The sequence below is a fragment of the Parasphingorhabdus sp. W113 genome (assembly GCF_055693205.1).
In genome coordinates this window covers 2,456,840-2,513,172 of record NZ_CM146328.1, presented here as the reverse complement: position 1 = coordinate 2,513,172, position 56,333 = coordinate 2,456,840, and the positions used below count along the sequence as shown (strand labels likewise).

Below are 56,333 nucleotides of genomic sequence, written 5' to 3'. Positions count from 1 at the left end.
GATGCCAGTGCGGTCAGCGTCTGGGCGCGGTTTGCCCAGCCATCGCGGCTGGTCTGGTCCGCTGACGAAGCGGCAGCCAAACGGGCCGTCGCTGCCATCGAAGGCGCATCGATCACCTTGTTCGAACTGACCATCCCTGTTCTCGGCACGCAACCCCAGACGCCGCTGCGTATCTATCATCACGGCTTTGGCCTGACCTATGGGGCCGAGTTGCGGGCCGAGCGCGGCAACCGCCCGGGTTCGGTGGTGGATGCGGATCCGGAACGCTATGAGCGTTTTGGTCTGGCGACGATGGTGGCCTTGCAGCAACAGGATCCGGCGGAATCCGTCGAAATGTCGACCGCAGAGGCAGAGAAGCGCTGGAAAACACTCCGGCGCAACGGCAAGATGCTGACGCTGGCTCGGCTGGCCAAGGCTTCCGGGACCTATGCTGGGGGCATTGACTATCTCGCGTGGAAGATAAACCGCCATGCCGGTACCGATTATGTTATCAAACCCTGGCAGCGCAAATGGCCCATTTTGGGCGCGCTGGTGATGCTGCCGCGGCTGATTGCCGGAGGCGCGATCAAATAGGCTGTCTTTGAGGGAGAAGAATATGGCCCATAATCTCAAGAAGAATCCGATCCATTTGGGACTGGGCGGAACCGCGATATCCTTGCCGGACTTTACCGGAGAGATGGACTGGTATGCCGATTATGCCGAGCAGACCGCATCGGATGGCAAGGACGGACGACTGGTTGCGATCCACAGCTTCAAGGAACCTTGGGATGTCTGGGAAGTGCATCCGGTGGGCAGCGAAGTCGTTTTATGCCTGGACGGGAAAATTACACTCACGCAGAAAGACGGGCCCGACGGCGCAGAATCGACCGTTGAACTGGCCGCGGGGGATTATGCGATAAACCAGCCCGGCGTCTGGCACACCGCCGATGTCGACGCGCCCGCCACGGCCCTGTTTATCACCGCCGGAGAGGGCACCGAAAACCATCCGCGCTGACGCGGACAGGCCTAGCGGTCCTTATAATCCGGCTTGCGCTTGCTGAAGAACGCCTTGGCGGCTTCACGGCTGTCCTCGGTCATGCTCAGCATTGCCTGCTGCCGGTCTTCGATCGCCATCGCCGCTTCGAAGCTCTGGGCATCGATATTGCGGTTGAGCGCGTCCTTGGTCAGACGCAGCCCCATTGGCGCGGTATCGAGCATCTCGTCCGCCAGCTCCAGCCCGGTTTCCAGCAGTTTATCCGGGGCCACCATCGCACTGAGCAACCCGAGATTTTCGGCGCGATCGGCATGGATGAACCGGCCGGTCAACAGCAGCTCGGAGGCGAGTGAAGAGCCGACCAGTCGGGGCAGAAAATAGCTGGAGCCCATATCGCATCCGCCCAGACCGATCTTGATATAGGCGGCGTTCATCTTGAGATCGGGCGCGCCAAAGCGGACGTCGCTGGCGAGCAGCAGGGAGAATCCGCCGCCACAGGCAGCCCCTTGCGCCAGAGAGATGATCGGCTGCGGACATTGCCGCATCAACTGCATGACCGTGGCAATCGATCTTTGGGTCCGCCAGATATGCTGGACCTGGCCTCGCGAACCGTCATTCTTCCACGCGCCGATATCAAGCCCGGCACAAAAAGCCCGGCCCTCGGCGCGGAACAGCACGACCCGGATATCATGGCGATCCTGCAACGCCCGGAAATAATCCCGCAGCGCAAAGATCATGTCCTCGTTCATCGTGTTGAGTTTGTCCGGCCGATTGAGCGACAAAATCTCGATCGGTCCGCGCTGTTCTATGGTGATGGAATTAGTCACAATGGATATCCGTTGGTAAATTGAGGGTGGAGACGAATTTTTCTATCTTGGCCATATCATACGCGACCCAATGATCCGTGTTGTTTTGACCGATCTCGGGCTGTGCCCGTGCTTCTGTACAACAGAAGCATACAGCAATTTCGCCGAGTTGATTGGCTTTGTCATCATAATAGCGAAAAAAGTGGTGAGGAATGAAGCAGGCTGCTTCATATCCGAAAGACTGGTCATCTGGCGGTCTGTAAGTGACTGTTTTCTGGCTTATTGCCAATTCAAAACGCTTGCGTTCGTTCGCGGACAACAGGCGCCCGTTCGGATTGCTCGACCGTTCGCTGCCATCCTTGGCCGCAGGCATATCGTTGATAAACAGCCTGACACTTGCTGCATCGGGATACGGAACCAAGATGCTCGTTGAAATTTGAACCGGCTGCGCAGCCTTTTGTGCATTCTCGTTACTGCAACCGGCCATTAGACAAGACATTCCGGTGACTATCAAAGAAGCCAGAATGGTCTTGCAAACCTGCACCTTCAGATGGCTCCGACCGCCTTGCCGGCTGCTGCGAACATCCCGAGGATCTGATCGACCTGTTCGCTGGTATGCTCCGCACAGAGCGAACAGCGCAGCAGGGTCATGTTGGCCGGCGTCGCCGGTGGTCGTGCCAGATTGACATAGAGGCCTTCCTGCAACAGCGCCTGCCACATCATCGCGCCGCGCTCGAGGTCCGGCATGATCACCGCGATGATCGCGCTCTGGGCTTCGGGCGTCCCGAGCTCAAATCCCAGATCGCGCAGGCCCTGGTGCAGCTTCTTGCTATTCTCCCACAAATGCGCCCGTTTGTTACCGCTGTGCATCAGCTTGCGGATCGATGTCGCGGCCGTGGCCATGACGCTGGGAGGCAGTGATGCGGTGAAGACATAGGGGCGACAGACCAGCCGCATGATTTCAAACTTGGGATGGTTGGAGACGCAGAAGCCGCCAACCGTGCCGACGCTTTTGGAGAAAGTGCCGATGACAAAATCCACGTCGTCGATCACGCCCTGATCTTCGCAGACACCGCGGCCATTTTCGCCGATAAAGCCCATGCTATGGGCCTCGTCGACCAGGGTCATGGCGCCATTTTCCTTGCAGACACGGATCATTTCCTTGAGCGGAGCGACATCGCCGAGCATCGAATAGACGCCTTCGAGAACCACCAGCTTGCCGGCTTCTGCAGGCAGGCGTTTGAGCCGTTTTTCGAGCGCTTCGACATCATTGTGCCGAAAGGCCACGATTTCGGCATTGCCCATCGCACAGCCGTCATAAATCGACGCATGGCTGTCAATGTCGAGGATCACATAATCCCCCTTGCCGGCCAATGTCGAAATGATGCCCAAATTGGCCTGATAGCCGGTGGAAAAGACCATCGCATGGTCCATGCCGTAAAATTCCTTGAGCGCGTCTTCGCAATCCTTGTGCGGACTATAGGTGCCGTTGAGGACCCGGCTACCGGTGGTGCCGGATCCGAAGTCTTTAAGCGCCTGCAGGCCGGCCTCGCGGACGTCGTCATCAAAGGTCATGCCCATATAATTATACGTGCCGAGGAGGATGGTTTCCTTGCCGTTGCAAACCGCGACGGTCGGTGATTTAACTTCTTCCATCACCAGCGAAAACGGGTCTTTCACACCGGTCGCCAGCAGCGTTTCCCGCTCCTGGATCAGCGGATCAAATTTTGATAAAAGGTCGGTCATCTGTCTTGTCCCTTAGCCCACCCGCTGCTGTTCGAGCATCGCAATGCCAGGCGCCCAAGCCTGGATCATGCGGAGATTGGAACAGCGGGGCTGGCTTGATTGAAAGTCTAGTTATCCATCAGCTTGGCAACCGCATCGGCGAGTTGGCCGACCGTCTCGATTTCGGCCTGCATGTTCATCGTGATGATGATATCAAATTCATCTTCAACCGCGGCGACAAAATCCATGACGGTCAGGCTGTCCCACTCCAGATTGCCGGCAAAGGTCGTATCGTCTTTCAGCTCCACGCCCTTGCTGTTGAAAGGACCGATCAGGCCTTCGACCTTGCTCATGATTTCTTCGCGACTTGCCATATTATCTTCCTAACTTGTTCTGATTAGCCTTTGCCAACTCATGCGCCCCATTGGCAAGGGAATAAGGCGTAAACAGGGCATTAGCTTGCCCAATTGGGCGCTTTATGGCATTCCTAGCCGGGCAATTGGGGGTGGGACGATGGAAGAAAGCAGAAAGTGGCCGGACGATGCGGTCATCGCGCTCAGGGCTACGCAGCAACATCATGTCCAGCTCAGTCTGATGGCCGACAACAAGGCGAATATGCTGCTCGGCGCGACGTTTATCGTGTTCACTCTGGCGGTCGGTCAAAGCCAGTCCGGCATCCTGTCCTTGCCCCTGGCAATCCTGGCGATATTTTCCTTCGCATCGGCGGTATTTGCCGTGCTCGCGGTGATGCCAGTCACCACACCACCCAAAGACCGGGCGCCGAACATGCTGTTTTTCGGCGGCTTTTCCAATATGGATGAAGGGGAATATGTCCACCGTGTGCTGACCACCGAGTTTGAAAATCAGGAAACAGTCTATCGCGCCATGCTGCGCGATATCCACCAGATCGGTCTGGTCCTCGGAAAGAAAAAATTCCGCTATCTCGAATGGGCCTATCGCGTTTTTCTGTGCGGACTAACGCTGACGCTGCTGAGCTATCTGGTTGAACAGGTTACCGGTCCGCTGCGCTAGGCAGATCACCGCCAGTCGAGCCATAATTCCTCGATCGCCCAGACCACGCTGCCGCGCGTTGCGCCCGGTTTCCGGTCGGGATGCAACTGGAAGCGGCCGATTTTGCGAAACCAGGTTTCATAGAAAATATGCAGTTCCATCCGCGCAAGGTGCAGGCCGATACAGGTATGGATGCCCGACCCAAAGGCGCCATGGCGGTAGGCTTTGCGGTCGACCGATACAGTCATCGGATCGTCGTTGAGCTTTTCATCCCAGCCGATCATCGCCAGCGGACAAATGATCATCTCGCCCTTTGCCAGTTTCTGTCCCGCCAATTCGGTATCCTCGGCAATGTACCGAGGCAGGTTGATGAACGAGTAGCGCCGCAGCATCTCCTCGGTCACGTCGGTGATGCATTGCGGATCATCGATGATGCGCTGCTGCAACGCCGGATCGGTTGCGAGATGCCGCATGCCAAAGCTCAGCGCATTGACGACGGTATCGAGGCCGGCAAGAAACAGCAGGTGGGCGATTGACAGGAGCTCCTCGAAACTCATCGCCCGGCCGTCGACTTCAGACTGGATGATATGGCTCATCATGTCATCGCGCGGGTCGGCCTGTCTCGCTTTCACAAACTCGGCGAGAATGGCGATGATCTGCATTTGCACATCCATCGCTTCGGGCGTGCCCGCCTTTTCGAAATTCTGGTTCACCAGGGTACGAAATTCGTCAAAACGATCAATCGGCAAACCGAGCATTTCCATGAATACCGAGACCGGAAAGCGCGAACCGACCGCGTCAACAAATTCACATTCGCCATCGGCTGCGACCGCCCCGATCAACCGGTCGGCCCATTCCTGGATGCGCAATTGCAGCGGGGCAATTGCCTTTTTCTCGAAAAATGGCCGGAGCATCTGGCGATAGGGCCGGTGTTCTGGCGGGTCGAGCGACAGGGGAATGGTCTTGGGGGTGTTTTCCTGTACCGGAATGGAAAAATTCTGGTTCGAAAATATATTCGGCTTGCGCAACAAGTCGATCATCAGATCGCTGTCCGTTACAATCCAGTGCCCGCCATTATCGTGGGTCCAGAATAGCGGCGGCGCCTCCTGTTTCAGTTTCAGAAAGGCTTCGTGGACGTCAACCTTGATCGCCGGCTCGGCATAAATATCAAAATCATGTGTCGGCACGTCGCTGCGTATTCTGGCTGCTGTCGGCATATGTCCTTCTCCCGCAGCATATATGCACGATATCGGGCGGGTTAGCAGCTATTGAAAATAGCGAGAGTCAGAGCCAGTCGTTCTGGCGATACCATTTGGCAGTTTTTTCGAGTCCCTGGGAGGTCTCGATCGCAGGTTCCCACAAGGCCGCTGGCAGGCGGCGTCCGGGATTGATCGTCCAGTCGTCATGACAGAAATAGCTCACCCGGTCTTCGGTCAGCTTGGCTTTTGGACCCCGGACCAGACCGTCGGATTTGGCCGCTAGCCGCAGCAGCGTGCGGGAAACAGCGAGTGGTCTGATATCGCGGCCCATCGCCTGTCCAATGGCTTTGGCAAAGCCGGTTTGGGTCCAGCCTCCGTCCGCGCCGTCATCCACTTCGAATATTTCCGCCGTCAGATCCTCATGGGCAGGAATAACTGAAAGCAAGGCGTGCGCGAGGTCCGTCACGTGAATGACCGATACCCGTCCATCGGCATCGGGGGGCAGCGGAATGAAGCCGAAACGCGCGGATTTGAACATATCCAATGTATCCGTATCACCCGGCCCATAGACCCAGGGCGGGCGGACGATCGTCCAGTCGAGGCCGCTTGCCGCGACGATTTTCTCGGCTTTGGCTTTGGTTTCGCCATAGACCGACAGCCCCGGTTGAGTGGCCGCGAGCGACGAGACATGCACAAAGCGCCGGCACCCGGCCTTTTTCGAAGCTTCGACCACATTCAGGGTTCCCGACACATTGCCGGCTTCAAATCCGGCGCGATCCGGTGCGTTGACCACACCGGCGACATGAACCACGGTGTCGGCTCCGGCACAAAGCGCCTCGAGGCTGGCCGGATCATCAAGGGATCCCTTGATCCAGTCGACATTGGGCCGGTCATCCTGCCTTTGACGGGTCAAGGCCCGGATGCGGTGACCGGCCCGCACCGCATGATTGAGCAGATGACCGCCGACAAAACCGGTTGCTCCGGTCAGCGCCACCGTCTGTGCTTTGCTGGCAATCTTGCGCCCCCGCTTGGTCGTCATATCAACACCAGTTGATCCCGGTGGACCACCGCACTTCGGGGAGCATAGCCCAGCAAGGCTTCCAGTTCGGAGCTCCGCCGGCCGATAATCTTGGCGCAGTCCAGCGCATCATATTCCGCAAGACCGCGGGCAAATACCTGTCCGTCCGGGTCGACCAGATCGATGACGTCGCTGCGTTCAAACTGCCCTTCGATGGTAATGATTCCCGCCGCCAAAAGGCTGTTGCCCTTTTGGATTGCTTCCACGGCGCCCGCATCAACCGAAATCGTCCCGGCAGAAGTCAGCCGCCCGCCGAGCCAGCTTTTGCGGGCATTGGCCTGACCACTGGCCTTGAACAGGGTCCCGACCTTGGTCAGCTGATAGTGCTCCAGCGGATGATCTTCCCGCCCGGACAGGATCGACAGGTCAATACCGGCCAGATTGGCAATCGCCGCCGCTTCGAGTTTCGAAACCATGCCGCCGGAACCGAGGCCAGAGGAGGAACTGCTGTCAGCCATGGCCATGATCCGTTCGTCAACCGCTTCGACAAGACCAATAAATTGTCCTTCGGTCTCGCTGTCCGGGTTGCGGTCATAAAGGCCATCAATATCGGACAATAGCAGGACACGGTCGGCATGGGCCGCTTGGGCCACCCGCGCCGCCAGCCGGTCATTATCGCCAAAGCGAATTTCGTCGGTGGCAACGCTGTCATTTTCGTTGATCACAGGGACGGCGCGGTTCTCAATCAGTTTGCCAAGCGTGGCGGTGGCGTTGAGATAGCGTTTGCGGTCCTCCATATCGTCCAGTGTCAAGAGCATCTGCGCTGCGGTCAGGTCCTGTTCCGCCAGCAATTCGGACCACAGGCTGCTCAGCGTGATCTGGCCGACGGACGCCGATGCCTGCGCGTCCGCGAGGCTGGCCCGCCCGCCTTTGGCCAGGCCCAGCTTGCGAGCGCCGAGGGCGATTGAACCGGAGGAGACAATGATCACCGAAGCGCCAGCCTTGTGCAACGCGGCGATATCCGAAACAAGCGTCTTCAACCAGGCGCGGCGCGGCGCTCCGGTCTCGTCTATCAGCAGGGACGATCCCACTTTGATGACAATTTTCTCGGGATTCTTCGTCGTCACAATGGGGACCAGTCCTTGGTTCCCTCGCTCTCGTCGTCGAAGGATTCAGGGCGCTCTTTGCGCTCAATCGAACTATTCTGCCCGACCGCTTCCAGCACCTTGTTGAGCACCGCTTCCATGCCGTCTCCCGTCGCGCCGGACAGGCAAAGGATATCGCTCGCACCAGCCGTCCTGAGATCAGCCGCGATGGATTCCATCAGTTCATCATCAAGCAGATCGGATTTGTTCAGCGCCAAAATCTGCGGTTTGTCAGCCAAACCACCGCCATAGGTTTCGAGTTCCTTGGTCACCGTTTGCCAGGCCTCGACCGGATCATCGCCGGTCGCGTCGATCAGGTGGAGCAGCACTTTGCATCGCTCGATATGACCGAGAAACCGGTCCCCGATCCCCGCGCCTTCTGCGGCACCGTCGATCAAGCCGGGAATATCGGCGAGGACAAATTCGCGGTTCTTGTGCTGCACAACGCCAAGCTGCGGATGAATGGTGGTGAACGGATAGGCGCCGACCTTGGCATTGGTATTGGTGATGGTGTTGATCAGGGTCGACTTGCCGGCATTGGGCAGACCGACCAGTCCGGCGTCGGCGATCAGCTTCAGCCGCAGCCAGATCGCCGCTTCCTCACCCGGTTCGCCGGGCTGGTGCTGGCGTGGTGCCCGGTTTGTCGAACTTTTGTAGCTGGCATTGCCGCGACCGCCGATGCCGCCTTCCAGAAAGACCTCGCGCTGGCCTTCCTGGGTGAAGTCGAGCAGGACATGCTCCTTGTCTTCCGACAGGATCTGCGTTCCGACGGGGACTTTGATGACCAGATCGCCGCCGCCCGCACCGGTGCGATTGCGTCCGGCGCCCCCTTTGCCGCGCGGTGCGCGCAAATGTTGCGCATAGCGAAAGTCGATCAGCGTATTGAGACCTTCCACAGCAACAAACACGACATCGCCGCCTTTTCCTCCATTGCCGCCGTCGGGACCGCCATATTGGATATATTTTTCTCGCCGGAAACTGACGGCACCGGGCCCACCGGCGCCGGAGCTGACATATATTTTGGCTTGATCAAGAAAATGCATGGAACAGCATTTAGGGATGCGCCGCGCGAAAGGCTAGCGTTTCATTCCGCTGCGTGCAGTTGATCCATTTCCTCCACCCGCGGATCATTGGGATAGACCCATTCATCGCCGATCACCTGATCCACCGCCAGATCCGGAGGAACGACGTTCAGACCGATCATTTTGTCGCATGTCTGGTGAAAGCTGTAGATGCGGGCTTCCTGATAGCTGAGTGGGACGCTTTTGAACCCGTCGCTTTCCATCGACTTCTGAATTTGCTCGCCAAATTGCGTGTCTTCCAGAATAATCGGGCTCATATCCCGGCCATTGGGCTTGCTCGCATCGGGTACGGTCCACAAGTCCGGCGCCGGGCCATCGCCCCAATCGAGCGCCATGGTGATCAACTCCAGTCGCGTCGTGTTGAGACCGGTCGGCCAGAAGATCAGCGGCGGCACAAAATAATTGGATAGCGGCGACACCCAGTTTGGAAACATTGTATAGCTTTGGGTGCAGGTGCGGCCCAGTTCTCCAACCGTGTAGATTTCCTGCCATTCGGGCGGGGATTCAACGGCGCGGACATGTTCGCGATCGGTGTTGACCGGCGCAGGCGCCAGCATTCGGGCATGGCCGTTCGGATAGATGGTGTTCACATTGCGTTTGCTGTCCACCAGCGGCGCGACGGTTTCGGGGTGGATGAACGGGACATGGTAGACTTCCATATTGGCCTCCATTGCAACCTTCCAATTGCAATGGAGATCAAAGCTGTGCCGCGATGCGAGTTTTATCTTGTCGAACTGAAATTCTTCCCAGTCATCCCACATCGGTCCCAGCCATTGCTTCAATGGCATCGCGTCCTCATCGAAATTGATGAATACGAGATTTCCAAGCCGTTCGCATTTGACCGCTATCAGGCTGCGGCACGAGAGATCGAGATCCGTGAAGTCCTGCTTCTCCGGTACGCCGACCAGGCTGCCGTCGGTCTTATAGGTCCAGTTGTGATAGCTGCACATTAGTCGTGGCGCCCGCCCCTTGTCTTCGGTCACGACGGGTGCGCCGCGGTGGCGGCACGTGTTGTAAAAGGCCCTGATTTCACCATCCATGCCATGGACGATAATCATCGGCGTTCCCGTATTTTCCCATTTCATGAAGGATCCCGGTTCGGGTATCTCGTCGACATGGGCTGCAAACAGCCAGCTTTTTTTCCAGATATTCTGCTGTTCCAGATCATAATAAGCCTGCGACGTATAGCGTCCCGCAGGAATGTCCGGCAAATGCGGAAAGCGTTCGGGAGGCGCACTTCTCTGGCCTTCCCATTCCATCAGCCGCTTGATATGATTAATATAGTCCGGATCCATCGCCATTGCTGCTTTTCCTCCTTGCAAGGCCCCTGATGGCACCGGGTGAACCCGACTGTCGATTGCCAATTGTGATATGGTCGACCACCATGGCTGGCGGTGAACAAAATTTTACAGATATATCAAGCGGTAGCAGGCCATGCCCGGGCGTCGGAAATCCGCCATGTTCATATTCAGTTCAACTGTTTCGTGGCTAAAATACTGATATCAATGTAAGTATCATTTGAAATCTGTTGCAGCTACGTATATTCCACCGTTCCAACATGGCGATCGAGATGCAAAAAACAAACGACCAAGTCGCTCCAGTTGGAGGAGACATGGCAGATCGGAACGCAATTGCGGATCAATTGTCGGAAATCCTTGCGCGTTTGGATTCGCATCCCGGTGCCGATATCGCTGCCATCCACGTCCATCATGCGCTCAATGCGATCGAAGAAATGGAAAAGCTGGCGGCAAAATCCGAAAGCTGTTCCGGCGCTGATATCGCAATCGCGAAAGACTGACGTCTCTTGCCACGGCGGCTTGTCATAGGCCGCCTTCTTTTTCTCAGCCGCGTTTAACCCAGATCGCTGGTCATTTTTGTCAATATGGATGTCATCAGGCTTTCGCCCTCGTCGCTTAGCGTGAGATAGGTGATCCGGCGATCGGTATGGCTGGGATGGCGGCTTACCAGGCCCAGGTCGGACAGTAATTTTATATAGCGCAGCGAAGTGGTCCCAGGAATGCTGGCACCCAGCGAGACATCCGACACCGAGACTTTTTTCCCGGTGATCCCGCAAACATAGAGTTCGAGCAAAATGTTCCAGGCGGGCTCGCCCAGATTGTTGAGTTCGTCCGAAAGATGCTTTTCCCGCGCCCGAAAAATATTCGATAGCAGGAGCGCGAAGTGATAATTGTCGCTTAGGTCCGGATGCATTGACCCGCCGTCATCGATCCGATTGAGTACAGATTTTACACCGCTGGATATTTCTTCCAACAGGCCCAAAACCCTCTCACTTGTGTCTTCGCCATTGGTCATGTCAGGCGACAACAGCAGAAAATTTGATGGCTTGTCTGACATTCTACTCCCCCAACTCGTGCATTATACTTCTCGTTCCGTCCGTCCATCCGCTCACCTGTCACAGCTGCCCTCGGTCACGCATGCTGGTCCATCCGGCGCGTCCGACGATGATATGATCATGGACCGAGACGCCGAGTTCGTGGCCGGCGGTCGCCAGCCGCTGCGTGGCCAGAATATCGGATGTGCTCGCTTCCGGGTCACCGGACGGGTGGTTATGCGCCAATATCAGCGCCGTTGCGCCAAGCTCGAGCGATCGTTTCAAAATTTCTCGAGGATATATCGGAGCTTCGGAGATTGATCCCCGCACGACTGCTTCGTCACGGATCAACCGGTTTTTCGCATCCAGAAACAGAACCCGCACTTCTTCCACCGGCAAATGCGCCATGGCGACCACCAGATATTCGATGACATCACTGGCATTGGTCAGGCACACACGTTCGACCATTTTCGATTTCAAGGACTGGACAAGTACAGTCTGAACCAGGGCCAGTAGTCGCGAAGCTTGATTGGGGAGGGTGGTCTCAGCGCTGGCGGTCAACGCCGCTCCGAGCGAGCCAAATTCATTGAGGATATCTTTTGCGAGGTCTGCTGCATTTCCAATATTGGCAACGGTCAGGAGCCGTTCCAGGATTTGTCGGTCCCGAATTGTCTGATCCGCTGTTGGTGACGCAAAGTACCGGCGATGATTATGATCAATATCGGATAGTTCCATAAAGCAACTATCGCGAAGTAGGCTTGCGGGAGCACCTCCGGCAAGAATATCATTGGAATGTGCGATAACACCTGAACGGTCTGGAGAGCGCATACCCATAGCGGCCAATATCTTTCTGCGTGCATTGCAATATAAAAAAACAGGATCAGTGCGGTTGTGTCGACGATCAGGATTCCGATTTCCACACCTGCGAAATCTCTGCCGAAAACCGAGTAGACGAGAGGTGAAAGTAAAACACCGGTCGTGTTAACTGCCATTGCCAGTCGTTCCGGACGTCCGCCCCAATAGCCTGCAACTATGCAGGTCATTCCAAGGAGGATGAGGTATAATTCAGCCGGAAGCACACCTGACCGAACCAAATATCATTGGCTCGGTCAAGTGCATCCGTGGCATCAAGCGGTTTCTACTGCCCGCAATTCGAACTTTTCTTCGGTCTCTCTGCTCGCCTGCGCTGGAGGGCATGGAATCAGATCACCCATGCCGACGGTTTCGAGGCCGGCTTCATCGCGATCCGCAGCCAGATGGCTGTGGGCTTCGACGATTTCGCGATAGCATTGGGTGGCCTGGGTGGCGGCTTCGAGGACCTTCTCGGACGCGTCAACGCCGGCGGTGAGGGAGAAGCGGGTGCCAGGCGCCATCCGGGCGGCAGCAATGCTGCTCATCAATTCGCCCATTTGCACCATGGTCAGGTTGAGGGATTTCTCGACTTCATTGATTTTCTTGGCGATAGGGCGAGCGGCTTCGAGGCGTTGATTCAACATAAGAGTCTCCTGTCACCGGCGGGGGCCGATGATGTTCTAGGGGTCAAATATAGAAAGACTAGGTGCGGCTGATTAAGGTGCTGACCAATATTGCTGCGAGGCACAGAAATGCCAGGGCTGATGCAAGTTTGACGGTTAGGTCTACTATTGCCTTTACACGGTCGGCTTTGCCTAGATCATTACCCAATTCTCCCTGTTTGCGAAACGGCACTGACCAGGTTGACGAGGAGGCGGGGACAAAAGGCTGGTAAGCCGTCTGCATTTCCCTGACCACGTTCTGATCAGATGTCGTTGCCTGCGGATCAGGCAAGGGATTTATTGCGGTATGTTTGGGCTCTGGAACAATCCCAATTTCTTTGGGCACAAAAAATTTGGGTGCGATTTCTTCGGCATCCCCGAGCAGCCGTGCGGCTTCTTTGCTGTTCGTAACGCCCAGTTTTTGGCGGGCATTGCGCAAATGTTCATTGATCACATTGGGGGTGACATTAATTTCGCGTGCGGCCGTTTTGGCATCAAATCCGCGCAGGATTAAGCGAAGAGCAACCTTCTCTTTCTCGCGTAATTTATGAATTCCTGGATGCCCCATAGCCGAATCATAGGACAAATTTCGATCTGGCGCAAAGCAGAAATACTCAATTTATTCACTATGTTATCGATAGTATAAATTGAAATTATCCAACTAAAATTGTAACGTGATGTATTGGCAGTGCACTGGTTCGTACAAAGAAGCGTCGGCTTGCCAACTATACCTTCATCTTGTTGAGTGTCGTGGTGCACGACATCGCCAAACAGCTGGTCCGGTGGCTCCGGTTTGGCACTGACGATTGTGATCTGCGATCCATTGCCCCGTCATTCAACTTCTGCTGATGTTGGATGGGCTGTAAGCGGAGCGCGTCAATTGTGGATCCGATGGCGGATCAAGCAAATCAATCGCTTCGCTGATCCGAATGGCAACAATGGGAAGCGCCAATGCATCCGCTGCCGCCAAACACGCTTGTAGCGCTGCCTGCAAGCTTTCGGGATCGGTCATCTGGTTTTGCATTATCGGGTATCTGGTTCCATTGTTTCTAGAACAAACACGTCATGGTTTATGATAAGTTTAGAATAATCTGGCCATGGCGGCGACAATGGCGGCTGCATCAAGGCCGTGATGACGATACAGATCCTCCAGATTTCCGGTTTGCCCAAAACTGTCTGTGCCAAGCGGGGCCACACGCTGTCCCCGGACGCTGCCGAGCCACGACAAGCTGGTTGGCGCTCCATCCAGCAAGGTTACCAGCCTGGCGTCGCGCGGCAGGGCGCCTAACAAATGTTCAACATGCGATTTGGGCGCGTTCCTTTGGCTCTTCTGGCTGGCACTCCATCCCCGTTGCAGAAGATCCGGCGAAGTAATGTTAAGCAATCCAAGGCCCGGTAAATCTTCGATCATCATGTCCCATGCCGCCATGGCTTCTGGTGCGATCGCGCCGGAGAAAATGATCGCGGCATCGGTTTCGGGGCCGGGCTTTTTCATCCAGTAACCCCCGGCAATCGCGCCTTCCTGCCAATTCTCGTCATCGCGGTCGACCTGTGTGATGCTGCGTGTCGTCAGCCGGAAATAGACGCTCTCGCCGCCATCGCTGGCGGGCGCCTGCATGATCCGGAAGCCTTCCTCCATCAGTACCGCGAGTTCGTCGACAAAAGCCGGTTCATAATGGCGCAGCCCGGGCTGTCCCATGGCGATGAGCGGGGGATTGATCGATTGATGCGCTCCGCCCTCTGGCCCCAGCGTGATCCCTGATGGCGTAGCGACGAGCATGAAACGCGCATCCTGGTAACAGGCATAATTCAAGGCATCGAGGCCGCGGGCGATAAACGGGTCGTAGACGGTGCCGATCGGGATGAGCCGCTCGCCGAACAGATCACCGGCCAGGCCCATGGCCGTCAGCATCAGAAAAAGATTATTCTCGGCGATCCCCAGCTCGATATGTTGTCCGGCGGTGTCGCCGCCCCATTTCTGGGCCGAAGGCACGCGCGCGGTGCGGAAGACATCTTCGACCATTTGTCGGCGAAACAGCCCGCGTTGGTTCACCCAGGCACCCAGATTAGTCGAAACCGTGACGTCGGGCGAGGTGGTGACGATCCGATTGGCGAGTTCAGCATCGGATTTTGCCAAGGCGAGCAAGATTTTGCCAAAGGCGGCCTGGGTCGACTGGTCATCGCCTTCCGGTGGCGCAATGGCCGGAACGCCCACGCTGGATGGCTGTGCGTTTTTAGTCGTCGCAATCGGGCAATTCTCGACCGTTGCCTGCGCGGCTTTTTCCAGATTATCGCCCATGCCGGACCAGAGGTTCCATTCCTCACCGGCAGCGATACCCAGATCATCTCGCCACGCTTCAATCTGGTTGCTGTTCATCAATCCGGCGTGATTATCCTTATGGCCTGCCAGCGGCAAGCCATAGCCTTTGACCGTATAGGCGATGAACATGGTCGGCACATCATCCTGTGCCTGATCAAATGCCTGGGTCAAGGTTTCCATGCAATGGCCGCCAAGATTGGTCATCAATCTGGCCAATTCCCGGTCGTCCCGCTTCTTGAGCAGCGCTTTGATGCCCGGGACGGATCCGATATCCTTCAGCAACCGCTCCCGCCAGGCGGCACCGCCTTGATAGGTAAGGACAGCAAAATCGGCATTGGGACTGTTGTCGATCCACTGTTGCAGGGCATCGCCCCCGGCTTCCTGGAAAGCGGCGCGTTGCAGGGCGCCGTGCTTCAATGTGATGACGCGCCATCCGCAGGTTTCAAAAATATCATCAAAGCGGCGGAACATGCGGTCTGCGGTGGTCGAGTCGAGCGATTGCCGGTTATAGTCCACGATCCACCAGCAGTTTCGGATCTGATGTTTATAGGCTTCAATCAGACACTCATAGATATTGCCCTCGTCCAGCTCGGCATCGCCCATCAAAGCGATCATCCGCCCGGCATCTTCCTCCGGCATGGCCTCATGCGCGATCAGATAATCCTGCACCAGGCTGGCAAAGGCGGTGACCGCGACGCCCAACCCGACGGATCCAGTCGAGAAATCAACCGGAATACGATCCTTAGTGCGGCTCGGGTAACTCTGGGCCCCACCAAAACCCCGGAAATTCTCCAGTTGCGCTTGCTCCTGATTGCCAAGCAAATAGTGGATCGCGTGCAGTACCGGGCCGGCATGGGGCTTGACCGCTACCTTGTCCTTTGGGCCCAGCGCATGAAAATAGAGCGCTGCCATGATCGCGGTAATCGACGCGCAACTGGCTTGATGGCCGCCAACTTTGAGCCCGTCTTCGCTTGCCCTGATATTATTGGCATTATGGATGGTCCAGGACGAGAGCCAGCGCAGGCGTTGCTCGAGGCTGTCGAGGATTTCCAGATGGCCCGGTTCGGGTTGGTCATGCTTCGCTTTTGATGCCATTTTTTCTTTCAAGCTCGCGGACTTCGCTGCCCATTTCTTTAGTCGCAATCGGATCGCCGACCCAAGCTATTTCCGACCTCATCCGATCTGGATACAGAATATTTCTGCTTCACTCACTATTGGTAAGACCGTTGGCCGGAGCAAGGCACCAAAACTGTCAAACCGATCACCAGATGATCAAAAACCGGGCTTGGGAGTCGAGAATTAACTATCTTCTAAACTTGCGGTTCGGCTGACCGTTCTTCTTGTCAACTTCCATTCCCACCTCATGACAGGATCAATTTCATGACATCTTTTTCCGACCAGGCCCCTGCAGGCTTTGCCGACCGCGCTGCGGCAGCCGTTGCCATATTGGCCGGCAAAAAGACAGGGAAGGATGTGCATCCCAGAGAATCCGTCCGCGTTGTCAAGCAACCGAAAGCCATTCAAATCCTGGATTTTCTCGATAGCGTAGGTCTCGATGAAACGCCTGAAAACTACAATTTCGGATGGGAATATTATTTCGGTTCGCAACTCACGTTCCGGCAGACGGTGGACAAGGCGCTCTCCCGTGAAGGCAAATTGACCAACATCCGGGCGAAAGAGGTGATGGCTGAATATTTCAGCCTGATGAGCGCCGAAACGCTTTCCGAGCTCATTTCCAACGGTGACAAAATTCTCCACGAAGGTGGTCAGGCGATCCGTCAAAGCCATCACGATACCAAGGCCTACAGTTCTGCCTTGCAGGAAAAAGTCGACGAGATTGAAGTGAAACCGGGCGGCGAATCGGTGCATTTTACCGCTCTGATCGAGTTGACCAAAACAATGGCAAAGCAGGCCTATAACACCCAGGAATTGTTGCAGAAGAAAAGCGAAAGCCTCGTTGAAATGCGCAACCAGTTGAACGAGGCGACCAATCGCGCCGAGACCGACCAGTTGACCGGCTTGCCGAACCGCTGGGCGTTTGAAAAGCATCTTGCCGATGCCGTGAAATATTCGCGGGAAAATATCGAGCCGCTGTCTGTGGCGATTGTCGATGTGGATGATTTCAAGGTCGTGAATGACACGCATGGCCACGATACCGGCGATCGTGTCTTGCGCCGCATCGCGGAATCGCTGAACAATCTGGCTGATACGCATTGCCATGTTGCGCGCCATGGGGGTGAGGAATTTGTCATCTTGTTCAAGGGACAGACGACCGAAGAAGCGTTCGAGAAACTTGATCGCGCCCGCTTGTCTTTGTGCGAACATGATTTCGTCAATCGAGAGAATAGCCAGAAAATCGGACAGGTCAGCTATTCGGGCGGCATTTCCGAGCTAAATGGCGATGGTGATGCACGGACGATGCTGCGCCGCGCGGATCGCGCGCTGTATGACGCCAAAGAGGCTGGCAAAAACCGGATCCACATCAACAATGTTGGGCAGGAGGAAGAACCGCTTTGAGCGGACTTCCGCGCTGAAAGCACCGGAGTTCCGGTGCGTGCAACCGATCAAATTCTCGAGAGGAAAAACCAATGAGTGCCTATGATTTTGTCGTAATCGGTAGCGGACCTGCGGGACGACGGGCGGCCATTCAAGCTGCCAAACTTGGCAAATCAGTGCTCGTGATTGATGATCGTCGTAGTGTTGGTGGCGTGTCCGTGCATACCGGCACGATCCCGTCCAAGACCTTGCGCGAATCCGTGCTGAACTTGACCGGTTGGCGAGAGCAGCAGTTTAACAGCCGTTCGGCCAATACCGCAGCGGGAATTACCGCCCAGGCCTTGTCGCATCGGTTGAACAAGACGCTGGACCATGAGATTGATATTCTCGAACAACAATTTGCCCGCAACAAGGTGAGAACATTGCACGGCCGGGCCAGCTTTGAAGGCCCAAATTTGCTGCGGATTGATCGCCGCGAATCCGATCGCGAAGCCTTTGAAATGGTCGAAGCTGGCCACATCCTGATCTCGGTGGGAACCCGCCCGTACCGGCCCGATTATGTGCCGTTTAACGGAACGACGGTCCTCGACAGCGATGCCATTATCAAAAACCCCTATATCCCCCGCAGCCTGACCGTCATTGGTGCGGGCGTGATCGGCATTGAATATGCAACGATCTTCAGCGCCATGGATGTGCCGGTGACCTTGATCGAACCGCTGGATAATTTCCTCGGCTTTGTCGACCGGGAAGTGATCAACAATTTTACGCAGCAATTGCTGGACCGGGGCATGTCCATCAGACTGGGCTGCAAGGCGGACAAAATCGCGCTGGACAGCAATGACAATCCGGTCGTGACCCTTGAAGACGGGCGCATTGTCCGGTCTGAAATGCTGCTCTTTGCCGCAGGACGGATGGGGGCCACGGCATCCATGGGTCTCGAAAAAATCGGCCTGGAGACCGACAGTCGGGGACGCTTGGCCGTTGATCCACGGACTTTGCAGACGAGTCAGCCCCATATTTATGCCGCCGGCGACGTGATCGGTTTCCCGAGTCTGGCATCAACTTCGATGGAACAGGGACGGATTGCGGCGTGCCATGCTTTCGGGGCACCGGTGGCCAAAGCGCCAGCCCATTTCCCCTATGGCATTTACGCGGTACCGGAAATCTCGACCATCGGCTTGTCCGAGCAACAGGCAAAGGACGAGGGCATTTCCTATGAGGTCGGTATCGCGCGACTGCGGGAGACATCGCGTGGCCATATCATGGGGCTCGACAGCGGTATTCTCAAATGTATCTTCAATCTGAAAACCGGCGCGCTGCTCGGTGTTCATATCGTCGGAGAGGGCGCGACCGAACTGATCCACATCGGTCAGGCGGTGATGAACCTCGGCGGTGGCATTGACTATTTCATGGAGAATACCTTCAATTATCCCACGCTCGCCGAAGCCTATAAGGTCGCGGCCCTGGATGCCTGGAACCGGATGCCCGAGTGCAAGCCGGCAACCGTGACCAAGATCGGAGACGGCAGCAAAAGCAAGGCTGTTGCCAAACGGGCAGCCAAGCAAAAATCCAAAAAAGCCGCCTGATTGATCGGCCGTTAGCCGTGCGAAAACCCGAACGGGGTATTCGCCTGGCGAAAATCATCCGACAGAATCTGGCGACCGATGGGCGGGGCCGAACGGGCCCGGCAATCGGTGCGATGGCACAGCCGGCAGGTCACCCCGATCGGCGTTGCATTGTCCGGACTGATGTCGCTGCGATTGCGCGTGTAGATCAGTTTTTCGGCATGCTCCGCAGCGCAGCCCAAGGCGATGGCGCGTTCCACCCGATCGGTGCCAAAGGCGCCGCCGCCGGCAGTGACCGTGCGGGCAATCGAGAAAAACCGCTCGCCGTCCGGCAATTCCAGCCATTGGGTGACGACTTGTCGCGGCGTGCGAAAAGCCTGATGAAGCGACCATAAGGGACAGGCGCCGCCATGCCGGGCGAAGGGGAAGCCTGCGCCATCGAGGCGCTTTGACACGTTACCGGCCGGATCGACGCGGATGAAGAAAAACGGCACGCGCTCCTCACCAGGCTTTTGCAGCGTCGTCATGCGATGAGCGGTCTGTTCGAAGCTCGTGCCAAATTGCCGCGCCAGCGCTTCGACATCATAGTGGCGGGCCTCGACGGCTTTAGCAAAGGCCGAATAGGGCATTAGGATCGCCGCCGCGGCATAGCTGGTCAGCGCCCGCCGGGTCAGCCGTTCGCCGCTTTCCGTGGTGAAGGTCCCGTCCTTCAGAACATCATCAATTTCGCTATGCAGTTCGAGATAGGACAGTTGGAGGGCCAGCTGAAACTTCTGACTGGCGGTGTCGAGCTGATCATCGAGCAGGATCTGGCGGCGATGCCGATCGAGGCGCCGGGTTGCCCCCATCATGACCTCGGACGGTATGCGCCGCAATTGCAGGCCATGTTTGGTCTGCAGATGGGCGACCATGTCCTGCTGACCGTCCAGTCCGGCCGCTAGCCGTTCGGCGGCATCGTCAATATTGGAAAAGCTGTTGCGCCGCGCTGCAAGAAACCGCCGGGCCTCGGCCACTGGATCGGCCGTATCCGCCGCCATCTGGTCCGCGCTGTGCACCGTCGACCCTCTGTCCGCCAGCGCGAGCTGTTCTTCGCGATAGGCCGTATAAAGCCGCAAAATAGCTTCGGTAAAGCCGGGGTAGCTGGTGGCCACGTCGGCGGTTTCCAGTTGCGGAAAATCGATGTCGGCGAACATCGGGTCCTGCAACACGGCTTCGAGGCGGGCGGTATATTCTTCCCCGCCGTCGCCGGCCAGCTCCGCCATATCAATCTTGTAGGTCCGGGCGAGGCGGAGCAACATATCCGCTGTGAACGGGCGCTGGTTGCGCTCGAGCAAGGCGACATAAGAGGCCGAAATCTCGAGATCGGACGCCATATCGGCTTGCGTCAGGCCAAGATCACGGCGCAGTCGTTTCAGGCGCGGTCCCATGTAGACGGGGCGTTCGCTGGACATTTTTCATTCGACTCCGGTTACTTGTAAGAACCTTACAACATTACAAGAAGAATTTGTAAAGCGTTACAGTTCAACCACGCGCCGCTTTATTTGTGCACCTGCGAAGGTCTAGGTCAGGGTCATTCAATCAATTCATGATTCGCATTGTACCGAAGGAGTTTCAGAATGTCCTATCAAGAGCATATTACCCGTACCCAGGATTTGATCCAGAAGCAGAATGGCACCTGGGACGGCATCGACGCCGAAGCCGTCGCGCGGATGCGTCTGCAAAACCAGTTCCACACCGGCTTGGATATCGCGAAATATACCGCTGCGATCATGCGCAAAGACATGGCTGCTTATGATGCTGATCCATCCAACTACACCCAGTCGCTGGGCTGCTGGCACGGGTTTATCGGTCAGCAAAAGATGATCTCCATCAAAAAGCATTTCGGTGACACCAAAGGCCGCTATCTCTACCTGTCGGGCTGGATGGTTGCGGCGCTGCGCTCCGAATTCGGTCCGCTGCCGGATCAGTCCATGCATGAAAAAACCTCGGTGCCCGCGCTGATCGAAGAGCTTTACACCTTCCTGCGTCAGGCTGATGCCCGCGAACTCGGTGGTCTGTTCCGCGACATTGACGCAGCGCGCGACGCCGGTGATGTGGTCACCGAAAAGCGCCTGATGAACGAAGTAGAAAACCATCAGACCCATGTTGTTCCGATCATTGCCGATATTGATGCCGGTTTTGGCAATGCCGAAGCCACCTATTTGCTGGCCAAGAAGATGATCGAAGCCGGTGCCTGTGCCTTGCAGATCGAAAACCAGGTTTCCGACGAAAAACAATGTGGCCACCAGGACGGCAAGGTTACCGTGCCGCATGAGGACTTTCTCGCGAAGGTCCGCGCCTGTCGTTATGCCTTTCTCGAGCTGGGTGTCGAAGATGGTATCATCGTGACCCGGACCGACTCTCTGGGTGCCGGTCTGACCAAACAGATTGCCGTCAGCAACGAGCCAGGTGATCTTGGTGACCAGTATAACAGTTTCCTCGATTGCGAAGAAATTGATCCGGCGACCGCACAAAATGGCGATGTCATTCTCAATCGCGATGGCAAGTTGATGCGGCCCAAGCGTCTGCCGAGCAACCTCTTCCAGTTCCGCGCTGGCACCGGCGAAGACCGTTGCGTTCTCGACTGTATCACTTCGCTGCAGCATGGCGCCGATCTGCTGTGGATCGAAACCGAGAAACCGCACGTTGAGCAGATTGCCGGCATGGTTGACCGGATCCGGGAAGTGATGCCGAACGCGAAGCTGGTCTATAATAACTCGCCGTCATTCAACTGGACGCTGAACTTCCGCCAGCAGGTCTATGATGCCTGGGCTGCAGAGGGCAAAGACGTGACCGCCTATGATCGCGCCAATTTGATGAGCGTTGAATATGATGCGACCGAACTGGCTGCCGATGCAGACGAACGGATCCGGACATTCCAGGCTGATGCCGCCAAGCGCGCGGGCATCTTCCACCACCTGATCACCCTGCCGACCTATCATACCGCGGCACTGTCGACCGACAATCTTGCGAAGGAATATTTCGGCGAACAGGGCATGCTCGGTTATGTCTTGAACGTGCAGCGTCAGGAAATTCGCCAGGGCATTGCCTGCGTGAAGCACCAGAACATGGCGGGTTCCGACATTGGTGACGATCACAAGGAATATTTCGCTGGCGACGCGGCTCTGAAAGCCGGCGGTGGCGAGAACACGATGAACCAGTTCAGCTAAGCCTGAACCTCCTGTTTGAACGCAAGAGCGGCCCGTGAACCTGTTTCGCGGGCCGCTTTTTTGTCGCGCCTTGTTCTGCGCAAGGCACCGGACTATAGCGGTCGCGGGACGCCGCAGAATTTTGGACGAGGATGGGGGCCGGTATGGCGGACATTTTTATCAGCTATTCGCGCAATGACCGCGATCGGTGCACAGCCATCCGGGATCATCTCGAAGCGCTGAAGGTCAGTGTATGGTTCGATGCGGGTATCGCTGCAGGCTCCTCTTTTGACCGCGAGATTGAACGCGAAATTGAAGCCGCCAAGGCTTTGCTGGTGCTGTGGAGCGAAGATTCCGTCCAGTCCGACTGGGTGCGCAACGAAGCGCGCACCGGCAAGGAACGGAGCGGTCTGATTGCAGTGCAATTGTCCGAATGCCAGTTGCCACTGGAATTCCGGTCGGTTCAGGCGGAAATTCTGGCCGAAGGCGCTGAAGGCACGCAGGACCCGGTGTGGCTCGGCATTTTGGCCCGGATCGGCGAATTGCTCGAGCGGCCCGGACTGGTCGACTATGCCCGCTTGCAGGATGGCGCGGATACCGCCGAGTGGAAGACCTGGCTCAATCGCTTTCCGGGTGATCCGCTGGCTTCCACGGCGATCGATCATATCATTGCACAGGCAACACCCGACACCAGCCAGCAGCTCGCCAGCGAGCGGGCCAAGCGCAGCGCGATGGAAGCGGAGCTCGCCGAGTTGACGGCAGCGTCCAAGGCGCAATCGGGTGAAGTGGCGAGCAATGCACGGGAACTGGTACGCTTGCGCCGGGAGCTTGACGAAGCGCAATCCGGCCTGACAGAAGCGGAGTCCGAACTCGCACGCTATCGCAGCGCTTCCGGGGCGAAATCCGGCAAGGAAAGCAGCGGACTGGCGGGACTGGGAATCGTCCTTGAGGACAAGGTGGCGCTCTATGTGACCGGCTTGCTGTGGGTGGTTGCGATCCGGTTCATCTGGGAGCCGCTCAATCAGTTGATCAAGGGCTATGGCGGGCTTGGCGACGTGTTCTGGATCGTCTTCGGCATAATTGCGCTGGCGGCACCGGCGGCTCTGATGACGATCAAGATCCTGCGCAAACGCAAGGCCAATGCCGAAACGACCGATGCCATGGGTGCGGATTAAGCCGACCGATCATCCCCGACTAGAATGGATTGAGCGTATAGCCCTGCTGCTGCAACAGGGCATGAACGGTCATTGCCGACAGTGACATTTTCACGCCCGGCAACAGCTGATCCTTGGCGATGCCATGATAGGCCGCGCTCTGGCCGCACAGATAAATGGTGACGCCGTGCTTTTGCAATGCAGCAATCGCGGCGCTGCTGCCATTGGCCGCTCCGTCGCGCTTTGCGGCATAGAAGGCCGCCTGGGTCAGGTCAAAGGACGCGCCGCCATGCACGACAATCGCGAGCTTGATCTGATCCCGCGGGACACCGGCTACAACGTGCATGTTGATAAACCGCGCGGCGGTCTCGAAGCTGCGGTTGAGTGTGCCGGGATCGGCGGCCTTGGCGACGTCGAAGCTGACTCGGAACACCGTATCCGGGGACAGCGCATCGTCGCTGTCGACGCTGGCAACCGGACCAAAATCGGTAAAAACCGGACCGGTCGAAAAACTGGCGGGCTGGGCCAGCAGCGGCGCGGAAAGCAGCAAAAAGGCGGAAGCGAAAAGAGCGCGAAGGAAGGTCATGAAAATTCCCGTGATCGGAGTGACTAGAGACCGAGTTGCAAACCGTGCAATCGTGACAGCCATCTTATCAAGCGTCTTGCCATTGTGAAAGGCCGGCGCGTTCGCTAGATCAGTCCGGACAAATACACAATCCGATCCACCCAAAAGGGGGCATTGTTGATGTTTGAATCCTGGGACGCCATTTTGCTGGCCCGTATCCAATTTGCTTTCACGGTCAGCTTTCACTTCATCTTTCCGGCTTTTTCCATCGGTCTGGCCAGTTATCTTGCGGTTCTCGAAGGGCTGTGGCTGAAAACCGGCAAGCAGGTTTACATGGACCTGTTCAAATATTGGCTGAAGATCTTTGCGGTGACTTTTGCGATGGGAGTCGTGTCCGGCATCGTGATGTCCTATCAGTTCGGGACCAACTGGTCGGTCTTTTCGGACAAGGCCGGCCCGGTCATCGGGCCGCTCATGGCCTATGAGGTGCTGACCGCCTTTTTCCTCGAGGCCGGTTTTCTTGGCGTCATGCTGTTCGGGATGAACAAGGTCGGCAAGAAACTGCACTTTACCGCAACCTTGATGGTCGCCATCGGGACGTTTATTTCCGCCTTCTGGATATTGAGTGTCAACAGCTGGATGCAGACCCCGGTGGGCCATGAAATCGCCGCCAATGGTCAGTTTGTACCGGGCGAGAGCTGGTGGCCCATCGTGTTCAATCCGAGTTTTCCCTATCGACTGGTGCACACGATTATCGCCGCCTATCTCACCACCGCTTTTGTTGTCGGCGGGGTCGGTGCGTGGCATTTGCTGAAGGACAAAACCAATGTGCATGCCCGCAAGATGTTCTCGATGGCGATGTGGATGGCGGCCCTGGTTGCACCCGTGCAGATTTTTGCCGGCGATCTGCACGGACTCAATACGCTGGAGCATCAGCCGGTCAAGATCATGGCGATGGAAGGCCATTTTGACAGCCATCCCGACGGAGCCCCGCTGATCCTGTTCGGTATTCCCAACAGCGCGGAAAAGCGCATCGACTATAAGCTCGAGATCCCCAAATTGGGGTCGCTGATCCTTAAACATGACCCGGATGCGCCGATGGACGGGCTCGACACGGTGCCGGATGCAGACGAACCGCCGGTCGGGATGGTATTCTGGTCGTTCCGGATCATGGTCGGCATCGGCTTCGCGATGTTGGGCTTGGGCCTGTGGAGTCTATTCGCGCGGTGGCGTCGCAAACTCTATGACTGGCCACTTTTGCACCGCGCTGCGATCGTGATGGCGCCAACCGGTTTTGTTGCGGTCATTGCCGGCTGGATAACAACCGAGGTTGGGCGACAGCCGTTCACGATCTACGGACTGCTGCGCACGGCCGAGAGCGCATCGCCATTGGCGGCTCCCGCTGTTGCGGCCTCTTTGATGGCGTTTATCATCGTCTATTTTGCGGTTTTCGGGATTGGCACCTGGTATATCATGCGGTTGATGAGCCAAACGCCCAAAACTGGCGAAAAGGGCGTCAAGGCCACGGAAAGCGGACCGGTCCGGACGGCGGGCATTACACCCGGGCCAGCGCAGAAAGACGGGCCAGGCCGTGATCCTCAAGTCGAGCCAGCGGAGTAATATCATGGATCTGACCGTCATCTGGGCTTTCATCATCGCCTTTGCCGTTTTTGCCTATGTCGTCATGGACGGCTTTGATCTGGGCATCGGCATCTTGTTTCCCGCCTTTGCCGTGGGCGAAGACCGCGATCAGGCGATGAACAGCATCGCCCCGGTCTGGGACGGCAACGAGACCTGGCTGGTGCTCGGCGGCGGCGGTCTGATGGCGGCTTTCCCGCTGGCTTATGCGGTCATCTTGCCGGCAACCTATCCGCTGATCATCATCATGTTGCTCGGCCTGGTGTTTCGCGGCGTGGCGTTTGAATTTCGCTGGCGCGATCCCGACCATCGGGCCTTTTGGGACTTTGCCTTTACCGGCGGGTCGTTCGCGGCCGCCTTTTCGCAAGGCATGATCCTCGGCGCCTTGTTACAAGGTGTCGATGTCGCCGACCGTGCCTATGCCGGCTCCTGGTTCGACTGGTTCACGCCTTACACGCTGTTGACGGGAGTCGGCACGGTCGCCGGCTATGCGCTGCTCGGGGCGACGTGGTTGATCTGGAAGACAGAACATGGCGCGCAGGACATGGCCTATCGGCTGGCCAAGCCCGCTGCTCTGGCGACGCTGGCGCTGATGGCGGCCGTCAGCTTGTACACGCCGTTTCTTGATGCCCAATATTGGACCCGCTGGTTCGAAATGCCGAACATCCTGTTCGCTGCCCAGGTGCCCTTGCTTGTATTGATTCTGGCCTATTTCCTTTTCAAAGGCCTAGCCAGAAAATGGGAAGCGTCGCCCTTTCTGATTTCTCTCGGCCTGTTTCTGCTCGGGATGGTGGGGCTCGGGATTTCGATGTTTCCCTATATCGTGCCGAACCAGATCACGATTTGGGACGCAGCGGTCCCCGAAAGCAGCCAGATATTCATGCTGATCGGCGTGGTGATCACGGTTCCGCTGATCCTCATCTATACCGGCTGGGCCTATTGGGTGTTCCGCGGCAAGGTCGGCCATGAAGGCTATCATTGATGGTTGAGCCGGATTTCTCAGACGCCGAACAGGCCCCATTATGGCAGCGATTGGGCTGGATGGTCCTGATTTGGGGGATCAGCATCTCGGTGCTGGGCGTTGTCGCTTATATCCTGCGTCTGTGGATCGCATAAACATGGCCCTTTAGCGCAACAACGCATTGAATAGCCTGTCGCTTTGCGCCAGACTGTGCGTCCTTGTTGTAAAGAAGGACTCGCTTTCATGAAAACCCGCGCCGCCGTGGCCTTTGAAGCCAAGAAACCGCTTGAAATTGTCGAGCTTGATCTGGAAGGCCCCAAGGCCGGGGAAGTGTTGGTCGAAATCATGGCCACGGGGATCTGTCACACCGATGCCTATACGCTCGACGGCCTCGACAGCGAAGGCAAGTTTCCCAGCGTTCTGGGTCATGAGGGCGCCGGAATTGTGCGCGAAGTGGGGGCCGGGGTTTCATCCGTTGCCGTGGATGATCATGTCATCCCGCTTTACACCCCGGAATGCCGGCAGTGCAAATCCTGCCTGTCCGGCAAAACCAATCTCTGTACTGCGATCCGATCGACCCAGGGGCAGGGCGTCATGCCCGACGGCACCAGTAGAATGTCTTACCGCGGTGAAGCCATTTACCACTATATGGGATGCTCTACCTTCTCGAATTTCATTGTCGTGCCCGAAATTGCGGTCGCGAAAATCCGCACCGACGCGCCGTTTGACAAGAGCTGCTATATCGGATGCGGCGTGACCACAGGTGTGGGTGCCGTCACCAACACAGCCAAGGTGGAGCCGGGCTCCAATGTCATCGTGTTCGGACTGGGCGGCATTGGCCTCAATGTGCTGCAAGGGGCCCGCATGGTCGGAGCCGACAAGATTATCGGTGTCGATATCAACCCCGAGCGCGAGTCCTGGGGCCGGAAATTCGGGATGACTCATTTCGTCAATCCGGGCGCGCTGGATGGCGATGTTGTAGAGCATCTCGTCGCACTCACTGACGGCGGCGCCGACTATACGTTCGACTGTACCGGCAATACCGACGTCATGCGCCAGGCGCTGGAATCCTGTCATCGCGGGTGGGGCGAGAGCATTATCATCGGTGTGGCAGAAGCCGGCAAGGAAATCTCGACCCGGCCTTTTCAACTCGTCACCGGCCGGGTCTGGAAAGGCACAGCCTTTGGCGGCGCCCGCGGTCGGACCGATGTGCCGAAGATTGTCGACTGGTATGTGAACGGCAAGATCGAGATTGATCCGATGATCACGCACACGCTTACATTGGACGAGATCAACAAGGGCTTTGACTTGATGCATGCGGGGGAAAGCATCCGGTCAGTGGTGGTATTCTAAGTCACCATCGCAATTTCTACACACCCGAACATTACCAACCAAGGAGAGAATTTATGTACAGCCACATCATGGTCGGAGCGAACGATATCGAAGCTTCGAAGAAATTTTACGACGCGACTTTGGGCGCCATGGGATATGGACCCGGAACGCCCGACGACAAGGGTCGGATATTCTGGTTCACCGAAACCGGTATCTTCTCGATCAGCCCGCCAATTGACGGCCAGCCTGCGACTTGCGGCAATGGCAGCACTGTCGGTTTTGCGGCCAAGGATCCGGCTACTGCCGATGCCTGGCACGCTGCAGGACTGGCCAATGGCGGTACCACCATCGAAGATCCACCGGGTGTGCGGGAAGGCGGCCTCGGCAAACTTTATCTAGCCTATTTGCGGGATCCGTCGGGCAACAAGCTGTGCGCTTTGCATCAGATGAAATAAGCTGATTTCCAGCGCTATGGAAACCGTATCAACCAACCGGGCTTTCGGCGGAGTGCAGGGCGTTTATCGCCACGCCTCCGCCGCGACACAGACCGCCATGACATTCGCGGTCTATGTCCCGGATCACGCCGAAGGCACGCGCCTCCCGACGCTCTGGTATCTTTCGGGGCTCACATGCACCCATGCCAATGTGATGGAAAAGGGCGAATATCGGCGGCTGGCCAGTGCGCTCGGCCTGATCATCATTTGCCCGGATACTTCCCCGCGCGGAGAGGGTGTGCCGGATGACCCCGGCTATGATCTGGGGCAGGGTGCCAGCTTTTATGTCGATGCCACCCAGGAACCATGGGCCGAGCATTTCCAGATGCGCCGGTATATCGAGCAGGAGTTGCCGGAACTGGTCGCCGAGCATTTTCCGGTTGATCCATCACGCCAGGGCATTTTCGGCCACAGCATGGGCGGGCATGGGGCGTTGACCTGTGCGTTGCGCAATCCGGATGTCTACAAGAGCGTGTCGGCCTTCGCCCCGATTGTGGCGCCAAGCCAATGCCTGTGGGGCAAAAAGGCCTTGGGGCGTTATCTGGGTGAAAACAAAAAGGCCTGGAGGGACTATGATGCCTGCGCGCTGATCGAAGACGGCGCGCGGGTCACGGACATCATGATCGATCAGGGGCTCGATGATCAATTTCTCGACGAACAGCTCAAACCGAATTTGCTAGTGGCGGCTTGCGAACAAGCGGCTATCCCTCTGACCGTCAATCAGAGGACGGGGCATGATCACAGCTATTTCACAATCTCGACATTCATGGATGACCATTTGCATTGGCATGCGGAGCGCTTGTCGTGAGCGCTGAAGCAGAAGATATTGAACAGGTCCGTGAGGCGGTACGCGCACTATGCGGCGATTTCCCGGGCAGCTATTGGCGCGAAAAAGATCGCGCGCGCGCCTATCCCGGAGAATTTGTCGACGCGTTAACCGAGGCGGGTTTTCTGGCGGCGCTGATTCCCACCGAATATGGGGGCAGCGGTCTGGGTCTGACCGCGGCGGCCGCCATATTGGAAGAAATTCATCGCAGCGGTTGCAATGCGAGCGCCTGCCATGCGCAAATGTATATCATGGGCACCATATTACGCGACGGCAGCGCCGCCCAGAAACAGCAATATCTGCCCTCGATTGCGACCGGTGACCTGCGTCTGCAGGCTTTTGGTGTTACCGAACCTGGTAGCGGGACCAACACATTGGGATTGAAAACGACGGCCGTACGCGACGGCGATAGCTATGTCGTGAACGGCCAGAAGGTGTGGACCAGTCGCGCGGAATATAGCGATCTGATGATATTGCTCGCGCGGACAACCCCGCAGGATCAGGTGGAGCGGCGCACCGATGGTCTGTCTGTATTTATCGTCGATATGCGCGAAGCGGTTGGTAATGGTCTGACGATCAAGCCTATTCGCACGATGATCAATCATTCCACCACCGAAGTCTATTTCGATGACTTGCGGGTGCCGGCGGACAATCTGATTGGCGAAGAGGGCAAGGGGCTGCGCTATATCCTCAACGGCATGAATGCCGAGCGCGTGCTGATCGCAGCGGAGTGTATTGGTGATGCCCGCTGGTTTACCGAGAAAGCCTCTCATTATGCCAAGGAGCGCGAAGTTTTTGATCGTCCGATCGGTCAAAATCAGGGCGTCCAATTTCCGATCGCCAGAAGCTATGCGCAAACCGAAGCGGCTGATTTGATGGTGCAAAAAGCGGCGCGTCTGTTTGATGCCGGAGAACCGATGGCAGCAGAAGCGAATATGGCCAAGATGTTGGCGTCCGAAGCGTCCTGGGCAGCGGGCGAATCCTGTATGCAGACCCATGGCGGGTTCGCCTTTGCGGAGGATTATGACATCGAACGCAAGTGGCGGGAAACCCGGTTATACCAAATTGCGCCCATCTCCACCAATCTGATTCTGTCCTATCTGGCGGAACATGTGCTTGGCCTGCCGCGATCCTATTGATGGCGTCGGGGCGGCTGTCTCGTTTTGGGAATGCGGAAAGAGCTGGTGGTGCATTTTGAACTCAACTCTGTCATGATAATAAGATACGTATGATTTCACCAACCCGCAAGCGATCGGCACCGCGATGACGGCAAATATCATTGGCTTGTTGAACCCGCTCCTCATGGTGATGATGAGCCTGCTGTTTCTTGGGCTGTGGTGGGTTCAAAAGCACCGGAGCTATATCCGCGCCATCGCCGCAGGCTATTTCGCGTTGGGCGCAGGAATGTTCGTATCCAATATTGGTTTGTCTGCAGCCGACATTTGGCATGTTGTGGGCACCCATATCTGCTACTCGATCGCTGTCATATTGATGGTTTGGGCGGCGTGTAGTCGGGCTGAAAAGCCAAGCCATATCATCTTTGCACTGGTGCTCGTGATCGGCGTGACGCCGCTTTTGATGTGGATCCATGCCACGAGCGAATGGGCCAATTTGCGGGTCATTCTGGCCAATATCGTCTATGGTACGATCCTTCTGATAGGGGCCAGGAGCCTCTGGACGAACCGCCAGACCAGCCGCCTGGATTTCTGGCTGTTCGTTGCGTTTTTCCTGATGGCATTCCAATCTCTCATTCGGCCGGCGATTGTTTTCGCGCTGGAAGGGGATCTGGCCAATACCGAATATCTCCACTCGACATATTATTCGGTTCTCAATGTCTTCATGGCGGTTTTTGCAACCGGGCTCGCGCTGGCGTTGCTCGCGATTTGTATTTCTGACTATTATCAGAAATCGCCGGCAAAAGCGGTCAAAGCGAAGAAATCCGAGTGCGTGGATGCCGTGGACGAGAAGGTCCGCAAGCTGGAGAATGTCATGCAAGCCGGTATTCATCGTCAGCATGATCTCACCATTGGGATGCTCGCCAAAGCGGCGGGCATGCCGGAATATCAGTTGAGCCAGTTGATCAACCAGACAATGGGATACAAGAATTTTCGCGAATTCCTCAATTCCTATCGATTGCAGGAAGTGAAAGCCGCGCTTTCAGACGCGGCGCGCGATGGCGAACCGATAACGACCATTGCCTTTGACGCTGGCTTCAATTCGATCCCGTCCTTTAATCGGGTTTTCAAATCGGAATTTGGTATTGCCCCTTCCGCCTATCGCGAACAGAAAGTGGTGCAAAGAGAAACGTCCTGACCGTGTTCGGGCACTTCTCATTTTTCCAAAAGCGGATAATTTTCGAGATTTGAGAAGACGTATCAATATGTATCAGCTTATGCCGCAAGCCGTCCATTGGGGATTTGGGTGAGGGAAAATATTGGGCGATCAAGCGGACAAAATTGATCAATTGCGGCGCGATCTCGAGCTGTCCCTGCAAGCTGCGGATGACCTCGGTGCGCGCATGACAGCGATCCGGATAATGGAGGCCATCGAAGCGCTCGACTCCGGTACCGTTGCGAAGGACAACCTGGAAGCGATGCAAAGCTGATCCCCACACTGGGTGGTTTTCTGCGCGCCGCCTTTGGACGACGCCCTCATTTTTTCCGAATAGTCTTGGAATTTAATATCCCAGCGCCTGCCCATCTTTCCGCATCTCGGTAGCACCGGTATAGACGCCGGTATCCGGATCCCGGACGAGGGCCTGATAACCACCAAACATGGCGCCGTTGCTGATGACCTTGACCTGGTGCCCCATGGCTTTCAGCCGCTTGATCGTTGCCTCCGATATGCCGGGCTCGACATGGAGCGTGCCCAGCAAATCGGCGCCCGTGCCTTCCAAATCCTGGGTGGGTTGGCGGCCCCCATCATGATTGAGCCGCGCCGCATCGCCAGCTTCCTGCAAGTTCATGCCATAGTCGACCATGTTGATCATCACCTGAACATGCCCCTGCGGCTGCATGCCGCCGCCCATCAGGCCGAAGGACATATAGGGCTTGCCGTCTTTTTTCATGAAAGCGGGAATGATCGTCTGAAACGGTCGTTTGCCTGGTGCATAGACATTCGGATGGTCGGGATCGAGCGAATAGAGTTCGCCGCGGTCCTGAAACATGAAGCCGAGACCATCGGCAACCAGGCCGCTGCCCATGCCGCGATAGTTGGACTGGATCAGCGACACCATCATACCGTCCTTGTCGGCAACAGTCAGATAGGTTGTGTCGCCTTCGCCCTCGAGCTTGGGTTCGCCTGGTCCGAACGCTGGTGATGCCTTGGCGGGATCGATCAGGGCAAAACGCTCTTTCCCATAGGCATCGGACAACAGCCAGTCGAGCGGCGCGGGCGACATGTCGGGGTCGGCATAGAAGCGCGCAACATCTTCAAAGGCGAGGCGCTTGGCCTCGGTGATGTAGTGCAGCACTTCCGCGCTGCCACGCGGATATTGCGCGAGATCGATATTCTTCAATATGTTTGCCATTTGCAACGCTGCAAAGCCCTGGGAGTTCGGCGGCAATTCACAAAGCTCATAGCCATTGCGATAAGTGACGCAGCCCGGATCAACCCATTTGCTGCTATGCGCCGCCAGATCTTCATAGCGCAGATTCCCGCCGATCCGCTTGAAGTAGCTGTCGATCGTCCGAGCTATTGCGCCTTTGTAGAAAGCATCGCGGCCGCCCGAGGCGATGGCGCTCAGCGTATCGGCAAGATCCGGATTCTTGAAGATTTCACCGGCTTTCGGCGCGCCATTGGCGAAGTAGGTGGCCCGCGCATTGTCAAACTCCCCAATCATCTCAAGGCTTTGTTCAAAACGCCTGAGATTGCTCGCGAAATAATAGCCGATAACCGGCGCGACCGGATGGCCCTCGCGCGCATAGGCAATGGTCGGCGCCAATATGTCTGCCATGCTGAGCTTGCCAAATTTGCCATGCATTTCAAACCAGCCGTCAACCGTGCCGGGAACCGTCACCGGCAGGGGACCAAAAGGTGGGATGGTTTTGCGGCCATCCAGTTGTTTGACAAATTGCTTGTAGGATGTGCCCATCGGGCTTTTGCCGGATCCGTTCAGGCCATAAAGTTTCTGCGTCTTGGGATCCCAGATGATCGCAAACAGATCGCCGCCAATACCATTGCCGGTTGGCTCCATCAGTCCGAGAGCCGCATTGGCGGCAATCGCCGCATCGACGGCATTGCCACCCTTTTTCAGAATATCGATCGCTACCTGGCTGGCCAGCGGATGGGCGGTCGCAGCCATGCCATTGGCGGCGTGAACGGGACTGCGCGACCAGGCTTCGCCCACCGGACGACCACCGCCACCGATCTCCAGAGCCGGTTTCGTCGCGGCATCCGCGTTGTCCTGAGCCGAGGCCGGTAAGGGGGAGAGGGTCAGTGCTGCGATAGCAAGGCAGGCGGACATGCGCATAATAAGTTCCAAAACTTGTAAGATTGATGCGCCACCTTACCCACATCAGGCAAAGCATCAAGCCCATCCCTTGCGCACGCTGCTTGACTTTGTTGCAAATGCGCCTATGTTGCATCGCAGCAAAGGCAGAAATCTGTCTGGCGAGAGTTCTGCGTGAGAGATGCACAGTGTATCTCGAACCTATCGCCTTCATTGCTTCTCATTTTCCGGCAGCCTGATCACGCGGGTCGTCTTAACCGACGGCGAACGCGCGCATGAGTTTTTCTCGTGCTGCGCCCACTGGCTGCTTATTTTAAGGTATTATTTTTGACCAAATTTTCTGATTTCGCGCTGGCGGAACCGATCCAAAAACGTGTGGCCGATGGCGGTTACACGACGCCATCCCCGATTCAGCAGCAGGCGATCCCGCCCGCGCTGGAAGGCAAGGACATATTGGGCATCGCCCAAACCGGCACCGGCAAGACCGCTGCGTTCTCGCTGCCGTCCATCCATCATCTGCTGAAGGACAAGCGCAAGGCTGGCCGTTTTGAATGCCGGATGCTGGTCCTGGCCCCAACCCGCGAACTGGCCCGGCAGATTGCCGACAGCATGGTAACCTATTCCAAGGGTCTTGGCATGTTCGTGACCTCCGCTTTTGGTGGCGTTCCGATCAACAAACAGAAACGCGTATTGGAACGTGGTGTCGACGTTCTCGTTGCGACACCGGGGCGCTTGCTTGACTTGATCGACCGGCGCTTCCTGACGCTGGACAAAGTGGAAATCCTGGTGCTCGACGAAGCCGATCAAATGCTCGATCTGGGCTTCATTGTGCCGCTCAAGAAAATTGTTCCAATGCTGCCCCGGCAGCGCCAGAGCCTGTTTTTCTCGGCGACCATGCCCAAGACCATTTCGCAGCTGGCTGACCAGTTCCTGACCAACCCCGTGCAGGTCTCGGTTGCGCCGCAATCAACCACCGCCGAACGGGTGGACCAGAAGGTTACCTATATCAACCAGGACGATAAACAGCGTCTCCTGAAGGATTTCATCAACAAGGAAAATCCCGATCATATGCTGGTCTTTACCCAGACCAAACATGGCGCGGACAAGGTTGTGAAAAATCTGATGGCGGTCGGTATCCATTCCGCAGCCATCCACGGCAATAAAAGCCAGCCACAGCGCGAGCGCGCTTTGGGTGACTTCAAAAAGGGCAAGATCAACATTCTTGTTGCTACGGATATTGCGGCACGCGGGATTGATGTTGATGGTATTACCCATGTCATCAATTTTGATATGCCGAACGTGTCTGAACAATATGTCCATCGGATCGGGCGGACCGCCCGTGCCGGCGCTTCGGGTATTTCTTACTCGCTGGTCGCGCCAGACGAGCGTCAGTTCCTGCGAGATGTTGTAAAGCTGACGGGTGTGAAACCGGAAGTGATTGCTTTGCCGGAAGGTTATGATGAACCGGCACGCGAAGAAGTCGCTCCGCGAATCTATGGTCAAAAACCAAAAAAATATGGCGCCAAGCCAACCCGCGGCGGTCCTTCCAAGAACAAGCATAGCGCCCGTAAGGGACGCCCCGGCGGCGGTGGCAGCGGTCGCGGTGGCCCTGGTTCAAAGAGCAAAAGCGGCGGCCCCAAGCACTGGAACAATGCTGCCAAGTCCTTCAAACGGCGCGCCAATCGCAAGGCTGATGCTTGAATAATCTGGCCATTGCCGCAAGGTGCTTCCGGTGCCTTGCGGCAAAGCTAGAGAGAATCGACCAGGTCCGTTGATGTGATATCGAATTTGCTAGAGCGATTGGGTGACAAGACGCTGCATCGACAGGTGCGGCGCTTTGTGGTTGTCAGCGCGACCAGCGCCTCGATCACCCTTGGTATCCCGATAGCGCTCCATGAAATCGGCAATATTCCCGAGAAATGGGCGGTGCTGGTCGCGTTTATCATCGCCTATCTGGTGAACTTCGTCTCGCTCCGGCGGGTGGTGTTCAACAGCGCCAAGTCGGTGCGCGAGGATTTTGTCAAATTTGCGTTGAGCAGTCTGGCGTTTCGATCGGCCGAATATGGACTGTTTCTGGTGCTCAACACCATCTTCCATATTCCCTACATCATCGCGTTGTTCGTTATCCTGCTGACCTCAACTCTTATCAAGTTTTTCTGGTATCGACGGCTTTTCGACACGGCCGGTACGGTCGATAATATCCGCCCTTAGCTTGGCGTTATTGTCTTCGAGATAACGCAGCTTTTCCAACGTCATTTCGATCAATTGGCGATTATGGTTGATCAGGTCTGCCATCATTCCAAGAATGAAGGTCAGGATACCGATGATCAATAGCGCAGAGCCGATCACCAGCGACTGAATTTTCCCTTCGCCGGAAACGAACAGGTAGAAATAGAGAAACCGGATCATCGGGATGGTGCCGATCAAGCCGATGATTAGACCGAGCGTCGTGAAAACCCGCAACGGCTGATACATGGAGTACATCCGGATCAGCGTCGTGCCCGATCGTTCGATAAACCGGAACACGCTGTTGAAAAGCCGGGATTCTCTGGTTTTCGGATTGGTACGGATGGGGACGCTTTTGAACGCGATTCCCTTTTTGCCAACCTGGATCAGCATCTCGATGGTGTAGCTGAACGAGGACACGATATTGATCTTGAACGCTGCTTCACGAGAAATGGCGCGAAATCCGCTGACTGCGTCGGGAACATCGACATCCGAAAAGGTCCGTACAACCCAGCTGCCAAAACGCTGGAGAAACTTTTTCCCGGTCGAGAAATGCGCAATCGTACCGGTCTGGCGATCGCCGATGGTGATATCGGCTGATCCCTCCAAAATGGGCTGCACCAGCTTTGCGATGTCGGCGCCACAATATTGATTGTCGCCGTCGGTATTGACGATGATATCCGCCCCCAATTGCAGACTCTTGTCCAATCCCTTGCGAAAGGTGCTCGCCAATCCGAGATTGCGCTTGTTGCGGATGATGTGATCGACGCCGAGCTTTTCAGCCAGCGCAACCGTGCCATCTGCCGAACCATCATCAATGACCATGATCTCGATAGTCTTGATCCCGTCAATCGCTTTGGGGATATCGGCAACGGTCTCTTCCAGCGTGCCCTCTTCATTGAAACACGGTATTTGAACGATCAACTTCATTTTCTACCCCATAGCCCCGTCTATTGCACAGGAGGGGTAAACGGATCGGCGGGCATTGGTAAAGCGAAAACCCGTAATCTCTGTCCCAAAATGGGGTGAAAGCGGCATCCAACCGCTTGCATTCGCAAAAATGGTTGTGAGCCGGCAGATATTCGCATACCCCCGACTGGCTCCAAAGCGGAAGGTACGAAGCGTCTGAAAAATGGCAGAAAAGTCGAGCAGCCTCTCGAAAAACCCAAAGATCAGAAACAGCCTCGCAGTGATTCTGATCGCGTTGGTATTGCTCTGGCCGCCGTTGCTCAATGGCGAACCCTTTTATATGCCGGATACGCCAAGCTATATCCGCGCGGCGGATGCGGGCATTTACAAACTCACGGGACTGGAATCGGCCTGGTCCGACGAATTTCAGGCAAAATATAATCCCGGTCCGGTTTCCGACAGCAGCACCGCCGGGACAGCCGCCGCAACCGATGCTCCGGCCGTCTTTGGCAGTGCGGATGCACCTGTCGCTCTCGCTGGTCGGTCGGTTTATTATGGAACTTTTCTCTACATTGGCCAGCTGGCAGGGAATTTCTGGCTGGTTGCGATATTGCAATCGCTGCTGGTCGCCCTGTGCATTCTCCTGACGATCCGCGCGCTCGGTGGAGGCAATGGGGAACGGACGGGAACCAGAAACCTGATCCTGTTCGGAACCGGTCTCGCGCTGCTGACCCCGGTCGGTTTCTTCTCCGGCTATCTCATGCCGGACATTTTTGGTGGTCTCGGATTGCTGGCTTTTCTGCATCTATTGGCATTCTGGCCAAATCAGGGCAGGGTGGAACGCGGTTTCTGGTTTCTGCTCTTGTCCGCTGCGCTGCTCTTTCACAATACCAATATCCTTTTGATCGGGTCTTTGCTGATCTGTGCATGGGCCGCGCATGGTCTGAAATTTCTCACCGTGACCCGGCAGCCGGTATTGATGGTTATGCTGGCGTTCCTGCTGGCTTTTTCCGGGCAGTCCGCGTTCAGCTGGGGGGTCACAAAATTCTCCGGCAATGCCCCGGTCATGCCGCCCTTTCTGGCTGCGCGTCTGATCGATGACGGCCCGGGCTTTGAATATCTTGAAAAGCATTGTCCGCAACGCGACAGCGGATTTTGCAAGGTGCTCGAACTGGACTATTATAATCATGACAGCTTGTTGTGGAGCAAGGACCCCAACAAGGGCATTTTTACCGCCGCATCCAACCGCACCCGGCGCGCGCTTGCCAGCGAGGAGCGCGCGTTCCTGATCGACGTGGTGCGGGAACATCCGCTGACCGTCGTGCAGGTTTCGATATTGTCCGCACTGGAGCAACTGGCCACGTTTGATCTGCCGAATTTCAACTATACCTCGAAGCAGAAAAACCAGTTTCTGGAGAAAATACCCGCATCGATGATTGATCAGCACGTCAACTCCCGTGCGTTCCAGAATGAAATGCCGACCCGCTTCTGGGAGCTGTCGACCGTTTTACTCGCGCTGATCGCGGCGGCCTGGATCACCCGCCTGATCTATCGCTCCTATCGCGAGCAGGGGCGGCTGACCCGTCCGGCAGCTTTCTGCTTTTTGCTGTTGCTGGCGATTCTCGGCAATGCCGCGATCTGTGGTGCGCTGTCCGGCGCCAAGGGCCGCTACCAGATGCGTCTCATCTGGGTGCTGCCCCTGGCCGCAGTGAGCACCGCCCACTATCGCCGATCGGCTGTGACGAACAAGGCGCCAGCGCGCTAGAACCTCGCCATTCGTTGTGCCTAAAGCTTCATCTGCTGCTTGATGGTTTTCTCGGTGCTCTCGCCATATGGGGGCAGGAAGCCGGCAATTTTGGCAACATTGATCTTGGGCTGACGATAGACCGCCTTGGCATGGCTGAATTCCTTGAAGCCATCGGGTCCGGTATAGGCACCCATGCCCGAAGGCCCGACGCCACCAAAGGGCAGATCATGTTGCGCGATGTGAAAGATCACGTCGTTCACCGTCACGCCGCCGGAAATCGTACGATCGAGCACCTTGCGCTTGTCCGATTCCGTTTCGCCAAAATAATAAAGACCGAGCGGCCGGTCATGGTCGTTCACATATTCCACCGCCTCATCGAGATTGCGGTAGGTCTTGACCGGCAAGACCGGGCCGAAAATCTCTTCCTGCATCACGCGCATGTCCTCATTGACATTCTGCAGCACCGTCAACGGCATCTTGTTGCTGTTGGTATTGGAAAAATCCTCGTTCGCAGGATTGACTTCAGTTGGCTTGGCGCCCTTTGCCACTGCATCGTCAATCAGACCCTGCAGGCGCTCCTTATGTCGTGCGTTGACCACTGACGTATAGTCGTCATTGGCGATCAGCGTCGGATATTGCTCGCTGGCACTGGACACGATTCCTTCAACCACCGCGTCTTCCTTGTCCTGCGGGACCATCAGATAATCCGGTGCGAGGCAAATCTGGCCGGCATTCATCATCTTGCCCATCGCAATGCGTTGCGTCGCCTTTTGAACATCGGCATCGGGGCCGATAATTGTCGGCGATTTGCCGCCCAGTTCGAGTGTGACCGGCGTCAAATTCTGGGCCGCAGCGGCCATGACATGCTTGGCGATGCCGCCGCCGCCGGTAAAGATCAGATGATCCCACGGGATTTCCGAAAAGGCTTTGCCGGTTTCCGGACCACCGGTGATCACCGTCATTTCTTCCGGAGCAAAATATTCCGCCACCAGTTTCTTGACCAGTTCACCGGTTTCCGGACAAAATTCGGAAAATTTGATCATCACCCGGTTGCCGGCCCCAAAAGCACCAATGGCCGGATCGAAGGCGAGGTTGATCGGGAAGTTCCACGGCGAGATAACCCCGACCACACCCTTGGGCTGATATTCAACAACGCCGCTGGCGCCGAGCAGTCCCAACGGAAAATCGGCCTTGCGCTTTTCGGGGCGCATCCATTTTTTGAGATTTTTCTGGTGATCCTTGGCATGGCCGACGACCGACATCAGATCGGTCATTGCCGTCTGCACGCTGCTGCGATGACCGAAATCGTTGGAAACCGCCTCGCAAAGCGCGTCCTTGTGATCGATCATCATCTGCGCCGTGCGGTTGATGCGGTCCATGCGGGTCTCATAGCTGACCGGCAATTCCGCATGAAAGGCATCGCGTTGCGCCTTGAACAGTTTTTCGAGTTCTTCTTTCGGCACTTCGCCTGCTGCTGCTTCCAATGCTTCCATTTTTCTTCTCCAAATCTGTCCGTTTTGACCGGGTCCGGTCCGATTTCTATTCGGTTTTAATTGGCTACTTAAACGAGTTTCTTACCGGTTGTCGAGATCGACAAACAAAATCACCCGCACCGTCAACCGGACGCTTCGTTCAGAGCGACGGCATCGGCCAGTGCGACCAGCTGTTTGGCTTGCTCCAGATGGAGCAATTCGGTCATCTTGCCATCGATTGTAATCACACCCTTGCCGCGATTGGCGGGCAGCGCAAAAGCGGCGATAATGGCTTGCGCTTCGGCGACCTGCGCGGCACTCGGCGCAAAGCTGCTATTGGCCGTGGTAATCTGGCTGGGGTGGATCAGGGTTTTGCCATCAAATCCGAAGCTACTGGCCTGATCGCATTCCTGTTCAAAACCACTTTCATCCCGGAAATCATTATACACGCTATCAAGCGCAATCAGTCCGTTGGCGCGGGCCGCCATGACGGTTTGCGCCATGGCCGGCAGGAAAATCGTCCGCGCCGGATCCGGTTGAGCCCGCATCTCCTTGGCCAGATCATTGAAACCCATGACCAGCGCCGACAGTCTGGTTGTGTTGGCCAGACTGCTGATTTCGGCGATATTGAGTATCGCGTGCGGCATTTCGATCATGACCCACAATTGCGTGTGAATGCTCGCATCTTCCTGGTCCATGAATGCGCAAATGGCACGCACATCATCTGCATTTGCGATTTTGGGCACCAGAATCGCATCCGCCTTGCTGGCGCACAGGCTCTTCATGTCATGGGCAAACCAGGGCGTATCTGCGGCATTGGTGCGGACGATGATTTCCCGGTGGCCATAGCCGCCAGCCGCAATGGCATCGCAGGCCTGCTGGCGCGCGCTGTCTTTGCTGTCTGGCGCCACTGCATCCTCGAGATCGAAAATGACACAATCGGCGGGCAATGTTCTGGCCTTTTCAAGCGCGCGGTTATTGGAGGCCGGCATATAGAGGCAAGAACGGCGCGGGCGATGGCTGGCGTTGGGCATGGGATTGTTTAGCACCTTTCAATTCGGGAGCAACTATGCTGGTGCACGATTTCAGCCGTCGCGCGTGTTGAAAAGGGAATGTTAACCATATTCGGGCTATAAGTTCACCCGAGATTCCGGATCAGGAATCGCGCAAATTGGTGGGAAAATTCAATATAATGGCCCCAGAGGCAAGACCAGCACGACCCGCGAGGCCAGCGTTCAATCTGATCGATGGGATCGGGCGTCATTGGCCCGCAGCCCTGTTTCTGGTGCCTTTGCTCCGTATCCTGTTCTTGTCAACGACCGACGGCGACTTTTCATCCTGGCAAGTGTCCGCGCGGTTATTTTTCATGATCGCCCTGTTCGTCGAAATCGGTGTGTTTGTTGCTGCGGTCCTGAACGGTATGAGTATTGGATCAATCCTAAAAAAGCTCCCACAACCTATTAAAATTGCAATATATATATGGCTAGCGATCGTCTGGTCTTCGGTGCTCGAACCCCGTTTCATTCCCGGAGTGGCGGTCCGTGGGGCCTTATTCTGGACCACCCATTTGCTCTTCGCAGCAGCGGTTGGCTATTTGCTGATTCAGGCTCAGAACCGCGGCTTCGGCCTGCAGAAATATCTGATCATCCTGCCCATTTCCACGGCCCTGACGGGCTTGTCCATGCTGCTTTTCGTTTATGCGATCGGGCCAGACAGTGATTATAACTGGCCGGAACACATGCCGGGCTTTGGCAATCTGCGGCATACCGGCTATGTTTTTGCGCCGGCAATCGCGCTGAGCCTGGCGCATCTTGCCGCCAAGCCGACCAGGCAAGGGCATTGGCACCTGGCGTTGGTTTTTCTCAATACGGCCCTGATGCTGTGGTTGGGATCGCGCGGACCGGTTCTGGGGGTCGCGATGGCCCTGCTGGTCAGTGCCCTGCTTTTTCCCGAGTTCCGAAAATTCGCTTTTCTGTTCCGCGGAGCACTAGCGACATGTCTCGGCGCGCTGGTATCAATCGTGCTACCGGCACCGGCCAAAGCCGGATTTGGCGCGATTCAACGCTTTTGGGAAAAGGGACTGGAGCAAGACGGTTTCACCTCGGGCAGGACCGAGATTTGGAAAGAAACCATCGCGCTGATCAAGGACGAGCCCCTGTTTGGCTATGGTGCGCATCATTTCCAATTTGTCAGCGAGCATGCCGCTCTGACATTCAAGCACCCGCATCAGAGTGCCCTGCAATTTCTGTTTGATTGGGGGGGTGTTGGCGCCGTGCTGTTTTGCGTGCTGATCGGCTATCTGGTCTTCAAGAGCTTTTTCCAAAGTGAAAGCCCACGAGACGTCAAACTCCTGTCAGCAACCGTGTCGTTAAGCCTGTTCAGCTATTCCCTGGTGGATGGCGTTTATTTCTATCCGTTCACGATCGCCATAGGAATCGTCTTCTTGATGTGGCCGCTGGCCGCCGGGAATGGTTCCGGCCCGTCTGAATCAGACCACTAAACCCAAAAATTATGTTCATGGATGCTTGGTTAGCTTGCTAAGCGAAGATCTCTTGCCGCCTGCATATTATCCGGCTGGTCGGGCCAGATGCCGCGCGTATCGTAAACGACCTTCCCAGCCCTTTCATCAAGCGGGATCGATTTGAACATATCATGGTCCGTCAGCGTAATCATGACCGGACAAGTCTCCAGTGCCTGATCAATGTCGATTAATTGCGCCCCGGTGCCTTCGAAAGGCGCAGGGAGCGCAGTGGCATAGGGTTCTACGATTTTGATCCGGTTGCCATAGCGGCGTGCCAGTTGGGCGGCAATCTTCAGCGCCGGGCTCTCGCGGAAATCATCGATATTGGCTTTGAACGCCAGTCCGAAACAGGCAATAGCAGTGCCTGGCAATTCATCAATCAGCAGCGAAGCCTGCTCCAGCACATGGCCGGTTTTGCCATCATTGACTTCCCTGGCGACCCTGATCAGCGGGGTCTGTTCGGGCGCACCATGGATGATGAACCACGGGTCGACAGCGATACAGTGCCCGCCGACACCAGGGCCGGGCGTAAGAATATTGACGCGCGGATGCCGGTTTGCCAGCCGGATGACTTCCCAGACGTCGAGATCCATTTCGTCCGCCACAATCGACAGTTCATTGGCGAACGCGATATTGACGTCGCGATAGCTATTCTCGACGAGCTTGGTCATTTCCGCAGCGCGTGCCGACGTGGTGACGCATTCACCGCGGACGAACCGGCGATAAAATCCGAGCGCCTTGCGCGCGCATCGTGGTGTAATCCCGCCAATGCACCGATCATTGTTGATCAGCTCTTCCAAGATCTTGCCCGGCAGCACGCGTTCAGGACAATATGCTATTGAAATATCTGGAATATCAGTGGTTTGCCCCGGTATTTTTAGATCAGGCCTAAGGCTTGCGATCAAGTCCCGCATTTTTTCCGTGGTGCCAACGGGCGATGTTGATTCGAGAATGACCGTGTCACCGCTCTTGAGCGCCGCTGCCACATTGGTCGCCGCTTCCATAACATAGCTGGTGTCCGGGACATGATTGTCGCCAAAGGGGGTTGGAACTGCGATTACAAAGACATCTGCCGGTTCGACCTGCAACGAAGCGCGCAAGATTCCGCGGGAAACAACACCCTGAACCAAACCGTCCAGATCCATTTCCTCGATATGAATCTTGCCGCTGTTGATGGTTTCCACCACATGTGCAGTGACATCCACGCCCAGTACCGGACAGCCGGATCGTGCAATAACGGCCGCTGTCGGCAAACCGATATAGCCCAACCCCAAGACGCATACAGAAGGTTTGTCATCAGCAAGCATGGTCAGAAATCTCCTCTATGCGCCGCAACAGAGGCGCCCATTTCAACCGCTTACCTAAAGCGACAGTGTAAATATTTCGGTAACGGAGCGGCGTCGAAACGGCCGGTGGAAGGCGGGTTTAGCGCGCGAAACTTTCGGCTATCCGCGCCGCGATCCGTTTGCTCGCTTTGCCATCACCAAAAGGATTATGGGCTTTGGCCATGGCCTTGTAGCGGGCCGGATCATCGAGCAGGCGACAGGCTTCATTGACAATGGTTTCCCGGTCGGTGCCAACGAGCATCGCTGTTCCGGCTTCCACACCCTCCGGCCGTTCGGTGGTTTCCCGCATCACCAGGACCGGTTTTCCGAGTGCCGGGGCTTCTTCCTGGACGCCGCCGCTATCCGTCAACATGAAATGACTGGCTTTCAACAGCGCTACGAAATTGGGATAGTCCAAAGGTTCCAAAATTGCGACATTGGGCAAATTGCCCAACGCATTCAGCATGGTTTCCCGAACGTTGGGATTGAGATGAACGGGAAATATGAGCGCGACATCGTCCCGTCTGGCAATGTCGACCAGGGCGCTGGCAACATTGTTGAGGCCGTCACCGAAATTTTCTCGGCGATGGGTGGTGACGCCGATAATCTTCTTGCCGGAAAATCTTGCCAGGGCATCCGCCAGAGGGGCGTCCATGTTCTGATGAATATCGCTGTTCTGGGCGGTTATGAGCAGCGCATCGACCACCGTGTTGCCGGTCACGATAATCTGATCAGCGGGAATATTCTCGCGGATCAGGGCATCGGCGGACGTCTTCGTCGGGGCAAAATGCTGATCTGCAATCGCGCCGATAATCTTGCGATTTACCTCTTCCGGCCAGGGATTATAATTGTCATAACTGCGCAAGCCAGCCTCGACATGGCTGACCGGTATCTTGCGATAATAGGCTGCCAGTGCGCCACACATTGCCGTTGCCGTGTCGCCCTGGACAATCACGCGTTGGGCGCCCGTTTGATGCAATATCTTGCCGATCCCCGACAGCAAACGGCCGGTGAGATCATCCAGACTTTGATCCGCTTTCATGAGATCAAGATCGAAGTCGGGTTTTATATTCGCAATATCAAGTACTTGATCGAGCATTTCCCGATGTTGTGCAGTGACACAGCAGATCGGATCCAAGCTGCTGCACGCGCTCAGCGCCCGGACGACGGGGAACAATTTTATGGCCTCGGGGCGCGTGCCGAAGATGGTCAGGATTTTGGGTGGCGCAGATTGCTCTTTGTTCATGACAGTTAACTATCAGCTTTTCGCTAAAAAACTCATAATCGATCGGCGCTAACTGTTGTCCATTGACGGTTCAGCCTGTCTCAGCCAAGCCGCCAACATGGAATGGATTGATATCAAAATTTGGCTTGAGGCCAATACCGGATTTGATCGTGATGCGTTGCACATTTACGGCGCGATCGTGATCCAGTTTTTTCTGGCGACCTTTTTTCGGCGGGCGTTGGCTAGTCCGTGGCCGCTTCTGGGTGTTTTGATCGCCGCCTTGGCTAACGAGTATTTTGACTATCAACGCGTCACAGACAATCCGGCTTGGATCGATCTTGCGCAAAAAGAGGCCTATAAGGATATGTGGAACACCATGCTGATCCCGGTCGGCCTGATGATCGTTGCGCGTTATTTCCCGAACCGGCTGATCGGACGGCAGGGTGATACACTCAGGCCAGATCAACTGGATCAAACGCCGTAACAGTTTCTAATCGTCTCTTTTGAGGTCGGAAATGATCTGCTTCACATTCTGAGATTCGCCCCTCGGCAGGATCATGACCTGTTTGCCGGAAACCACAACGATCAGGTCTTTGACGCCATAGGTGGCGATTTCGAGATCATCGGCGTGGATAAGGTTGCTGCTGGACTCAATTGCCAGAACCTTGCCTTTGGTCACGTTGGATTGATCGTCCGTTTCGCTGATTTCATAGAGGCTATCCCAGCTACCAACATCCGACCAGCCGGGTTCGATCGGGGTGACGGCAACCTTCGATGCCTTTTCCATAACAGCATAATCAATGGAATCGGAAGGCGCTTGCGCGAATCTGGCCTCGTCGGGGATGACCCGTTTATCTGATCGCTCGGCTTGTTCCATCGCGGCCTCGGCCGCTTGCAGCATTTGCGGGGCATATTCTTTCAGGGCCGCCAGATAGGTATCAGCGCGGAACAGGAAAATACCGGCGTTCCAGTGGTAGTTGCCGTCAGTCAGCATTTTTTGCGCGTTTGCGCGGTTGGGTTTCTCGACAAAGCGCCGTGCCGCGTAGCTTTCGGCGCTGCCGATAATCGGTTCGCCTTGCTCAATATAGCCATAGCCCGTTTCCGGTCCGGTCGGTTTGATCCCGAAGGTCACCAGCCAGCGGGCCTTCGCCAGCGGCAGGGAATCTTTTACCGCTTGCCGGAAGGCCCTGGCATTGCGGATGACGTGATCGCTGGGCATGACGAGCAACACCGCTTGCGGATTTTCGCAAGCAAGTGCCGCCAGGGCGATGGCTGGGGCGGTGTTTCTTGCGCAGGGTTCGAGGATATGGGTGCTGATTTGTGCCCCCACTTCTTCAATCTGCTCTTCAGCGAGGTCCGCATGATCCCGGCCGCCGACAATGATCGCATTGCTGAACAGATCGCCATCCCGGCAACGCTCCAAGGTCAATTGAAACATGCTGAGTGGGCTGGTTAGCGACAGAAATTGCTTGGGGCACTGTTCGGTGGATAGCGGCCATAATCTGGTGCCGGAGCCGCCGGACAGGATTACCGGGACGACAAGATCGGAATCATTCATGATCATTCTCTATTTTAGCGTGCATGCAACCAGCGCCTTGCCATTATCTGACAGATCAATATCGGCGCTTTTGGCGCACAGACCGCAGTCACCGGCGGCAATTGCCTCGCCTCGGACTGTCACGCTTCCGTCGAGCGGGATCACTTGCCATTCGCCCGCCACAACCCCTTTGAGGATAGCATTGTCGTTTCCGACGATATGAAATAGCCGGAAGTGGGGGCCATCGACCAATTTGCCCGACTGTTCGGGGTCCACGATCGATTGATATTTGGAATCATAAACCCCCGGTTTCGCAACAGCGATAGCATCTTCAAGATGGAGTTCGCGTGGTCTTCCATAGTCATAAAGCCGGTAGGTCACATCGATATTCTGTTGAACCTCGATCAGTGTGACGCCCGGGCCGATGGCATGGATGGTCCCGGCAGGCACATAAAAGAAATCCCCGGCTTGAACCGGCTTCCAGTCCACCAATTGCTCGATCTGGTCGCAAGCGATTGCGGCGTGCAATTTGGTAGCGCTCACCTCTTTGGTCAAACCGATGCCGATCACGGCATCGGGCTCTGCGGCCAAAATAAACCAGCATTCCTCTTTCCCGTGCGGCAACCCTTTGCGCTTTGCCTGGCGATCATTGGGATGGACCTGGATCGACAGCTTCTCGCCGGTGAACAGATATTTGGTCATCAATGCCGGAGTGATACCCGCGGGGGCTCAAACCAGATTTCGCCAGTCTTTTCTTTTTGCTTGCCACCAAATACGCGCGGGAGCTTTTGTTGACCCCACGGTTTTGCAACGGACTTGCGCTTCAGTTTCATCGACGGTCCCTATGGCCTTAGCTTCGACCGATTCCGGTATAGGTCAGTCCGTATTTCGTGACATCCGATGGTTGATAGATATTGCGCAGGTCGATCAAGGCCGAACCGTCCATCACCTGGGACAGCTTGTCCAGATCAAGCGCCCGAAAGGCATCCCACTCGGTCACAATAACAACCGCATCGGCATCCTGGGCCGCCTCATAGCTGTTATTTGTCATGACGACATCGGGCATGATTTCTGCGGCCATTTCCATGCCTTCAGGGTCATAAGCGGTAACCTCTGCACCGGCATCGATTAACGTCTGGGCGACCGCGATGGACGGCGCATCGCGCATATCATCGGTATTCGGTTTGAAGGTCAGGCCGAGCAGCGCGACCTTTTTGCCGCGCGCTTCGCCACCAAGCGCCTGAATAACCTTGCGACCCATAGCGCGTTTGCGTTGATCGTTCACCTGCACCACGGCCTCGACGATCCGGACAGGGCTTTCATTGTCCTGGGCCGTTTTCAGCAATGCCAGCGTGTCTTTTGGGAAGCAGCTGCCGCCATATCCCGGGCCGGCATGCAAAAATTTCGAACCGATACGGTTGTCCAGTCCGATCCCGCGCGAGACTTGCTGGACGTCGGCGCCTACTTTTTCGCAGAGGTCTGCGATTTCATTGATGAATGTGATCTTCGTCGCCAGAAAGGCGTTGGCGGCATATTTGATCAATTCGGCGGTGCGCCGGCCAGTGAACAAAATGGGCGATTCATTCAGGAACAATGGGCGGTAAATCTCACTCATCACTTCTTTTGCCCACTCGACATCGGTGCCGATCACGATCCGGTCGGGGCGCTTGAAGTCCGCAATGGCGGCGCCTTCACGCAGGAATTCAGGGTTGGACACCACTGCGAACTGGTCCGAGGCCAGTTTTTTGCTCATGATATGTTCGACCTCGTCGCCGGTTCCGACCGGTACCGTGGATTTGGTGACGATGACCGTGGGTTTGGTGATTGAGTCTGCGATTTCTTCGCTGGCCGCGTAAACATAGCTCAAGTCGGCGTGGCCGTCACCGCGGCGGGATGGGGTTCCGACTGCAATGAACACAGCGTCGCATCCGTCCACGGCTTCCCTGAGATTGCCCGAGAAGGAAAGCCGTTCACTTTCGACATTACGCTGGACCAGACTTGCCAATCCAGGCTCGAAAATAGGCATGATATTCTGGTTCAGTTTCTCAATTTTCGCGGGATCTTTGTCGACACAGACAACCTGATGTCCAAAATCCGCGAAGCAAGCACCGGATACAAGACCAACATAGCCGGATCCAATCATCGCAATTTTCATAGTTATCCTTTACTTTTTGGCTTCTGTTATCGTTAGAAGCCTCATCAGAAGCCGCTTCTGGCCCGATCATCTTGCGTGGTCAAGCTTGGCGGTAGAATGTTACATTTTGGTTTGTTGTATGTTTGTGATGGGGCGTTTATCTCGTCAACGCTTCGGCGGAACTTGGTCCATGATAATGATAAGCGACCATAATGACCGCCATTCGAGTAAATGCTTTGCGGATTTTAGATTGATATTCTGTTACCACATGTCCGAAATATACCTGATTTGTAAAGCAGAACGGAAATGTTAGTAGTAAGTTCATGATTGCCATTTTTACGCAAATTCTTGAAAAAATCGCGGGTTTTGCGCGATGGAAGAAGCAGTTGATCGTCGTTCTTATCGACATTCTGCTGTGTATTCAGTCTATTTGGATTGCCTATTCGCTGCGGATTGGGGTGTGGGTCTATTGGGACCTGGCGATCCAGAAAGTTGCGTTGGCTGCCATCCTGATTGTCTTGCCGGTCTTCTATCTGGTCGGGGTTTACAACGCCATTTTCCGCTATGCGGGGTCCGGGATGATGAAAACTCTCGTCCGGGCTTTCATGATTTATGCCGTACCAATGGTTTTCGTTTTCTCGGTCATCGGAATTGCTGGCGTGCCGCGGACGGTCGGCGTTTTGCAGCCGATCATCTTCTTTATCATGGTCGGTTTTTCCAGAGTCACAGCCCGTTATCTGATGGTCGATATTCTTGGCCGGAACCGGTTTGGCGGCGCAGTGAAAACCGTACTGATCTATGGCGCCGGCAACGCCGGTCAGCAACTGGCGACGTCGATGCGATCCGAACCCGCTATGCGGCTGCGCGGTTATATTGACGATGACAAAAGACTCGATGGCCAGAAACTGGACGGGAACAAGGTCTTCTGGAGCGGCAAGCTGCAGGATGTTATCCAGAAATACCAGATTACCGACATATTGCTGGCGATCCCCAATATTTCCCGGAAAAAACGACGTTCGATTGTCGAGGAGATTCAGCGCTTCAAGGTCCACGTCCAGACCTTGCCCAACATGAAAGATATCATGGATGGTCAGGTTTCATTCAATGATATCCGGGAACTCGATATTGAAGACCTGCTGGGTCGCGAGCCTGTGGCGCCTAATGAATTGCTACTCGGCCGAACTATCGTGGGCAAAAAGGTTCTGGTGACCGGAGCCGGTGGTTCTATCGGCAGCGAGCTGTGCCGCCAGATCGTCAAGGCCGGTGCGCGGCAATTGATCATGTTCGAACTGTCGGAATTTTCGCTCTACGCGATTGAGAAGGAGTTGCGCAAATATCTGCAGGATAACGGCCTCGGAGCAGTAGAGATTGTTCCCATACTGGGGTCGGTTACCGATGCCAGCCGGTTAGAGGAAGTGTTTGCCTATTGGCAGCCAAATACGGTATTTCATGCGGCAGCCTATAAACATGTCCCGCTGGTCGAGGCCAATCCGGTGGAAGGGATTAAAAACAACATTGTCGGGACCTATGAATTGGCCAATGCGGCCTATCAGGCTGATGTCGGCGATTTTATCCTGATCAGCACCGACAAGGCGGTCCGCCCGACCAATGTCATGGGGGCGACCAAACGGGCCGCCGAGCAGATCGTGCAGATATTCTCTGAAAAGCCGGGCCAGACCAAATTTTCGATGGTCCGATTTGGCAATGTGCTCGGTTCCAGCGGTTCGGTTGTTCCGTTGTTTCGCCAGCAAATTGAAATGGGCGGGCCGATCACGCTGACGCATCGCGATGTGACTCGTTACTTCATGACCATACCGGAAGCGTCGCAACTGGTTATCCAGGCCGGCGGCATGGCCAAGGGCGGAGAAGTCTTTGTCCTCGATATGGGCAAGTCCGTCCGGATTATCGATTTGGCAAAAACCATGATTCAATTGTCCGGATTGACGGTGCGCAGCGACCAGAATCCGGATGGCGACATTGAAATTGAAGAGGTCGGATTGCGACCGGGCGAGAAACTCTATGAAGAGCTGATCATCGGCAACGATCCCCGGCAAACCGTGCATGACCGGATCATGATGGCGCGCGAAGGCCATTTGGCCGCTGACCGGCTTGAAGAGCTGTTAAGCCAGGTTCGGGCCTGTCGCAAAACCGATGAAGCGATTGATTTGCTGAAGCAGATCGTGCCGGAATTCGAGCATGAACGGGATAATCTCAAGTCTGGCGAAATATCCTGAGCCTGGCCGTATTGCGGTTCAGTCCCGCGTTCCCTGAATGAGATCGAGTATCGGCTGCGCGTCCTGTTGATGGCAAATCAGCAAATCCGGCAAATAGGTGTCCTGCTGATTATACCGGAACGCACTGCCGTCAATGCGAGAACAGTGTAAGCCGTGGGCCATGGCAACCGCCACCGGTGCACAATTGTCCCATTCATATTGCCCACCGGAATGGAGATAGATATCCGCCTCTCCGCGGACGACTGCCATCGCCTTGGCGCCAGCAGACCCCATTTCGATCAACGTCCCAGCCATTGCCTTCGCAACCGCGAGCGCTTCTTTTGCCGGGCGGGAGCGGCTGACAACCAGGCGCGGTGTCTGGAGTCTGTCAGGCGCCTGAAATGGCTGATCGCTGCGGCAGACTAGGTCCAGAGACGGCAATGCCACGGCCCCGAGAACGGGCTTGTTGTTGATCGCCAGTCCGACATGGACCGCCCAGTCTTCCCGGCCCTCGCTATATTCTCGCGTGCCATCGACGGGATCGATGATCCAGACCCGGTCCCTGGTCAATCGCTCGGCGGTGTCCTGGCTCTCTTCGGACAAAAGCCCGTCAGATGGTCGTGCTTTATGCAGCGCCGAGACGAGCAGCTCATTGGCCGCGCGATCGCCGGCTTCGCCGAGCGCCTTGCCTGTCAGACCGGTTTCGCTTCGCAATTTGAGCAGCAGGGCGCCAGCTTTTTTCGCCAGGGCCGCAGCCAGTTCACCATCATTCATATGGTATAGGACCAACTTCCGACGATCTTGTCCACGATAATCTCGGCGGCTTCTTCCGGGCTCATCTTGGTTGTGTCGATCCGCATCTCTGGATTTTCGGGAATTTCATAGTCGCTGTCGATACCGGTGAAATTCTTGAGCTCGCCCGCCCGCGCCTTTTTATAGAGACCTTTGACATCGCGTTCTTCCGCGACCGACAGGGGGGTATCGACAAATATTTCGATAAATTCGCCCTTGGGCAGCATCGAACGCACCAGTTGCCGCTCGGCCTTGAACGGGGAAATAAACGCGGTCAGAACGATCAGCCCGGCATCCGCCATCAGCGTTGCCACTTCGCCAATTCTACGGATATTTTCAACCCGGTCGGCGTCGGTGAACCCGAGGTCCTTGTTGAGGCCATGACGCACATTGTCACCGTCCAGCAGGAAGCTGTGTTTGCCCAGCGCGTGCAAGCGCTTTTCGACCATGTTGGCAATGGTCGATTTGCCGGATCCCGACAGCCCGGTAAACCAGACGACGCGCGGCTCCTGCCGCTTCTGCTTGGCATGGGCAACCCGATCGATGTCGACATCCTGCCAATGGACATTTTGCGACCGTCGCAAGCAGAAATGCAGCATGCCCGCGGCGACCGTTGCGTTGCTGATCTTGTCGATCAGGATAAATCCGCCGAGCTCGCGATTTTCGGCATAAGGTTCAAAGGTGATCGGTTGGTCTGTCGACAGTTCGGCAACACCGATATCATTCAACTCCAGCGTCTTGGCGGCGAGCTGTTCCAGGCTGTTGACATTGACCTGATATTTTGGCGGCTGAACGGTCACACTGACCATTTGCGGGCCGATTTTCATCCAGTAGCTGCGGCCGGGCAAAAGCTCGTTTTCATCCATCCAGACAAGCGTGGATTCGAACTGGTCAGCGGTTTGCGGCGGGGCATCTGCGGCGACAATGATATCGCCGCGCGAGCAGTCCACTTCATCGGCCAGGGTCAACGTCACCGATTGCCCCGCGACCGCTTTTGAAAGCGGGCCATCATAGGTCACAATTTCTTTGACCTGGGTGGTTTTTCCGGAGGGCAAAATCTTGACCGTGTCGCCGGGCTGTACCGTACCACTGGCAATTTGACCGCTGAATCCGCGAAAATCGAGATTGGGCCGATTGACCCACTGGACCGGCAAGCGAAACGGGCCGCTTTGGTTGGTCGTCACGGTGACTTCGACATTTTCCAGATGGTCAATCAGGGTCGGGCCATCATACCATGGGGTCTGATCCGATTTTCGTGCGATATTGTCGCCGGCCAGACCGGAAATCGGAATCGCGGTGAACGCGGCCATGCCGAGCTCGTCGGCAAAGGCCCGATAGTCTGTGACAATCTCATCGAAAACCGCCTGATCATAGTCTACCAGGTCCATTTTATTGACCGCCAGCACGATATGTTTGATGCCGATCAGATGGGCGAGATAGCTATGTCTCCGGGTCTGGGTCAAAATCCCTTGCCGGGCGTCAATCAGGATCACCGCCAGATCCGCGGTTGAAGCGCCGGTGATCATATTGCGGGTATATTGTTCATGGCCGGGCGTGTCAGCGACGATGAATTTTCGTTTTTCAGTGGCGAAAAACCGGTAGGCGACGTCGATGGTGATGCCCTGTTCCCGCTCCGCGGCAAGACCGTCAACCAGCAGCGCGAAATCAATATTCTGACCCTGTGTCCCGAGCTTTTTGGAATCCTTTTCAAGCGCCGATAACTGGTCCTCGAAAATCATTTTGGAGTCATAGAGCAGCCGGCCGATGAGCGTCGATTTGCCATCATCAACCGATCCACAGGTGATGAAGCGCAGCATGGTCTTGTGCTGATGACTTTCGAGATAGGCATCAATATCCTCGGCGATCAATGTGTCGCTTTCATAGGCGGGTGCGGGATGCTCCACTAGAAATAGCCTTCCTGTTTCTTTTTCTCCATCGAAGCGCTCTGATCGTGATCAATGGCGCGGCCCTGGCGCTCGGATGTGGTCGTCAACAGCATTTCCTGGATAATCTTCGGTAATGTCGTGGCTTCGCTCTCAACCGCTCCGGTCAAGGGATAGCAGCCCAGCGTCCGGAACCGCACCGACCGTTCCACCACTTGCTCGCCAGGTTCAAACCGGAAGCGGTCATCGTCGACCATCAACAGCATGCCATCGCGCTCGACCGTGGGCCGGAGCGCTGAATAATAGAGCGGAACAATCTCGATATTCTCGAGATGGATATATTGCCAGATGTCCAGTTCGGTCCAGTTGGACAGCGGAAACACACGGATGCTTTCGCCCTTGGCCTTGCGCATGTTGTAAAGCTTCCACAATTCCGGCCGCTGGTTCTTCGGGTCCCAACGGTGGTTTGCCGATCGAAAGGAAAACACGCGCTCTTTGGCCCGGCTTTTTTCTTCGTCCCGGCGCGCGCCGCCAAAAGCCGCGTCGAAACCATATTTGTTCAGTGCCTGTTTCAAGCCCTCGGTTTTCCACATGTCGGTATGCACCGCGCCATGGTCGAACGGGTTAATCCCTTTTTCCTTGGCTTCCGGATTCTGGTGCACGAGCAATTCCATACCGGCGTCTTCTGCGGCTTTGGCCCGCATTTTGTACATTTCCTGAAATTTCCAGGTGGTATCGACGTGCAGCAGCGGAAAAGGGGGAGGGGATGGGAAAAACGCCTTTTTGGCGAGATGCAGCATCACAGCGCTGTCCTTGCCGACAGAATAGAGCATCACCGGCTTGTCGGCCTGTGCGGCCACTTCGCGCATGATGTGCAGGCTTTCGGCCTCAAGGCGTTGGAGGTGGGTAAGGGGCATGATGATTCAATAGTCCAACGTTGGTATTGTTGCGAGAGCGTTTGGTAAAAGTCTAGTTGGTGACGGGCATACATTTTTTCATTGAAAAGCGCTGGCAAGATTTTCTTGTTCTTACTAAATTTCTCTTGTGACGGAAAGCGGCTGTCGGATTGGAATGCCGCCAACCGAGAGCGGAGCTATTCCGGTTGGATCATGGCATCAAGCTTGGTTGGTCGATAAGTTATCCTTATCCAGATTCTCTTTTACGACCTGCCCCAGGGCGTGATCGCTGCCAAAATTTTCGAGCCAGTCTGTACCAAAAACCAGCCCGATATCCCGGCTATAGTGAAACCCTTCGAGTTGGACCGCTGTCACGCCATCTACGCGGTGCGATAGCGGCGCAACCGTCATCCCAAGGCCGGCGCGGACCATGGCCATGATCCTGTCCTCGTGGTTTGATCGCAGGCTGAATGGGGGGCGGGCCCCGTGGGAGGTGAAATATTTGCTGGTCTGGGAGAGGATTTCGCAGGAGCGCCGGGCGATCATGGTTTCGGTGCTGATTTCCTCTGGCGAAACAATCGGCTTGTTTGCGATTCGGTGCTGGTCCGACACCATGAGCATATAGGGCTCGTCGAACAAAGCGGTCGCATTGCTCGAGATGGCCTTTTTGTCGATCAGCGTGATGGCGGCATCAACGGTGTTTTTCGACAGATGGGCCGACAGTTCGGTGTCCTTCCCCTCGATGATCGACAAGGGGTTTTCACAACCCTGTTCATGATAATCAAAGACGATCGCTTCCAGCAGCGGTGTCGCGAGGCTTTCAAGGACGCCGAGCCGGATCGGTTCCACCACCGCCGCGGCGGCTGTCGTTTCGTCTTCCGCAAGGCGAAATTCCCGCTGGATCTTGCGGGCGTGGATCAATAACCGATTGCCGGCTTCGGTCAGCTGTATGCGCCGCTTTTCGCGGATGAACAATTTTGTTCCGAGATGCTTTTCCAGTTCGGCAACACCGGTGGAAAGGGTCGGTTGGGTCACATTGATCAGCTCGGCCGCACGGGTAAAGCTGCCGCCGTCCACTACGGCGAGAAACTGTCGGATCTGGGTGCGCGTTATCATAAAGAAATACTATACATAATTCGATTAAAATCAATTTTGTAAATATTGAAAAGGGCGCTAGGAACTGGTTTTTGGCGTTGACTGGGCCAGTCTGGCTCCCAATCAGAGGTGATGATCATGATAGCCACTCCCGAATTCGATTTCCAACTGGGCGAGATGGCGGATCAGATCCGCGATACGACGCGGCGCTTTGCCGATGAAAAAATCTCGCCGCTGGCCGAAAAAATGGACCGGGAAGACTGGTTCCCGCGGGAATTATGGGAACAGATGGGCGCGCTGGGTCTGCACGGGATCACCGTGGAAGAAGAAGATGGCGGGCTTGGGCTGGGTTATATTGAACATGCCATTGCGGTGGAAGAAGTCAGCCGGGGCAGCGCCGCTCTGGGCCTGTCCTACGGCGCGCATTCCAACCTGTGCGTCAACCAGATCCGGCGCTGGGCCTCCCCGGAACAGAAAGCCAAATATCTGCCCAAGCTGATCAGCGGCGAGCATGTCGGTTCGCTGGCAATGTCGGAAGCCGGGGCAGGGTCGGACGTTGTGTCG

At 56.1% G+C, this 56,333-nt stretch carries 55 protein-coding genes (2 of these 55 running past the window's edge); 24 read left to right on the top strand and 31 right to left on the bottom strand.

What is annotated here, in order from left to right:
- Window positions 1-573, top strand: the 3' portion of a protein-coding gene (locus tag ACZ1GS_RS12115) for a hypothetical protein (protein ID WP_472695442.1). The gene continues 330 nt to the left of window position 1, outside the view; 573 of the gene's 903 nt are visible here — the last part of the coding sequence; its start codon lies beyond the left edge, outside the window; the stop codon is at window positions 571-573.
- 22 nt (window positions 574-595) lie between these two features.
- Window positions 596-994, top strand: a complete 399-nt coding sequence (locus tag ACZ1GS_RS12110; RefSeq protein ID WP_472695441.1) for a cupin domain-containing protein — start codon at window positions 596-598, stop codon at window positions 992-994.
- 11 nt (window positions 995-1,005) lie between these two features.
- Here ACZ1GS_RS12110 and ACZ1GS_RS12105 read toward each other — a convergent pair whose 3' ends face one another.
- The 4 genes from ACZ1GS_RS12105 to ACZ1GS_RS12090 form a co-directional block, all read right to left on the bottom strand.
- On the bottom strand, window positions 1,006-1,800 hold the full coding sequence (locus ACZ1GS_RS12105) for an enoyl-CoA hydratase/isomerase family protein (protein ID WP_472695440.1): 795 nt from the start codon (window positions 1,798-1,800) through the stop codon (window positions 1,006-1,008).
- Window positions 1,793-2,266: a hypothetical protein gene (locus ACZ1GS_RS12100; RefSeq protein WP_472695439.1), complete on the bottom strand. Its 474-nt coding sequence runs from the start codon at window positions 2,264-2,266 to the stop codon at window positions 1,793-1,795. The genes ACZ1GS_RS12105 and ACZ1GS_RS12100 overlap by 8 nt, the downstream gene beginning before the upstream one ends.
- 59 nt (window positions 2,267-2,325) lie before the next feature.
- The gene (spt, locus tag ACZ1GS_RS12095; protein ID WP_472695438.1) at window positions 2,326-3,525 is read right to left on the bottom strand and encodes a serine palmitoyltransferase; all 1,200 of its coding nucleotides are present in this window, start codon (window positions 3,523-3,525) and stop codon (window positions 2,326-2,328) included.
- Between the two features lie 107 nt (window positions 3,526-3,632).
- Entirely contained in the window at window positions 3,633-3,878 is a 246-nt protein-coding gene (locus ACZ1GS_RS12090) for an acyl carrier protein (protein ID WP_472695437.1), read from the bottom strand.
- Window positions 3,879-4,017: 139 nt separating this feature from the next.
- Here ACZ1GS_RS12090 and ACZ1GS_RS12085 point away from each other — a divergent pair, with 139 nt between their 5' ends.
- The gene (locus tag ACZ1GS_RS12085) at window positions 4,018-4,536 is read left to right on the top strand and encodes a Pycsar system effector family protein (protein WP_472695436.1); all 519 of its coding nucleotides are present in this window, start codon (window positions 4,018-4,020) and stop codon (window positions 4,534-4,536) included.
- 5 nt (window positions 4,537-4,541) lie between these two features.
- Here ACZ1GS_RS12085 and ACZ1GS_RS12080 read toward each other — a convergent pair whose 3' ends face one another.
- The 5 genes from ACZ1GS_RS12080 to ACZ1GS_RS12060 form a co-directional block, all read right to left on the bottom strand.
- Complete coding sequence (locus ACZ1GS_RS12080; protein WP_472695435.1) at window positions 4,542-5,732, bottom strand: cytochrome P450; 1,191 nt, start codon at window positions 5,730-5,732, stop codon at window positions 4,542-4,544.
- 67 nt (window positions 5,733-5,799) lie between these two features.
- On the bottom strand, window positions 5,800-6,753 hold the full coding sequence (locus tag ACZ1GS_RS12075; protein WP_472695434.1) for an NAD-dependent epimerase/dehydratase family protein: 954 nt from the start codon (window positions 6,751-6,753) through the stop codon (window positions 5,800-5,802).
- Window positions 6,750-7,859 carry a glutamate 5-kinase gene (proB, locus tag ACZ1GS_RS12070; protein WP_472695433.1) on the bottom strand — a complete coding sequence of 370 codons (1,110 nt, stop codon included), beginning with the start codon at window positions 7,857-7,859 and terminating at the stop codon, window positions 6,750-6,752. The genes ACZ1GS_RS12075 and proB overlap by 4 nt, the downstream gene beginning before the upstream one ends.
- Window positions 7,856-8,920, bottom strand: coding sequence for a GTPase ObgE (obgE, locus tag ACZ1GS_RS12065; protein ID WP_472695432.1), 1,065 nt, complete (start codon window positions 8,918-8,920; stop codon window positions 7,856-7,858). The genes proB and obgE overlap by 4 nt, the downstream gene beginning before the upstream one ends.
- 41 nt (window positions 8,921-8,961) lie before the next feature.
- Complete coding sequence (locus tag ACZ1GS_RS12060; RefSeq protein WP_472695431.1) at window positions 8,962-10,260, bottom strand: aromatic ring-hydroxylating oxygenase subunit alpha; 1,299 nt, start codon at window positions 10,258-10,260, stop codon at window positions 8,962-8,964.
- Window positions 10,261-10,571: 311 nt separating this feature from the next.
- Here ACZ1GS_RS12060 and ACZ1GS_RS12055 point away from each other — a divergent pair, with 311 nt between their 5' ends.
- Window positions 10,572-10,757: a hypothetical protein gene (locus ACZ1GS_RS12055; protein ID WP_472695430.1), complete on the top strand. Its 186-nt coding sequence runs from the start codon at window positions 10,572-10,574 to the stop codon at window positions 10,755-10,757.
- A 53-nt stretch (window positions 10,758-10,810) separates the two neighbouring features.
- Here the strand turns inward: ACZ1GS_RS12055 and ACZ1GS_RS12050 are convergent, their stop codons facing one another.
- The 7 genes from ACZ1GS_RS12050 to ACZ1GS_RS12020 form a co-directional block, all read right to left on the bottom strand.
- Window positions 10,811-11,314 (bottom strand): MarR family winged helix-turn-helix transcriptional regulator, encoded by a 504-nt coding sequence (locus ACZ1GS_RS12050; protein ID WP_472695429.1) that lies wholly within the window; start codon window positions 11,312-11,314, stop codon window positions 10,811-10,813.
- Between the two features lie 58 nt (window positions 11,315-11,372).
- Window positions 11,373-12,026 carry a JAB domain-containing protein gene (locus tag ACZ1GS_RS12045; protein ID WP_472695428.1) on the bottom strand — a complete coding sequence of 218 codons (654 nt, stop codon included), beginning with the start codon at window positions 12,024-12,026 and terminating at the stop codon, window positions 11,373-11,375.
- On the bottom strand, window positions 11,927-12,283 hold the full coding sequence (locus ACZ1GS_RS12040) for a hypothetical protein (RefSeq protein WP_472698178.1): 357 nt from the start codon (window positions 12,281-12,283) through the stop codon (window positions 11,927-11,929). Before ACZ1GS_RS12040 ends, ACZ1GS_RS12045 begins: the two co-directional genes overlap by 100 nt.
- Window positions 12,284-12,418: 135 nt before the next feature.
- Complete coding sequence (locus ACZ1GS_RS12035; RefSeq protein ID WP_472695427.1) at window positions 12,419-12,787, bottom strand: hypothetical protein; 369 nt, start codon at window positions 12,785-12,787, stop codon at window positions 12,419-12,421.
- Window positions 12,788-12,845: 58 nt separating this feature from the next.
- A complete protein-coding gene (locus ACZ1GS_RS12030) occupies window positions 12,846-13,373 on the bottom strand; it encodes a helix-turn-helix transcriptional regulator (protein ID WP_472695426.1) in 528 nt (175 codons plus the stop codon).
- Window positions 13,374-13,640: 267 nt separating this feature from the next.
- Window positions 13,641-13,817 carry a hypothetical protein gene (locus ACZ1GS_RS12025; protein ID WP_472695425.1) on the bottom strand — a complete coding sequence of 59 codons (177 nt, stop codon included), beginning with the start codon at window positions 13,815-13,817 and terminating at the stop codon, window positions 13,641-13,643.
- Window positions 13,818-13,886: 69 nt separating this feature from the next.
- Window positions 13,887-16,220, bottom strand: a complete 2,334-nt coding sequence (locus ACZ1GS_RS12020) for a transketolase (RefSeq protein ID WP_472695424.1) — start codon at window positions 16,218-16,220, stop codon at window positions 13,887-13,889.
- Between the two features lie 285 nt (window positions 16,221-16,505).
- Between ACZ1GS_RS12020 and ACZ1GS_RS12015 the strand changes: the two genes are divergently transcribed.
- Window positions 16,506-17,642, top strand: a complete 1,137-nt coding sequence (locus tag ACZ1GS_RS12015) for a GGDEF domain-containing protein (RefSeq protein WP_472695423.1) — start codon at window positions 16,506-16,508, stop codon at window positions 17,640-17,642.
- A gap of 71 nt (window positions 17,643-17,713) precedes the next feature.
- Window positions 17,714-19,207, top strand: coding sequence for a Si-specific NAD(P)(+) transhydrogenase (sthA, locus tag ACZ1GS_RS12010; RefSeq protein ID WP_472695422.1), 1,494 nt, complete (start codon window positions 17,714-17,716; stop codon window positions 19,205-19,207).
- 11 nt (window positions 19,208-19,218) lie between these two features.
- Here sthA and ACZ1GS_RS12005 read toward each other — a convergent pair whose 3' ends face one another.
- On the bottom strand, window positions 19,219-20,637 hold the full coding sequence (locus ACZ1GS_RS12005) for a helix-turn-helix domain-containing protein (protein WP_472695421.1): 1,419 nt from the start codon (window positions 20,635-20,637) through the stop codon (window positions 19,219-19,221).
- A 165-nt stretch (window positions 20,638-20,802) separates the two neighbouring features.
- Between ACZ1GS_RS12005 and ACZ1GS_RS12000 the strand changes: the two genes are divergently transcribed.
- Entirely contained in the window at window positions 20,803-22,395 is a 1,593-nt protein-coding gene (locus ACZ1GS_RS12000; RefSeq protein WP_472695420.1) for an isocitrate lyase, read from the top strand.
- Window positions 22,396-22,538: 143 nt separating this feature from the next.
- Window positions 22,539-23,549 carry a toll/interleukin-1 receptor domain-containing protein gene (locus tag ACZ1GS_RS11995; RefSeq protein WP_472695419.1) on the top strand — a complete coding sequence of 337 codons (1,011 nt, stop codon included), beginning with the start codon at window positions 22,539-22,541 and terminating at the stop codon, window positions 23,547-23,549.
- Window positions 23,550-23,568: 19 nt separating this feature from the next.
- Here ACZ1GS_RS11995 and ACZ1GS_RS11990 read toward each other — a convergent pair whose 3' ends face one another.
- Window positions 23,569-24,114 carry a DsrE family protein gene (locus ACZ1GS_RS11990; protein WP_472695418.1) on the bottom strand — a complete coding sequence of 182 codons (546 nt, stop codon included), beginning with the start codon at window positions 24,112-24,114 and terminating at the stop codon, window positions 23,569-23,571.
- A gap of 159 nt (window positions 24,115-24,273) precedes the next feature.
- Between ACZ1GS_RS11990 and ACZ1GS_RS11985 the strand changes: the two genes are divergently transcribed.
- The 9 genes from ACZ1GS_RS11985 (at window position 24,274) to ACZ1GS_RS11945 (ending at window position 31,949) form a co-directional block, all read left to right on the top strand.
- On the top strand, window positions 24,274-25,713 hold the full coding sequence (locus ACZ1GS_RS11985) for a cytochrome ubiquinol oxidase subunit I (protein ID WP_472695417.1): 1,440 nt from the start codon (window positions 24,274-24,276) through the stop codon (window positions 25,711-25,713).
- A gap of 4 nt (window positions 25,714-25,717) precedes the next feature.
- Entirely contained in the window at window positions 25,718-26,713 is a 996-nt protein-coding gene (gene cydB / locus ACZ1GS_RS11980) for a cytochrome d ubiquinol oxidase subunit II (protein WP_472695416.1), read from the top strand.
- On the top strand, window positions 26,713-26,847 hold the full coding sequence (locus tag ACZ1GS_RS11975) for a DUF2474 domain-containing protein (protein WP_472695415.1): 135 nt from the start codon (window positions 26,713-26,715) through the stop codon (window positions 26,845-26,847). The genes cydB and ACZ1GS_RS11975 overlap by 1 nt, the downstream gene beginning before the upstream one ends.
- Before the next feature lie 88 nt (window positions 26,848-26,935).
- Window positions 26,936-28,045 carry an S-(hydroxymethyl)glutathione dehydrogenase/class III alcohol dehydrogenase gene (locus tag ACZ1GS_RS11970; RefSeq protein ID WP_472695414.1) on the top strand — a complete coding sequence of 370 codons (1,110 nt, stop codon included), beginning with the start codon at window positions 26,936-26,938 and terminating at the stop codon, window positions 28,043-28,045.
- 53 nt (window positions 28,046-28,098) lie between these two features.
- Window positions 28,099-28,479, top strand: a complete 381-nt coding sequence (locus ACZ1GS_RS11965) for a VOC family protein (RefSeq protein WP_472695413.1) — start codon at window positions 28,099-28,101, stop codon at window positions 28,477-28,479.
- Window positions 28,480-28,495: 16 nt separating this feature from the next.
- Entirely contained in the window at window positions 28,496-29,326 is an 831-nt protein-coding gene (gene fghA / locus ACZ1GS_RS11960) for an S-formylglutathione hydrolase (protein ID WP_472695412.1), read from the top strand.
- The gene (locus tag ACZ1GS_RS11955) at window positions 29,323-30,483 is read left to right on the top strand and encodes an acyl-CoA dehydrogenase family protein (RefSeq protein WP_472695411.1); all 1,161 of its coding nucleotides are present in this window, start codon (window positions 29,323-29,325) and stop codon (window positions 30,481-30,483) included. Before fghA ends, ACZ1GS_RS11955 begins: the two co-directional genes overlap by 4 nt.
- Before the next feature lie 124 nt (window positions 30,484-30,607).
- Window positions 30,608-31,657, top strand: a complete 1,050-nt coding sequence (locus tag ACZ1GS_RS11950) for an AraC family transcriptional regulator (RefSeq protein WP_472695410.1) — start codon at window positions 30,608-30,610, stop codon at window positions 31,655-31,657.
- Window positions 31,658-31,778: 121 nt separating this feature from the next.
- Window positions 31,779-31,949 (top strand): hypothetical protein, encoded by a 171-nt coding sequence (locus ACZ1GS_RS11945; RefSeq protein WP_472695409.1) that lies wholly within the window; start codon window positions 31,779-31,781, stop codon window positions 31,947-31,949.
- Window positions 31,950-32,021: 72 nt separating this feature from the next.
- Here the strand turns inward: ACZ1GS_RS11945 and ggt are convergent, their stop codons facing one another.
- The gene (gene ggt / locus ACZ1GS_RS11940) at window positions 32,022-33,815 is read right to left on the bottom strand and encodes a gamma-glutamyltransferase (protein WP_472695408.1); all 1,794 of its coding nucleotides are present in this window, start codon (window positions 33,813-33,815) and stop codon (window positions 32,022-32,024) included.
- Window positions 33,816-34,121: 306 nt separating this feature from the next.
- On the opposite strand from ggt, the gene ACZ1GS_RS11935 reads away from it, so the two are divergent.
- Both ACZ1GS_RS11935 and ACZ1GS_RS11930 read left to right on the top strand, forming a co-directional pair.
- On the top strand, window positions 34,122-35,495 hold the full coding sequence (locus tag ACZ1GS_RS11935) for a DEAD/DEAH box helicase (RefSeq protein WP_472695407.1): 1,374 nt from the start codon (window positions 34,122-34,124) through the stop codon (window positions 35,493-35,495).
- A gap of 87 nt (window positions 35,496-35,582) precedes the next feature.
- Window positions 35,583-36,005 (top strand): GtrA family protein, encoded by a 423-nt coding sequence (locus ACZ1GS_RS11930; protein ID WP_472695406.1) that lies wholly within the window; start codon window positions 35,583-35,585, stop codon window positions 36,003-36,005.
- Here ACZ1GS_RS11930 and ACZ1GS_RS11925 read toward each other — a convergent pair.
- On the bottom strand, window positions 35,931-36,950 hold the full coding sequence (locus ACZ1GS_RS11925) for a glycosyltransferase family 2 protein (protein WP_472695405.1): 1,020 nt from the start codon (window positions 36,948-36,950) through the stop codon (window positions 35,931-35,933). The two genes, ACZ1GS_RS11930 and ACZ1GS_RS11925, sit on opposite strands and share 75 nt — an antisense overlap.
- Window positions 36,951-37,152: 202 nt before the next feature.
- Between ACZ1GS_RS11925 and ACZ1GS_RS11920 the strand changes: the two genes are divergently transcribed.
- The gene (locus ACZ1GS_RS11920; RefSeq protein WP_472695404.1) at window positions 37,153-38,694 is read left to right on the top strand and encodes a hypothetical protein; all 1,542 of its coding nucleotides are present in this window, start codon (window positions 37,153-37,155) and stop codon (window positions 38,692-38,694) included.
- Between the two features lie 20 nt (window positions 38,695-38,714).
- Here ACZ1GS_RS11920 and ACZ1GS_RS11915 read toward each other — a convergent pair whose 3' ends face one another.
- Together ACZ1GS_RS11915 and ACZ1GS_RS11910 are read right to left on the bottom strand one after the other, a co-directional pair.
- Window positions 38,715-40,169 carry a coniferyl aldehyde dehydrogenase gene (locus tag ACZ1GS_RS11915; RefSeq protein ID WP_472695403.1) on the bottom strand — a complete coding sequence of 485 codons (1,455 nt, stop codon included), beginning with the start codon at window positions 40,167-40,169 and terminating at the stop codon, window positions 38,715-38,717.
- A 122-nt stretch (window positions 40,170-40,291) separates the two neighbouring features.
- Window positions 40,292-41,182, bottom strand: a complete 891-nt coding sequence (locus tag ACZ1GS_RS11910) for an HpcH/HpaI aldolase/citrate lyase family protein (RefSeq protein WP_472695402.1) — start codon at window positions 41,180-41,182, stop codon at window positions 40,292-40,294.
- A gap of 470 nt (window positions 41,183-41,652) precedes the next feature.
- Here ACZ1GS_RS11910 and ACZ1GS_RS11905 point away from each other — a divergent pair, with 470 nt between their 5' ends.
- Window positions 41,653-42,648 (top strand): O-antigen ligase family protein, encoded by a 996-nt coding sequence (locus ACZ1GS_RS11905; protein WP_472695401.1) that lies wholly within the window; start codon window positions 41,653-41,655, stop codon window positions 42,646-42,648.
- Window positions 42,649-42,677: 29 nt separating this feature from the next.
- Here the strand turns inward: ACZ1GS_RS11905 and wecC are convergent, their stop codons facing one another.
- The gene (gene wecC / locus ACZ1GS_RS11900; RefSeq protein ID WP_472695400.1) at window positions 42,678-43,976 is read right to left on the bottom strand and encodes a UDP-N-acetyl-D-mannosamine dehydrogenase; all 1,299 of its coding nucleotides are present in this window, start codon (window positions 43,974-43,976) and stop codon (window positions 42,678-42,680) included.
- Between the two features lie 118 nt (window positions 43,977-44,094).
- Window positions 44,095-45,240 (bottom strand): non-hydrolyzing UDP-N-acetylglucosamine 2-epimerase, encoded by a 1,146-nt coding sequence (gene wecB / locus ACZ1GS_RS11895; RefSeq protein ID WP_472695399.1) that lies wholly within the window; start codon window positions 45,238-45,240, stop codon window positions 44,095-44,097.
- 97 nt (window positions 45,241-45,337) lie between these two features.
- Between wecB and ACZ1GS_RS11890 the strand changes: the two genes are divergently transcribed.
- Window positions 45,338-45,703, top strand: coding sequence for a hypothetical protein (locus ACZ1GS_RS11890; protein ID WP_472695398.1), 366 nt, complete (start codon window positions 45,338-45,340; stop codon window positions 45,701-45,703).
- Between the two features lie 6 nt (window positions 45,704-45,709).
- On the opposite strand, the gene ACZ1GS_RS11885 is transcribed toward ACZ1GS_RS11890, so the two are convergent.
- The 3 genes from ACZ1GS_RS11885 to ACZ1GS_RS11875 all read right to left on the bottom strand — a co-directional run bounded on the left by ACZ1GS_RS11885 (window position 45,710) and on the right by ACZ1GS_RS11875 (window position 48,911).
- Window positions 45,710-46,777: a mannose-1-phosphate guanylyltransferase/mannose-6-phosphate isomerase gene (locus ACZ1GS_RS11885; protein WP_472695397.1), complete on the bottom strand. Its 1,068-nt coding sequence runs from the start codon at window positions 46,775-46,777 to the stop codon at window positions 45,710-45,712.
- 9 nt (window positions 46,778-46,786) lie between these two features.
- The gene (locus ACZ1GS_RS11880; protein ID WP_472695396.1) at window positions 46,787-47,458 is read right to left on the bottom strand and encodes a class I mannose-6-phosphate isomerase; all 672 of its coding nucleotides are present in this window, start codon (window positions 47,456-47,458) and stop codon (window positions 46,787-46,789) included.
- Window positions 47,459-47,606: 148 nt separating this feature from the next.
- Window positions 47,607-48,911, bottom strand: coding sequence for a UDP-glucose dehydrogenase family protein (locus tag ACZ1GS_RS11875; protein WP_472695395.1), 1,305 nt, complete (start codon window positions 48,909-48,911; stop codon window positions 47,607-47,609).
- A 302-nt stretch (window positions 48,912-49,213) separates the two neighbouring features.
- On the opposite strand from ACZ1GS_RS11875, the gene ACZ1GS_RS11870 reads away from it, so the two are divergent.
- Window positions 49,214-51,124: a polysaccharide biosynthesis protein gene (locus ACZ1GS_RS11870; RefSeq protein ID WP_472695394.1), complete on the top strand. Its 1,911-nt coding sequence runs from the start codon at window positions 49,214-49,216 to the stop codon at window positions 51,122-51,124.
- An 18-nt stretch (window positions 51,125-51,142) separates the two neighbouring features.
- Here the strand turns inward: ACZ1GS_RS11870 and ACZ1GS_RS11865 are convergent, their stop codons facing one another.
- From ACZ1GS_RS11865 to ACZ1GS_RS11850, 4 genes are all read right to left on the bottom strand, one after another.
- A complete protein-coding gene (locus ACZ1GS_RS11865) occupies window positions 51,143-51,877 on the bottom strand; it encodes a 3'(2'),5'-bisphosphate nucleotidase CysQ (RefSeq protein WP_472695393.1) in 735 nt (244 codons plus the stop codon).
- On the bottom strand, window positions 51,874-53,799 hold the full coding sequence (cysN, locus tag ACZ1GS_RS11860) for a sulfate adenylyltransferase subunit CysN (RefSeq protein ID WP_472695392.1): 1,926 nt from the start codon (window positions 53,797-53,799) through the stop codon (window positions 51,874-51,876). The genes ACZ1GS_RS11865 and cysN overlap by 4 nt, the downstream gene beginning before the upstream one ends.
- Window positions 53,799-54,695, bottom strand: a complete 897-nt coding sequence (cysD, locus tag ACZ1GS_RS11855) for a sulfate adenylyltransferase subunit CysD (RefSeq protein WP_472695391.1) — start codon at window positions 54,693-54,695, stop codon at window positions 53,799-53,801. The genes cysN and cysD overlap by 1 nt, the downstream gene beginning before the upstream one ends.
- A 198-nt stretch (window positions 54,696-54,893) precedes the next feature.
- Window positions 54,894-55,790: a LysR family transcriptional regulator gene (locus ACZ1GS_RS11850; protein WP_472695390.1), complete on the bottom strand. Its 897-nt coding sequence runs from the start codon at window positions 55,788-55,790 to the stop codon at window positions 54,894-54,896.
- 117 nt (window positions 55,791-55,907) lie between these two features.
- On the opposite strand from ACZ1GS_RS11850, the gene ACZ1GS_RS11845 reads away from it, so the two are divergent.
- Window positions 55,908-56,333, top strand: the start of a protein-coding gene (locus tag ACZ1GS_RS11845) for an isovaleryl-CoA dehydrogenase (protein ID WP_472695389.1). It continues 738 nt past the right edge of the window; 426 of the gene's 1,164 nt are visible here — the first part of the coding sequence; the start codon lies at window positions 55,908-55,910; its stop codon lies beyond the right edge, outside the window.

Bases quoted from the DNA above. Each gene is read 5' to 3' on its own strand.
- ACZ1GS_RS12110 (WP_472695441.1), top strand. From the start codon at position 596: ATGGCCCATAATCTCAAGAAGAATCCGATCCATTTGGGACTGGGCGGA.
- ACZ1GS_RS12055 (WP_472695430.1), top strand. From the start codon at position 10,572: ATGGCAGATCGGAACGCAATTGCGGATCAATTGTCGGAAATCCTTGCG.
- ACZ1GS_RS12100 (WP_472695439.1), bottom strand. From the start codon at position 2,266: ATGGCCGGTTGCAGTAACGAGAATGCACAAAAGGCTGCGCAGCCGGTT.
- spt (WP_472695438.1), bottom strand. From the start codon at position 3,525: ATGACCGACCTTTTATCAAAATTTGATCCGCTGATCCAGGAGCGGGAA.
- ACZ1GS_RS11925 (WP_472695405.1), bottom strand. From the start codon at position 36,950: ATGAAGTTGATCGTTCAAATACCGTGTTTCAATGAAGAGGGCACGCTG.
- ACZ1GS_RS12090 (WP_472695437.1), bottom strand. From the start codon at position 3,878: ATGGCAAGTCGCGAAGAAATCATGAGCAAGGTCGAAGGCCTGATCGGT.
- ACZ1GS_RS11995 (WP_472695419.1), top strand. From the start codon at position 22,539: ATGGCGGACATTTTTATCAGCTATTCGCGCAATGACCGCGATCGGTGC.
- ACZ1GS_RS12025 (WP_472695425.1), bottom strand. From the start codon at position 13,817: ATGACCGATCCCGAAAGCTTGCAGGCAGCGCTACAAGCGTGTTTGGCG.
- ACZ1GS_RS11850 (WP_472695390.1), bottom strand. From the start codon at position 55,790: ATGATAACGCGCACCCAGATCCGACAGTTTCTCGCCGTAGTGGACGGC.
- fghA (WP_472695412.1), top strand. From the start codon at position 28,496: ATGGAAACCGTATCAACCAACCGGGCTTTCGGCGGAGTGCAGGGCGTT.
- wecC (WP_472695400.1), bottom strand. From the start codon at position 43,976: ATGCTTGCTGATGACAAACCTTCTGTATGCGTCTTGGGGTTGGGCTAT.
- ACZ1GS_RS12000 (WP_472695420.1), top strand. From the start codon at position 20,803: ATGTCCTATCAAGAGCATATTACCCGTACCCAGGATTTGATCCAGAAG.
- ACZ1GS_RS11865 (WP_472695393.1), bottom strand. From the start codon at position 51,877: ATGAATGATGGTGAACTGGCTGCGGCCCTGGCGAAAAAAGCTGGCGCC.
- ACZ1GS_RS11915 (WP_472695403.1), bottom strand. From the start codon at position 40,169: ATGGAAGCATTGGAAGCAGCAGCAGGCGAAGTGCCGAAAGAAGAACTC.
- wecB (WP_472695399.1), bottom strand. From the start codon at position 45,240: ATGAACAAAGAGCAATCTGCGCCACCCAAAATCCTGACCATCTTCGGC.
- ACZ1GS_RS11870 (WP_472695394.1), top strand. From the start codon at position 49,214: ATGATTGCCATTTTTACGCAAATTCTTGAAAAAATCGCGGGTTTTGCG.
- ACZ1GS_RS11990 (WP_472695418.1), bottom strand. From the start codon at position 24,114: ATGACCTTCCTTCGCGCTCTTTTCGCTTCCGCCTTTTTGCTGCTTTCC.
- obgE (WP_472695432.1), bottom strand. From the start codon at position 8,920: ATGCATTTTCTTGATCAAGCCAAAATATATGTCAGCTCCGGCGCCGGT.
- ACZ1GS_RS11965 (WP_472695413.1), top strand. From the start codon at position 28,099: ATGTACAGCCACATCATGGTCGGAGCGAACGATATCGAAGCTTCGAAG.
- ACZ1GS_RS12005 (WP_472695421.1), bottom strand. From the start codon at position 20,637: ATGTCCAGCGAACGCCCCGTCTACATGGGACCGCGCCTGAAACGACTG.
- ACZ1GS_RS12050 (WP_472695429.1), bottom strand. From the start codon at position 11,314: ATGTCAGACAAGCCATCAAATTTTCTGCTGTTGTCGCCTGACATGACC.
- ggt (WP_472695408.1), bottom strand. From the start codon at position 33,815: ATGCGCATGTCCGCCTGCCTTGCTATCGCAGCACTGACCCTCTCCCCC.
- ACZ1GS_RS12045 (WP_472695428.1), bottom strand. From the start codon at position 12,026: ATGGAACTATCCGATATTGATCATAATCATCGCCGGTACTTTGCGTCA.
- ACZ1GS_RS12020 (WP_472695424.1), bottom strand. From the start codon at position 16,220: ATGGCATCAAAAGCGAAGCATGACCAACCCGAACCGGGCCATCTGGAA.
- ACZ1GS_RS11950 (WP_472695410.1), top strand. From the start codon at position 30,608: ATGACGGCAAATATCATTGGCTTGTTGAACCCGCTCCTCATGGTGATG.
- ACZ1GS_RS11875 (WP_472695395.1), bottom strand. From the start codon at position 48,911: ATGAAAATTGCGATGATTGGATCCGGCTATGTTGGTCTTGTATCCGGT.
- ACZ1GS_RS11985 (WP_472695417.1), top strand. From the start codon at position 24,274: ATGTTTGAATCCTGGGACGCCATTTTGCTGGCCCGTATCCAATTTGCT.
- sthA (WP_472695422.1), top strand. From the start codon at position 17,714: ATGAGTGCCTATGATTTTGTCGTAATCGGTAGCGGACCTGCGGGACGA.
- cydB (WP_472695416.1), top strand. From the start codon at position 25,718: ATGGATCTGACCGTCATCTGGGCTTTCATCATCGCCTTTGCCGTTTTT.
- ACZ1GS_RS12035 (WP_472695427.1), bottom strand. From the start codon at position 12,787: ATGTTGAATCAACGCCTCGAAGCCGCTCGCCCTATCGCCAAGAAAATC.
- ACZ1GS_RS11910 (WP_472695402.1), bottom strand. From the start codon at position 41,182: ATGCCCAACGCCAGCCATCGCCCGCGCCGTTCTTGCCTCTATATGCCG.
- ACZ1GS_RS12075 (WP_472695434.1), bottom strand. From the start codon at position 6,753: ATGACGACCAAGCGGGGGCGCAAGATTGCCAGCAAAGCACAGACGGTG.
- ACZ1GS_RS11920 (WP_472695404.1), top strand. From the start codon at position 37,153: ATGGCAGAAAAGTCGAGCAGCCTCTCGAAAAACCCAAAGATCAGAAAC.
- ACZ1GS_RS12015 (WP_472695423.1), top strand. From the start codon at position 16,506: ATGACATCTTTTTCCGACCAGGCCCCTGCAGGCTTTGCCGACCGCGCT.
- ACZ1GS_RS12085 (WP_472695436.1), top strand. From the start codon at position 4,018: ATGGAAGAAAGCAGAAAGTGGCCGGACGATGCGGTCATCGCGCTCAGG.
- ACZ1GS_RS11975 (WP_472695415.1), top strand. From the start codon at position 26,713: ATGGTTGAGCCGGATTTCTCAGACGCCGAACAGGCCCCATTATGGCAG.
- cysD (WP_472695391.1), bottom strand. From the start codon at position 54,695: ATGCCCCTTACCCACCTCCAACGCCTTGAGGCCGAAAGCCTGCACATC.
- ACZ1GS_RS11880 (WP_472695396.1), bottom strand. From the start codon at position 47,458: ATGACCAAATATCTGTTCACCGGCGAGAAGCTGTCGATCCAGGTCCAT.
- ACZ1GS_RS11970 (WP_472695414.1), top strand. From the start codon at position 26,936: ATGAAAACCCGCGCCGCCGTGGCCTTTGAAGCCAAGAAACCGCTTGAA.
- ACZ1GS_RS11890 (WP_472695398.1), top strand. From the start codon at position 45,338: ATGGAATGGATTGATATCAAAATTTGGCTTGAGGCCAATACCGGATTT.
- ACZ1GS_RS12080 (WP_472695435.1), bottom strand. From the start codon at position 5,732: ATGCCGACAGCAGCCAGAATACGCAGCGACGTGCCGACACATGATTTT.
- ACZ1GS_RS11885 (WP_472695397.1), bottom strand. From the start codon at position 46,777: ATGAATGATTCCGATCTTGTCGTCCCGGTAATCCTGTCCGGCGGCTCC.
- ACZ1GS_RS12040 (WP_472698178.1), bottom strand. From the start codon at position 12,283: ATGGCAGTTAACACGACCGGTGTTTTACTTTCACCTCTCGTCTACTCG.
- ACZ1GS_RS12030 (WP_472695426.1), bottom strand. From the start codon at position 13,373: ATGGGGCATCCAGGAATTCATAAATTACGCGAGAAAGAGAAGGTTGCT.
- ACZ1GS_RS12060 (WP_472695431.1), bottom strand. From the start codon at position 10,260: ATGGCGATGGATCCGGACTATATTAATCATATCAAGCGGCTGATGGAA.